This window comes from Arthrobacter sp. NPDC093128 (assembly GCF_040683875.1).
Classification (GTDB): domain Bacteria; phylum Actinomycetota; class Actinomycetes; order Actinomycetales; family Micrococcaceae; genus Arthrobacter.
In genome coordinates, this window is sequence record NZ_JBFBEY010000020.1 from 57,063 (window position 1) to 103,421 (window position 46,359).

General features: G+C 65.0%; 41 protein-coding genes. 33 read left to right on the top strand and 8 right to left on the bottom strand.

Annotated features, from left to right (window positions below; translation table 11 throughout):
• Positions 1–45: 45 nt before the first annotated feature.
• From dinB to dnaE, 23 genes are all read left to right on the top strand, one after another.
• Positions 46–1,272 (top strand): DNA polymerase IV, encoded by a 1,227-nt coding sequence (gene dinB / locus AB0N24_RS21070; protein WP_364128602.1) that lies wholly within the window; start codon positions 46–48, stop codon positions 1,270–1,272.
• A 314-nt stretch (positions 1,273–1,586) separates the two neighbouring features.
• Positions 1,587–1,958, top strand: a complete 372-nt coding sequence (locus tag AB0N24_RS21075) for a DUF3040 domain-containing protein (protein ID WP_364128605.1) — start codon at positions 1,587–1,589, stop codon at positions 1,956–1,958.
• Positions 1,959–2,332: 374 nt separating this feature from the next.
• Positions 2,333–2,761 carry a division/cell wall cluster transcriptional repressor MraZ gene (gene mraZ / locus AB0N24_RS21080; RefSeq protein WP_028271726.1) on the top strand — a complete coding sequence of 143 codons (429 nt, stop codon included), beginning with the start codon at positions 2,333–2,335 and terminating at the stop codon, positions 2,759–2,761.
• A 166-nt stretch (positions 2,762–2,927) separates the two neighbouring features.
• Entirely contained in the window at positions 2,928–3,926 is a 999-nt protein-coding gene (gene rsmH, locus AB0N24_RS21085; protein ID WP_364128608.1) for a 16S rRNA (cytosine(1402)-N(4))-methyltransferase RsmH, read from the top strand.
• Positions 3,923–4,591: a hypothetical protein gene (locus tag AB0N24_RS21090; RefSeq protein ID WP_364128611.1), complete on the top strand. Its 669-nt coding sequence runs from the start codon at positions 3,923–3,925 to the stop codon at positions 4,589–4,591. Before rsmH ends, AB0N24_RS21090 begins: the two co-directional genes overlap by 4 nt.
• A 43-nt stretch (positions 4,592–4,634) precedes the next feature.
• Positions 4,635–6,437 carry a penicillin-binding protein 2 gene (locus tag AB0N24_RS21095; protein WP_364128614.1) on the top strand — a complete coding sequence of 601 codons (1,803 nt, stop codon included), beginning with the start codon at positions 4,635–4,637 and terminating at the stop codon, positions 6,435–6,437.
• A gap of 77 nt (positions 6,438–6,514) precedes the next feature.
• Positions 6,515–8,167 (top strand): UDP-N-acetylmuramoyl-L-alanyl-D-glutamate--2,6-diaminopimelate ligase, encoded by a 1,653-nt coding sequence (locus AB0N24_RS21100; RefSeq protein ID WP_364128617.1) that lies wholly within the window; start codon positions 6,515–6,517, stop codon positions 8,165–8,167.
• 6 nt (positions 8,168–8,173) lie between these two features.
• Positions 8,174–9,649, top strand: coding sequence for a UDP-N-acetylmuramoyl-tripeptide--D-alanyl-D-alanine ligase (gene murF / locus AB0N24_RS21105; protein WP_364128618.1), 1,476 nt, complete (start codon positions 8,174–8,176; stop codon positions 9,647–9,649).
• The gene (gene mraY, locus AB0N24_RS21110) at positions 9,646–10,755 is read left to right on the top strand and encodes a phospho-N-acetylmuramoyl-pentapeptide-transferase (RefSeq protein ID WP_364128621.1); all 1,110 of its coding nucleotides are present in this window, start codon (positions 9,646–9,648) and stop codon (positions 10,753–10,755) included. The genes murF and mraY overlap by 4 nt, the downstream gene beginning before the upstream one ends.
• Positions 10,737–12,338: a UDP-N-acetylmuramoyl-L-alanine--D-glutamate ligase gene (gene murD, locus AB0N24_RS21115; protein ID WP_364128624.1), complete on the top strand. Its 1,602-nt coding sequence runs from the start codon at positions 10,737–10,739 to the stop codon at positions 12,336–12,338. Before mraY ends, murD begins: the two co-directional genes overlap by 19 nt.
• Positions 12,339–12,340: 2 nt before the next feature.
• Positions 12,341–13,714: a putative lipid II flippase FtsW gene (gene ftsW / locus AB0N24_RS21120; protein WP_364128626.1), complete on the top strand. Its 1,374-nt coding sequence runs from the start codon at positions 12,341–12,343 to the stop codon at positions 13,712–13,714.
• A 6-nt stretch (positions 13,715–13,720) separates the two neighbouring features.
• Positions 13,721–14,821, top strand: a complete 1,101-nt coding sequence (murG, locus tag AB0N24_RS21125) for an undecaprenyldiphospho-muramoylpentapeptide beta-N-acetylglucosaminyltransferase (RefSeq protein ID WP_364128629.1) — start codon at positions 13,721–13,723, stop codon at positions 14,819–14,821.
• On the top strand, positions 14,818–16,221 hold the full coding sequence (gene murC / locus AB0N24_RS21130) for a UDP-N-acetylmuramate--L-alanine ligase (RefSeq protein ID WP_364128632.1): 1,404 nt from the start codon (positions 14,818–14,820) through the stop codon (positions 16,219–16,221). The genes murG and murC overlap by 4 nt, the downstream gene beginning before the upstream one ends.
• On the top strand, positions 16,214–17,086 hold the full coding sequence (locus AB0N24_RS21135; protein ID WP_364128634.1) for an FtsQ-type POTRA domain-containing protein: 873 nt from the start codon (positions 16,214–16,216) through the stop codon (positions 17,084–17,086). The genes murC and AB0N24_RS21135 overlap by 8 nt, the downstream gene beginning before the upstream one ends.
• A gap of 274 nt (positions 17,087–17,360) precedes the next feature.
• A complete protein-coding gene (gene ftsZ, locus AB0N24_RS21140; protein ID WP_364128637.1) occupies positions 17,361–18,584 on the top strand; it encodes a cell division protein FtsZ in 1,224 nt (407 codons plus the stop codon).
• A gap of 54 nt (positions 18,585–18,638) precedes the next feature.
• The gene (locus AB0N24_RS21145; RefSeq protein WP_364128640.1) at positions 18,639–19,373 is read left to right on the top strand and encodes a polyphenol oxidase family protein; all 735 of its coding nucleotides are present in this window, start codon (positions 18,639–18,641) and stop codon (positions 19,371–19,373) included.
• Positions 19,370–20,116, top strand: a complete 747-nt coding sequence (locus AB0N24_RS21150) for a YggS family pyridoxal phosphate-dependent enzyme (protein ID WP_364128643.1) — start codon at positions 19,370–19,372, stop codon at positions 20,114–20,116. The genes AB0N24_RS21145 and AB0N24_RS21150 overlap by 4 nt, the downstream gene beginning before the upstream one ends.
• An 88-nt stretch (positions 20,117–20,204) precedes the next feature.
• A complete protein-coding gene (gene sepF, locus AB0N24_RS21155) occupies positions 20,205–20,741 on the top strand; it encodes a cell division protein SepF (RefSeq protein ID WP_214954845.1) in 537 nt (178 codons plus the stop codon).
• Between the two features lie 117 nt (positions 20,742–20,858).
• Positions 20,859–21,146 carry a YggT family protein gene (locus AB0N24_RS21160; protein ID WP_104175493.1) on the top strand — a complete coding sequence of 96 codons (288 nt, stop codon included), beginning with the start codon at positions 20,859–20,861 and terminating at the stop codon, positions 21,144–21,146.
• 174 nt (positions 21,147–21,320) lie between these two features.
• Positions 21,321–22,019 carry a DivIVA domain-containing protein gene (locus AB0N24_RS21165; protein ID WP_364128648.1) on the top strand — a complete coding sequence of 233 codons (699 nt, stop codon included), beginning with the start codon at positions 21,321–21,323 and terminating at the stop codon, positions 22,017–22,019.
• A 133-nt stretch (positions 22,020–22,152) separates the two neighbouring features.
• Positions 22,153–22,719: a signal peptidase II gene (gene lspA / locus AB0N24_RS21170; protein ID WP_364128651.1), complete on the top strand. Its 567-nt coding sequence runs from the start codon at positions 22,153–22,155 to the stop codon at positions 22,717–22,719.
• Positions 22,712–23,638, top strand: coding sequence for an RluA family pseudouridine synthase (locus AB0N24_RS21175; protein ID WP_364128653.1), 927 nt, complete (start codon positions 22,712–22,714; stop codon positions 23,636–23,638). Before lspA ends, AB0N24_RS21175 begins: the two co-directional genes overlap by 8 nt.
• A 36-nt stretch (positions 23,639–23,674) precedes the next feature.
• On the top strand, positions 23,675–27,232 hold the full coding sequence (gene dnaE, locus AB0N24_RS21180) for a DNA polymerase III subunit alpha (protein ID WP_364128655.1): 3,558 nt from the start codon (positions 23,675–23,677) through the stop codon (positions 27,230–27,232).
• Positions 27,233–27,263: 31 nt separating this feature from the next.
• Here dnaE and AB0N24_RS21185 read toward each other — a convergent pair whose 3' ends face one another.
• The gene (locus AB0N24_RS21185) at positions 27,264–27,764 is read right to left on the bottom strand and encodes a flavin reductase family protein (RefSeq protein ID WP_104175498.1); all 501 of its coding nucleotides are present in this window, start codon (positions 27,762–27,764) and stop codon (positions 27,264–27,266) included.
• A gap of 139 nt (positions 27,765–27,903) precedes the next feature.
• Between AB0N24_RS21185 and AB0N24_RS21190 the strand changes: the two genes are divergently transcribed.
• The 3 genes from AB0N24_RS21190 to nrdR all read left to right on the top strand — a co-directional run bounded on the left by AB0N24_RS21190 (position 27,904) and on the right by nrdR (position 30,635).
• Positions 27,904–28,560 carry a hypothetical protein gene (locus AB0N24_RS21190; RefSeq protein ID WP_364128658.1) on the top strand — a complete coding sequence of 219 codons (657 nt, stop codon included), beginning with the start codon at positions 27,904–27,906 and terminating at the stop codon, positions 28,558–28,560.
• Positions 28,561–28,654: 94 nt separating this feature from the next.
• Positions 28,655–30,031 carry a histidinol dehydrogenase gene (gene hisD / locus AB0N24_RS21195; protein ID WP_364128661.1) on the top strand — a complete coding sequence of 459 codons (1,377 nt, stop codon included), beginning with the start codon at positions 28,655–28,657 and terminating at the stop codon, positions 30,029–30,031.
• Between the two features lie 109 nt (positions 30,032–30,140).
• On the top strand, positions 30,141–30,635 hold the full coding sequence (nrdR, locus tag AB0N24_RS21200; protein WP_104175501.1) for a transcriptional regulator NrdR: 495 nt from the start codon (positions 30,141–30,143) through the stop codon (positions 30,633–30,635).
• Positions 30,636–30,698: 63 nt separating this feature from the next.
• On the opposite strand, the gene AB0N24_RS21205 is transcribed toward nrdR, so the two are convergent.
• From AB0N24_RS21205 to map, 3 genes are all read right to left on the bottom strand, one after another.
• Positions 30,699–31,457, bottom strand: a complete 759-nt coding sequence (locus AB0N24_RS21205; RefSeq protein WP_364128663.1) for an SDR family oxidoreductase — start codon at positions 31,455–31,457, stop codon at positions 30,699–30,701.
• Between the two features lie 16 nt (positions 31,458–31,473).
• Positions 31,474–32,277, bottom strand: a complete 804-nt coding sequence (ppgK, locus tag AB0N24_RS21210) for a polyphosphate--glucose phosphotransferase (RefSeq protein WP_104175503.1) — start codon at positions 32,275–32,277, stop codon at positions 31,474–31,476.
• A gap of 75 nt (positions 32,278–32,352) precedes the next feature.
• Complete coding sequence (map, locus tag AB0N24_RS21215) at positions 32,353–33,231, bottom strand: type I methionyl aminopeptidase (RefSeq protein ID WP_364128667.1); 879 nt, start codon at positions 33,229–33,231, stop codon at positions 32,353–32,355.
• 125 nt (positions 33,232–33,356) lie between these two features.
• On the opposite strand from map, the gene AB0N24_RS21220 reads away from it, so the two are divergent.
• The gene (locus AB0N24_RS21220) at positions 33,357–33,521 is read left to right on the top strand and encodes an SPOR domain-containing protein (RefSeq protein ID WP_146072382.1); all 165 of its coding nucleotides are present in this window, start codon (positions 33,357–33,359) and stop codon (positions 33,519–33,521) included.
• 64 nt (positions 33,522–33,585) lie between these two features.
• Here AB0N24_RS21220 and panB read toward each other — a convergent pair whose 3' ends face one another.
• On the bottom strand, positions 33,586–34,491 hold the full coding sequence (gene panB / locus AB0N24_RS21225; protein ID WP_364128670.1) for a 3-methyl-2-oxobutanoate hydroxymethyltransferase: 906 nt from the start codon (positions 34,489–34,491) through the stop codon (positions 33,586–33,588).
• Between the two features lie 289 nt (positions 34,492–34,780).
• Between panB and glnA (AB0N24_RS21230) the strand changes: the two genes are divergently transcribed.
• The 5 genes from glnA (AB0N24_RS21230) to AB0N24_RS21250 all read left to right on the top strand — a co-directional run bounded on the left by glnA (AB0N24_RS21230) (position 34,781) and on the right by AB0N24_RS21250 (position 42,535).
• Complete coding sequence (gene glnA, locus AB0N24_RS21230; protein ID WP_104175506.1) at positions 34,781–36,121, top strand: type I glutamate--ammonia ligase; 1,341 nt, start codon at positions 34,781–34,783, stop codon at positions 36,119–36,121.
• A 9-nt stretch (positions 36,122–36,130) separates the two neighbouring features.
• Complete coding sequence (locus tag AB0N24_RS21235; protein ID WP_364128673.1) at positions 36,131–39,142, top strand: bifunctional [glutamine synthetase] adenylyltransferase/[glutamine synthetase]-adenylyl-L-tyrosine phosphorylase; 3,012 nt, start codon at positions 36,131–36,133, stop codon at positions 39,140–39,142.
• A 73-nt stretch (positions 39,143–39,215) separates the two neighbouring features.
• Positions 39,216–39,635 (top strand): VOC family protein, encoded by a 420-nt coding sequence (locus AB0N24_RS21240; protein ID WP_364128676.1) that lies wholly within the window; start codon positions 39,216–39,218, stop codon positions 39,633–39,635.
• A 100-nt stretch (positions 39,636–39,735) separates the two neighbouring features.
• Positions 39,736–40,251, top strand: coding sequence for a GNAT family N-acetyltransferase (locus AB0N24_RS21245; protein WP_364128679.1), 516 nt, complete (start codon positions 39,736–39,738; stop codon positions 40,249–40,251).
• Between the two features lie 472 nt (positions 40,252–40,723).
• Positions 40,724–42,535 (top strand): S-layer homology domain-containing protein, encoded by a 1,812-nt coding sequence (locus tag AB0N24_RS21250; RefSeq protein WP_364128681.1) that lies wholly within the window; start codon positions 40,724–40,726, stop codon positions 42,533–42,535.
• Between the two features lie 185 nt (positions 42,536–42,720).
• On the opposite strand, the gene glnA (AB0N24_RS21255) is transcribed toward AB0N24_RS21250, so the two are convergent.
• The gene (gene glnA, locus AB0N24_RS21255; protein WP_104175526.1) at positions 42,721–44,145 is read right to left on the bottom strand and encodes a type I glutamate--ammonia ligase; all 1,425 of its coding nucleotides are present in this window, start codon (positions 44,143–44,145) and stop codon (positions 42,721–42,723) included.
• A 297-nt stretch (positions 44,146–44,442) separates the two neighbouring features.
• Between glnA (AB0N24_RS21255) and AB0N24_RS21260 the strand changes: the two genes are divergently transcribed.
• Positions 44,443–44,880, top strand: coding sequence for an RDD family protein (locus tag AB0N24_RS21260; RefSeq protein ID WP_364128685.1), 438 nt, complete (start codon positions 44,443–44,445; stop codon positions 44,878–44,880).
• A gap of 56 nt (positions 44,881–44,936) precedes the next feature.
• Here the strand turns inward: AB0N24_RS21260 and AB0N24_RS21265 are convergent, their stop codons facing one another.
• Both AB0N24_RS21265 and AB0N24_RS21270 read right to left on the bottom strand, forming a co-directional pair.
• Positions 44,937–45,293: a DUF3817 domain-containing protein gene (locus AB0N24_RS21265; RefSeq protein ID WP_364128700.1), complete on the bottom strand. Its 357-nt coding sequence runs from the start codon at positions 45,291–45,293 to the stop codon at positions 44,937–44,939.
• Positions 45,294–45,407: 114 nt separating this feature from the next.
• Entirely contained in the window at positions 45,408–46,172 is a 765-nt protein-coding gene (locus AB0N24_RS21270; RefSeq protein WP_364128687.1) for a DUF4191 domain-containing protein, read from the bottom strand.
• Positions 46,173–46,359: the final 187 nt, after the last annotated feature.

Below are 46,359 nucleotides of genomic sequence, written 5' to 3' on the forward strand. Positions count from 1 at the left end.
ATTCAGCCTCCAGTTTAGTCAGTCCCACGGCATAGGATTGTAGGCGTGGGGTCGGAACAGGATAAACAGAAGCTCGAAGCGACCCTCAGGGAGCTCCGTCGAAGCAGCATCCTGCATGTGGACATGGACGCTTTTTTCGTCTCGGTGGAACTCCGGAGCCGTCCGGGCCTGCGCGGAAAACCGGTGATCGTCGGTTACCCGGCGGAGCGGTCGGTTGTCCTGTCCGCCTCCTATGAAGCCCGGGCCTTCGGGGTGAAGTCCGCGATGCCCATGGCGGTAGCGGCGCGCATGTGCCCCTCGGCAATCATCATCGAACCCCGGCACAAGCTCTACTATGAGGTTTCCGCGCAGCTGATGGCGATCTTCGGGTCCATCACGGACCTCGTGGAGCCCCTCAGCGTCGACGAAGCCTTCCTCGACGTCGGCGGGGCCATCCGGCGGCTGGGAAGTCCGCGCGAGATCGGTGAGATTATCCGCCGGCGTGTGCTGGGCGAGCTCGGCATCACCGCATCCGTCGGCATAGCTGCCAGCAAATTTGTGGCCAAGATAGCCTCCACCCGCTGCAAGCCGGACGGACTCCTGCTCATCTCGCCCGATGAGACGGTTGCCTACCTGCACAGTCTTCCGGTCAACGCGCTCTGGGGTGTCGGAGCCAAGACCGTCGAGGTATTGGCGCGCATGGGAATCCGGACTGTGGCGGATGTGGCCGCGACGCCGCCGGCCTCGCTGAAGAAATCGCTGGGGGCCTCCGGCGAGCACGTCTACAGGCTTTCGTGGGGGATTGACCCCCGGCCGGTAACTCCGGTCCGCCTGGAGAAGAGCATCGGTGCCGAGGAAACGTTCGCCGTGGATACGGCCGATGACGTGCTCCTGCACCGGGAGCTGCTGCGTTTGTCGCACCGGACAGCCGAGCGGCTCCGAAGCACCGGAATGGTTGCCAGGACCATCTCCCTCAAACTCCGCTACGCCGATTTCTCCACCATCACACGCAGCAGGACCGTCCACTCCCCGGTTGACAGTGCTCAGCTGATCTTTGCCGTTACCGTTCAGCTCCTCGAATCTCTGGGCACACGGCCCATGACAGTCCGCCTTGTCGGAGTGAGGGCGGAGCAGCTCGAGGATGCCGCCCACGCCTCACTGCAGCTCAGCCTGGACCGCCGCGATGACAACTGGCGGGCGGCGGAACAGGCCCTGGACAGGGTGGCTGAGAAGTTCGGCTCGAAATCGGTGATTCCGGCGCGGCTGCTGGACCCGCTCAACACCGCCGACTGAGCGCGGTACCCGGCCTCGGAAGGCACTTCGGAAGGCATTCCTGGCTCCCCGGCTGACAATGCGCCTGTGCCTCCGCCCGGCCCGCCCGCGGCGTCTTTCAGAACAGGGCACAACAAACTATCCTTAGATATACGTAGATTTCGAACGTCTGGAATTACTGACCAGCCAGCTGCATCAGTCCTTCGTCCGAATGCGTGGAACCCGGGTCCTCCGGTATACGGTGGCCGGGAACCTCCTGCGCATGCCGGACGTTATCGGATTGAGAACCAGAGGCCACGGCACGTCCGGACGTTGGCCGACTTAAGGAGGTCGTGATGCCGCTCTCGGAGCACGAACAGAAGTTGCTCGAGCAGCTGGAGAAGCAGCTGCACGAGGACGATCCGAAGTTTGCCAACTCAATGGGATCGGATCCGGGCCGTAACTGGTCCACGCGCCATATTGTGATGGGCGTGCTGGCCACCCTGGCCGGTGTTCTCCTCCTGCTGGTGGGCGTATCACTTCAGAGCATTTTTGTTGGTGTACTCGGTTTCATTGTGATGGGAGCCGGAGTCTATTTCGCAACGATGCGTAGTTCCGCCGCCGGGAAAGCAAAATCGTCCGGCGCCAAGAAAACCGGTAAGGGGCGCAGTTCATTCATGAGCGGCCTTGAGGAACGCTGGGACGAACGCCGCCGCGGCGAACCGTGACAGCCGTTCGCTAACGCTCCACTTCGCACCACCCTGCCTCCGGCAGACCCGCACGAAGACCCGCCCCGGCGGGTCTTTTGCTTTTTAAACGCCGACAATCCGGGGCGGCGATCCCGGAGGCCCATCGCGGCGGGCGCGGCGTCCCGCCGTCGTCCTCCCAGGGGACGCCGGCGTGCGCCACTCAACGTCATAACCCCTCCACTTTCCACCACGCCCACGGAACCCTGTATTTCCGGGGGATTATTCGTCCAATCCCGGGATGAATCTTTCGTGTCGCGTTGACTGTGGAGCGATGTGGAGTAAAGTGGAGCGAGTAAGAGGGTAGTGGCAGCACAGGGGACGTGCAGCTCCTGACGACAGACAGGCGGGTGGCCATGTTTCTTGGCACTCACTCGCCGCGTTTGGACGAAAAGGGGCGGATCATCCTCCCAGCGAAGTTCCGTGAGGAACTTGCCAGCGGACTGGTACTCACAAGGGGCCAGGAACGTTGCATCTACGTCTTCAGTGAGCGGGAATTCGAACGGATTCACGAGCAAATGCGGGAGGCGCCCATCTCCTCCAAGCAGACTCGTGACTACATCCGGGTTTTCCTCTCTGGAGCCTCGGACGAGGTACCTGACAAGCAGGGGCGCGTGACTATTCCTCCCGCACTCCGGGCATATGCAGGTCTTGGCAGGGAGCTCGCCGTCATTGGCGCCGGCTCCCGGGCGGAGATCTGGGATGCCCAGGCTTGGAATGAGTACCTGGCGGAGAAGGAAACCTCCTTCTCCGAAACCGACGACGCCATCCCGGGAATCTTCTGAAGCCCGGAGGCGACGACGTAAGTGTTTCTTGAACGAGATCTCCAGCCGCCCATCCGAACGTTTTCCTGGCTCACTTCCCCGGAGCCAGGCGGACGCTGGGATAGGCGCGGATGGGGATCTGGCTTAAGAAACACCCCGAGGCACAACGGCAAGAAAGGACAACGGTATGAGCGATCCCAATCAGCCAAAACCCACGTCCGAACGCCATGTACCGGTCCTCAAGGACCGGTGCATCAATTTGTTGGCCCCGGGTATCGAGGCAGCCCGCCAACGCGGCGACAGCCCCGTGGTCATCGATGCAACCCTCGGGATGGGCGGCCACTCCGAAGCCCTGCTCCAGCGGTTCCCGGACCTCCACCTGATCGGAATCGACCGGGACGAGGAAGCGCTGGCCCTCGCCGGCGAGCGTTTGAAAGCCTTCACCGGCCGGACTGACCTGGTGCACGCTGTCTACGACGAAATCCCCGATGTTCTCCGGGAGCTTGGCGTCACCGAGGTCCACGGCGTGCTCATGGACCTGGGGGTTTCCTCCCTCCAGCTCGACGAGCGTGAGCGCGGGTTTGCCTACTCCTTTGATGCACCCCTGGACATGCGCATGGACACGAGCCGGGGACAGACGGCCGCGGACGTGGTGAACAACTACAGCGAAGAGGATCTGGTCCGCATCATCCGCAAATGGGGTGAAGAGAAGTTTGCCGGGAGAATCGCGAACCGCATAGTGGCGGCGCGCGAGGCGAAGCCTTTCGCCACCACGGGTGAACTCGTTGACACCATTCGCGCCGTTGTCCCGTCAGGGGCGGCAAAGACCGGCGGACACCCGGCCAAGCGGACCTTCCAGGCACTGCGGATCGAAGTCAACGAAGAACTCGATGTGCTGGAGCGCGCGGTGCCCGCTGCCGTGGACGCCCTGGCCATGGGAGGCCGCGTGGTGGTCATGTCGTACCACTCGCTGGAAGACAAGATCGTCAAGAAGGTCTTCCAGGCCGGCTCAAAGTCGTCGGCGCCGCTGGGGTTCCCGGTGGAGCTGGAGGAGCACAAGGCCGAACTCAAGACCCTGACCAAGGGCACCGAGGTGCCCACTGCCGACGAAATCGCCGAAAACCCACGCGCAGCGTCCGCCAGGTTGCGCGCCGTTGAACGAATCAGAGCCAGGAGGGCCGCATGAGCACCGCCGCTGCCAAGAACTTCCCAGCCGTGTCCGGCACGGCGGCCCGTGCCCTCACGGGGCTCAAGCCTGACGGAGGTTCCGAACGGAAGCTGCGGACGCCGCTGTCGGTAGTCCGCTCCACGCCGCGCAAACGCCGGGCCCCCTTCGTTGTGCTCTGCTTCGCCCTGCTGGCTGTTGCCCTGATGGCTGTCCTGGTCCTGAACATCTCCGTCTCCACTGCCCAGTACCAGTTGGTGCAGTTGCGGAGCGACCAGTCCACGCTGACGAAACAGAACCAGGACCTGACACAGCAGGTCCAGAACTTCGATGCCCCGCAGAACCTGGCTGCCAAGGCCGCAGAATTGGGCATGGTTGCCTCCACCGGCAAGGGCCAGATCGACCTGTCCACGTTGACTGTCAGCGGCACGCCCAAGCCGGCGGCCAAGGGTGACAAGCCGGGCGCCGTCATTGCAGCGCCCGCCGTTGCCGGACAGCTCACTGTCGTTCCGCCCGCCACCACCAAGGATCCGCTGGCCGCCCGCAAACCGGCGGAAGCCGAGGCCGCTAAGCAGCCCGCAGCTGCACCGGCGGCAGCAGCCCCGGCCGCGGCTGCGCCAAAGCCCGCGGCTGATCTCCACGGAGGCTCCGTTCCGGCGCCGAAGCAAAAGACCCCGGGACAGTAACTGACAGGACTGACCACCAGTACGCAACCAGCAAGGACTCATCGTGGCGCAGAGCACGGGCAAGAAGACAACCGCAAAAGTGCCCAACGCCACCAGGAGGCTCCGCCTCGGACTGGGCATGATGCTGGCACTGCTGCTTGTGGTTGGCGGCAAGCTGTTCATGGTCCAGGGGCTGGACATCGGCGGGATGGCTGAGGCCGCACTGAACAACCGCCTGACCCCGATCGAGCTCCCTGCCGAACGTGGCAGCATCCTGGACGCGAACGGGACGGTCCTGGCCGACAGCGTGATCCGTTACAACGTGGTGGTGGATCAGCGGGTCAACACCAAGACCGAGTCGTTCAGGCGACTGGACACCGTCGGTGAGAAGGAAGAGCTCGTTACGGTCTCCAGGGACAAGGGCATCGAGGAGTTGGCCGCTGTCCTGGGACAGAATCCCGAGGACATCAAGGACGCCCTGACGGGGGAGAAGCCCTACTACATCGTGGCGAAGGACCTCAAGCCCGACATGGAGGACCGGATCTCCAAGCTGCAGATCCCGGGAATAGTCACCGTCGGCACCAGCAAGCGCGTTTACCCGAACGGCTCCGTGGCCGGCGGGATCGTCGGATTCCTGCAGGACGGAGCCAGCGGCCAGGCGGGACTGGAACAGACCCAGGACGAAGTCCTCAAGGGAACTCCCGGCAAGCGGCTTTTTGAAATCGGCGCCGACGGCCTGCGCATCCCGGTGGGCGTGGACGAGCTGACTCCAGCCGTCAACGGCAAGGACATCCGGCTTACCCTCAATTCGGACCTCCAATACTTCGCGCAGCAGGCCATCCAGAGCCAGTCGGACAAGCTGAGCGCCGAATGGGGCGTCATCATCGTCCAGGACATCAAGACCGGCAACATCATCGCCATGGCGGACACCAACGCCCCGGACCCCAACGACCCCGGCAAGGTGGCTGCCAAGGACCGTGGCGTCCGGTCGGTGACTGCCGCGTACGAGCCCGGCTCGGTGGAGAAGATGATCACGGCGGCCGCCGTGATCCAAGAGGGCAAGTCCAGCCCGCTCGACCATTTCACTATCCCGTCATCCCTTGTAGTGGACGGCCAGGTCTTCACGGACTCCTTCGACCATGGCACCGAGGAACGTACGCTGGCCGGAATCCTTGGCTGGTCCATGAACACCGGAACTGTCATGGCGGGTTCGCGCCTCACCAAGGAACAGCGCCACGACTGGCTGCAGAAGTTCGGCATCGGTGAGGCACCCGACATCGGGCTGCCCGCCGAAGCCGGCGGCATCCTGACCCCGGCCGATCAGTGGGACGGCCGGCAGGAGTACACCGTCCTGTTCGGACAGGGTGTCTCGCAATCCACGCTGCAGACCGTCCGCGCCTACCAGTCCATTGCCAACGGCGGCACGATGCTCCAGCCGCGCCTGATTGACAGCTACATCAACCCCGATGGAACCGAGGAAAAGGTCCCGGCGAAGGAGAGCCGTCAGGTCGTGTCTCCGGAGACCGCGAAGCAGGTGCGGGACATCCTGGAGAGCGCCGTGACCGAAGGCCAGATCAAGGACGCGGCCATTGACGGGTACCGCGTCGGGGCCAAGACCGGAACGTCCGAATCACCGTGCGACGACGGCAAGTCCGGGTACTGCGGGTACACGGCGTCCATGGTGGGGATGGCGCCGATGGACGATCCTCGGTTTATTGTTGAAGTTGTCCTGCAGCGCCCCAAAGGCAGCATCTACGGAATCACCAACGGTCCGGTGTTCCGCTCGGTGATGAGCCAGGTTCTGCGGACATACAACGTTCCGCCATCAACGGGCGAGCCGGTCAGGCTGCCCCAGTACGTCAAGTAGCACGTCCACAACATCGTACGCATCAGGGGAACTTCCCCTACGCCCGGTGTGATCCACTAGCACCAACGGAGATCCACTTGTCAGAGCACCATGCCCCAGGCAGCACCGACGCGACGAACGGCACGGAAGCCGGTTCCGGCTTCCGGCCGACGGCCGTTGCCCCGGTGCCCCTGGGCACCATCGGCGAGTCTGTCGGCGTCGTAGTTCCCGGGGCCTCCCGCTCCATACCCGTCACCGGGATTTCGCTGAACTCGCGAACGGTGGAGCCGGGCGACCTGTACGTCGCGCTGCCCGGCGCAGCCCGGCACGGGGCGGACTTCGTATCCCAGGCGGTCACGGCGGGGGCCGTTGCGGTCGTGACGGACGACGACGGCGCGCGGCTCCTCGCGCTGTCTGCAGACACTCCCGTGCCGGTCCTGGTGGTTGACCGGCCCCGCAGCGCCGTCGGGGGCCTGGCGGCGCTGATCTACCAGAGCCGGCCGGAAACGGGCCCCGCTCCGTCACTGTTCGGCGTCACCGGCACCAACGGCAAGACCACCACCACCTACTTCATCAACGCGCTGCTTCAGGCACTGGGCCGCAAGACCGGACTGATCGGCACCATCGAGATCGTGGCCGGCGGCCAGCCGATTCCCAGCCTGCTCACAACGCCTGAATCCACGGACATCCACGCCCTGCTGGCGCTCATGCGCGAACGCGGCCTGGACGCTGCCTCCATGGAGGTTTCCTCGCACGCAGTGTCGTTCCACCGGGTGGACGGGGTGCAGTTCGACGTCGCCGGCTTCACCAACCTGACCCAGGACCACCTGGACCTCCACGGCACCATGGACGACTATTTCCACACCAAGGCGGAGCTGTTCACACCACTCCGGGCCAGGTCAGCGGTCATCACAATCGACGACGAATGGGGCAGGCGCCTCGCGGCCGGCGCAGCCATTCCGGTCACCACCCTGGCAACGGCCGAAGGCACCGACCCGTCAGCATCCGCCGCCGACTGGACCGTCACTGCCACCGCGCCGCGGGGGCTTGGCACTGAATTCCGGCTGAGCCACCGCGACGGCACGGAACTGCGTGTCCACACGGGCCTGCCGGGGGGCTTCAACGTCTCCAACGCGGCCCTCGCGACCCTTATGGTGCTGGCCAGCGGAGTCGACGCTGAAACGCTGCAGTCAGTGCTCGACTCGGCCGATCCGTTCACCGTAGCCGTCCCTGGACGCATGCAGCTCGTTTCCACGGCGCCGGCAGCCGTCGTCGACTTTGCCCACAACCCGGACGCCCTCCGGCGTGCGCTGGAAGCCGTGCGCTCAGCGGAACCGGGCTCGAGGGTGATCGTGGTCTTCGGGGCCACAGGGCAGCGGGACCAGGGCAAACGGCCGGCCATGGGGGCCATCGCCGCGCGCCTCGCTGACGTGGTCATCGTCAGCGACGACGACCCCCACGATGAGGACGCCGCTGCCATCCGTGCCGACGTCCTGGCGGGCGCCCGCCACGCCCAGGAAACCGAAGGCCTCGGATGCACAATCCTTGAGTCGTACCCCCGCGACGCAGCCATCCGGCAAGCCGTTGACATGGCCGATCACCGGGACACGATCCTCGTGGCCGGGCGCGGCCACGAGGTCTGGCAGGAAGTCAACGGCGTCAATCTGGCGCTCGACGACAGGGTGGAGCTCCGCGAGGCCTTGACAGCGCGCGGATTCACCGTTCTGAATGACGAGCGGATAGAGTCCTAGACCGAGATGATTGCATTTACTGCGGCGGAAATTGCCGAAATTACAGACGGCCGCCTTGCCGCCCCCCCGACCATCACGCCCGTCGCGGTGGTCACGGATTCCCGGGAGGCCACGGAGGGGTCCCTCTATGTGGCGAAGCCCGGCGAGACCGCTGACGGCCACGACTTCATCGGTGCGGCCTTTGAACGCGGCGCCGTCCTTGCCCTGGTGGAACGTGACGTTCACGACGATACCGGAAACCCGTATCCCGCCATCGTGGTGAAGGACGCTGTCCTCGCCATGGGCGCACTGGCCGCCGAATCCGTCCGCCGGATCCGGGCCCGCCGTGAGGCCGAGGGCTCCGGTTTCACCGTTATCGGCATCACCGGATCCGCCGGCAAGACCACCACCAAGGACCTGCTCGCCGGAATCCTCGCCGCGGAAGGCAACACCGTTTCGCCCCAGGGTTCCTACAACGGCGAGGTGGGTGTACCGCTGACCGTCTTCAAGGCCGGATTCGACACCCGCTACCTGGTGATCGAGATGGGTGCCACCGGGATCGGCCACATCCGCTATCTCGCGGACATGGTCCGGCCCCGGATCGGCGTGGTCCTGGGCATCGGAACCGCCCATGCCGGTGAATTCGGCGGAGTGGACAACATCGCCGTTGCCAAGGGGGAACTGATCGAGGCCCTCCCGGAAAGCGGAACCGCGGTCATCAACCTCGATGACGGCCGGGTTGCCGGAATGACGGGCAGGACCAGCGCCAACGTGCTGGGCTTCTCCGCGCAGGCCGCCGAAGACATCCCGGACGCCGGGCTTCGCGCCACGCACGTGGAAACGAACGCAACCGGAAACCCGGAGTTTGAACTCTTCTTCCCGGATGAGGCAGCGGGGTATCAGGTCCGCAGCCGCCTCATCGGCGCGCACCACGTGACCAACCTCCTGGCAGCGGCCGGAGCGGCCTATGCGGCGGGGGTCCCGGGGGAGCGGATCGCGGCTTCCCTCAGTGCCCAGTCGGCCGCCAGCCGCTGGCGGATGGAACGCACGGAGCGTGCGGACGGCGTCACCATCATCAATGACGCCTACAACGCCAACCCCGAATCAATGCGGGCCGCCCTGCGGACGCTGGCCGACCTCGGCCGCGGCCGCCGCACCTGGGCGGTGCTCGGGGCCATGCTGGAACTGGGCTCCGATTCCATCCGGGAGCACATGGCAGTCGGCACCCAGGTGGTCAGGCTCAACATCTCCCGCCTGGTCGTGGTCGGCCGCGAGGCGCGTTCGCTCTACGTCTCGGCCGTCAACGAAGGCTCCTGGGGAGACGAATGCGTCTTCACCGAGACTGCGGACGAGGCCTTTGACCTCCTCCAAAAAGAGCTTGAACCCGGCGACCTGGTCCTCTTCAAGTCCTCCAACAGTGTTGGGCTGAGGCATTTAGGGGATCGGATAGCATTACCTCCACAAACCCAAGCAACCGCCACTGAAGGGAGCGAGTCGCTGTGATTGCACTGCTCATCGGCGCTGGCCTGGCCCTGCTGTTTGCTTTGGTGGGAACCCCGCTGTTTATCCGTCTCCTCGTCCGCAAGAGCTACGGCCAGTTCATCCGCGACGACGGCCCCACGTCGCACCACACCAAGCGCGGCACGCCGACCATGGGCGGCACAGTCGTCGTGTTTGCGGTGCTGCTGAGCTACGCGCTGACGCACCTCATCATGTGGATGTTGAACCCGCGGTCGCCCGGGCCGTCCGCCTCCGCCCTGCTCCTCCTGTTCCTGATGGTGGGCATGGGGCTGGTGGGGTTCCTGGACGACTTCATCAAGATCTCCAAGCAGCGCAGCCTCGGCCTGGACGCCAAGGCCAAGCTGATACTCCAGGCAGCCGTCGGCATCATTTTCGCGGTGATGGCCCTGAACTTTCCGGATGAGAATGGCCTGACGCCGGCATCCACGCAGATCTCCCTCGTACGGGACATCCCGTGGCTGAACCTCGCCTTCGGCGGGACCGTCCTCGGTGCCATCCTGTTCGTCCTGTGGTCCAACCTGATCGTCACGGCGGCCACCAACGGCGTGAACCTGACCGACGGCCTGGACGGGCTCGCGGCCGGAGCTTCGGTCATGGTGTTCGGCGCGTACACGCTGATGGGAATCTGGCAGAGCAACCAGGCCTGCGGCTCTCCGCGGCAGGCCGGCGGTGGCTGCTACACCGTCCGAGACCCGCTGGACCTCGCACTCCTTGCAGCCATCCTCAGCGCAGCGCTGGTGGGCTTCCTGTGGTGGAACACCTCGCCGGCCAAGATCTTCATGGGCGACACCGGTTCGCTGGCCATCGGCGGCGCGGTCGCCGGTTTCGCGATCCTGTCCCGGACCGAACTGCTGCTCGCCTTCATCGGCGGCCTCTTCGTCCTCATCACGCTGTCGGTGATCATCCAGGTGGGCTACTTCAAGCTCACCAAGGGCAAGCGTTTCTTCAAAATGGCTCCGCTTCAGCACCACTTTGAACTCAAGGGCTGGGCGGAAGTCACCGTTGTGGTCCGGTTCTGGATCCTCGGCGGCCTCTTCGTCGCCGCGGGCCTCGGTATCTTCTACGCAGAATGGGTGGTCCTGCTGTGAGCAGTCCTATACCTTCGCCGCTGGCAACGTCGCCCCGGCTCGATAACCTGGTGAGCTGGGACTCGGACTGGGCCGGACTCCGGGTCGTCGTGACGGGTATAGGCGTCTCCGGCTTCGCCGCCGCAGACACCCTGATCGAACTCGGCGCCCGGGTTGTGGTGGTTGACGCCGCCACCAGTCCGATCGCCAAGGCCCAGGCGGACACCCTGAAAATCGTCGGTGCCGTGGATGTCCTGCTCGGCGAGGACGCGGTGCACTCCATGCCGAAGATCGACGGCCAGAAACCGGAACTCATTGTGACCTCCCCGGGTTGGCGCCCGGACCAGGCCCTGCTCGCGCTGGCTGCACGGACCCATATCCCCGTCTGGGGCGACGTGGAACTCGCCTGGCGGGTGCGTGAGCGGGAGGGCCGCAAGACCGCGGACTGGCTGACCATCACCGGAACGAACGGGAAGACCACAACCGTTGGCCTGACCGAATCCATGCTGCAGGCCGCCGGACTCAAAGCCATCGCCGTCGGCAACGTGGGAACGCCCATCCTGGACGCCCTGCGTGACCCGGTGGAGTACGACGTCCTCGCCGTGGAGCTTTCGAGCTTCCAGCTGCACTGGAGCCACTCCGTCTCACCGGTCGCCAGCGTCTGCCTCAACGTCGCTGAAGACCACGTGGACTGGCACGGCTCCTACACTTCGTACCTCGCCGACAAAGCGAAGGTCTACGAACGGACCCAAAGGGCCTGCATCTACAACGCCGAGCAGATCGAAACCGAACGCATGGTGGAGAACGCGGATGTCGTGGAAGGCTGCCGGGCCGTGGGCTTCACCACCGTCACGCCCGCCATCAGCATGCTCGGGGTGGTTGAAGGCCTCCTGGTGGACCGTGCCTTCATCCCCGGACGCAAGGACAGCGCTGCCGAACTTGCCGCCATGGCGGACCTCGGCCCGGTGGCACCGCGCCACATGGTGGCCAACGCCCTGGCCGCGGCGGCCCTGGTCCGGGCCTACGACGTGGAGCCGCAGGCCGTCCGGCAGGGCCTGAAGAACTACATCCCGGGAGCCCATCGCATCCAGCTCGTCGCCCGCCACAACGATGTGCTGTGGATCAATGACTCCAAAGCCACGAATCCGCACGCCGCGGCGGCGTCGCTGTCCGCTTTCAGCAACGTCATCTGGATCGCCGGCGGGCTCTCCAAGGGTGTGAGCTATGACGAACTAGTCAAGGACCAGGCCCCGCGGCTCAAGGCCGTAGTCCTGATCGGAGCGGACACGGCTGCGCTCACGGAGGCCCTCAAACGACACGCACCGGATGTCCCGGTTATCGGACGCGCCAAGGGCGACACTGAAAATGTGCAGTCTGCCGACGCGGCCGGTGCCGGCGCAGTGCCCTCGCCGATCTACGGGGAAACTGTGATGGCCCAGGCCGTTGCCGCAGCGGCACAGCTGGCCTCTCCGGGGGACACTGTGCTCATGGCCCCGGCGGCTGCTTCCATGGATCAGTTCTCTTCCTACGCTCACCGTGGGGACGCCTTCATTGAAGCTGTCCGCGGGCTCGTGGAAGGGCAGGCTCAGACCGGCGAGGAGTAACAATGGTCAGCACGCCCACCCGTGCCCCGGCTGCCAAACAGCGGGGCGCAACGCGGCCTCCGGCGTCGTCGCGGACAGCCAAGGCGGCCGGGTCTAAGCCGAAGGTTCAGGCGTCCGGGAGGGCCGGGAAGGGTCATGTGCCCCCGCTGGCGAAACTCCGCAGCGGGTACCGGAGCTTCTGGGCAAAGCTGGAGGGAACCGGTAAATCACGCAACGGTTCCACTTACTACCTCATCCTTGGCTCCACCCTCGCGCTCACAGCCATCGGCATCATGATGGTGCTTTCAGCGTCCAGCGTTGAAGCCATTGCCGCCGGCGAGTCACCGTACACGGCCGCGCTCAAGCAGGGCATGTTCGCCGCCATCGGGGTTTTCCTGATGTTCGTGCTTTCGCGCGTCAATGTTGTCTGGCTCAAACGGCTCGCCTGGCCGGGGATCGCCGGGGCTTATGTCCTCCTGGTCCTCGTGCTCCTGATCGGTACAAGCACCAACGGCAACCAGAACTGGATTGAGTTCGGCGGCATCACCTTCCAGCCCTCAGAAGCGGCCAAACTGGCGCTGGCGCTCTGGATGGCCACGGTCCTTGCAGTGAAGGCCAAGCTGCTCCACCGCTGGCAGCACGTGGTGGTCCCGGTCCTTCCCATCGCCGCCGGCATCATCGGGCTGGTCCTGGCAGGAAACGACCTCGGCACAGGCATGATCATCATGATGATCATGGCCGCTGCACTGTTCTTTGCCGGGGTTCCGCTGTACATGTTCGGCATTGCGGCTTTGGTTGCCGTGGCCGGGGCCGGGTTCATGGCCGTCACCAGTTCAAACCGGATGTGCCGCATCACTTCCTGGTGGACCGGAAACTCCTGCGGCGAAGGCATCGATGCCAACTACCAGTCAACCAACGGGCTGTACGGCCTCGCCTCCGGCGGCTGGCTGGGCGTGGGCCTTGGCCAGAGCCGGCAGAAATACAGCTGGATCCCCGAAGCCCACAACGACTTCATCTTCGCGATCATCGGGGAGGAACTCGGCCTCGTGGGCACCGTCGTCGTCCTCATCCTCTTCGCCATCCTGGGTGCTGCGATCTACCGGGTGGTGGTGGCGCAGGAGGATCTGTTCCACCGCGTCCTTGCCGGGACCATCATGGTGTGGCTCCTGGGCCAGGCCACCGTCAACATGTCCGTGGTCACGGGCCTCGTGCCCGTCATCGGCGTGCCGCTTCCATTCATTTCCTACGGCGGATCGGCCCTGCTGATGTCGCTGTGTGCCGTCGGCGTAGTGTTGTCGTTGGCACGGGCACAGATGGCGCCAAGCGTCCAGCCCAAACGGATGCTCAAGTTCCGCACCAAGGGCGGACGCCCACACTCCACACGAAAGCGTAAATAGCACTTAATGAATGCCGAGTCTTTGTCAGTAGTCCTCGCCGGCGGCGGAACGGCGGGGCACATCAGTCCCCTCCTGGCCATAGCGGCCGCGTTGCGGGAAGTGCGCCCGGAGGTGCGCCTCCTGGCCGTGGGAACGCCCAGCGGGATGGAGACCAGGCTGGTTCCTGCGGCCGGCCTGGAACTGGCCACCATCAGCCGCGTGCCGTTTCCGCGCAAGCCATCCCTTGATCTGCTGCGGCTCCCGGGACGGCTGGCCGGTGCGGTCAGGCAGGCCGGAAAAATCCTTGACGACGCTGAAGCCGACGTCCTGGTGGGCGTCGGCGGCTACGTGTGCACACCGCTCTACCTCGCCGCCTGGCGGCGCAACATCCCCATCGTTATCCATGAGGCCAACACCCGGGCCGGCCTGGCCAACAAGGTAGGCGCCCGCTTCAGCCGCCACGTTGCCGTTGCCTTCGCCGGCACGAAACTCCGCGGGGCCAGGCACGTCGGCATGCCGATGCGCAGGGAAATCGCCGCGCTGGACCGCGCCGCCGCACGGCAGCCGGCACGTGAGCTGCTGGGGCTGGAGCAGGACCGGCCCACGCTCATTGTTACCGGCGGCTCGTCCGGTGCGCAGAGCATCAACCGGACGATCGCGGCGTCCGTGGAAGCCCTGGCCGCGGCGGGCGTCCAGACCCTCCACATCACCGGCAAAGGCAAGACAGTCCCCGACGCCGATGGCAAGCCCCTCGCCGCGGACGGCTACCGACAAGTGGAGTACGTCGACGGCATGGAGAACATCTACGCGGCTGCCGACCTCCTGCTGGGCCGTGCGGGCGCAGCCACGGTCTGCGAGACCGCTGCCGTGGGGGTTCCGGCGGTCTTCGTTCCGCTCCCGATCGGCAACGGCGAGCAGGCCCTGAACGCCGCCGGCCCCGTAGCGGCGGGCGGGGCGCTGGTGGTGGACGACGCAGCGTTCACACCCGAATGGGTCAGCAAAGTGGTCGTCCCCCTGCTGTCCGATCCGGCCCGACTGGCCACGATGGCGTCGAAGTCCGAAGCCCTGGGTATCCGAAATGCCGATCGCCAAATGGCTGATCTTGTCCTGGAAGCAGTAAGCAAATGACCACATCCGCGTCCGGCCCCGGTACGAGGAGCCAGGAATCCCTGGGCCGCGTGCACTTCATCGGCATTGGCGGCGTGGGCATGTCCGCCGTGGCCCGGATCATGGTGGCCCGCGGTATCCCGGTCACCGGATCCGATGCCAAGGACCTGCCCGTTATGGCCGACCTGGCTGCCGCCGGTGCCGGCATCTTCGTGGGCTATGAGGCCGGAAACCTGGGCACCGCCCAGACGGTAGTGGCCGGCTCTGCCATCCGCGCCGACAATCCTGAGCTCCAGGCCGCGCATGCCGCCGGGCTGCCGGTGCTCCACCGCTCGGAGGCCCTCGCGGCGACCATGGCGGACGACCGCGTGGTCACGGTGGCCGGAACACACGGCAAATCGACCACGACGTCGATGATCACGGTCCTGCTGCAGGGTGCCGGCCATGATCCCAGTTTTGCCATCGGCGCCAACGTTCCGGCGCTGGGCGTCAATGCCGCCAGCGGCACGTCGGACATCTTTGTTGCCGAGGCTGACGAATCGGACGGATCGTTCCTCAACTACCGTCCGAGGATCGCCGTGGTCACCAATGTGGAACCCGACCACCTTGACTACTACGGCACCGCCGAAGCCGTGTATGCCTCGTTTGACCGCTTTACCGAACTCCTGCCGGCCGACGGCGTCCTGGTGGCCTGCGCCGATGATTCCGGCGCCCGTGCCCTCGCTGAGCGAACCATTGCCCGGGGCAATACCAGGGTGGTGCTCTACGGCACCGCCGAGGATTCGCAGCTGCGTCTGCACGACGGCGGACCCGGTGATGTTTGGGTGTCCACTCCTGCAGGGAAGTTTGCGTTGGAGCTCCAGGTCCCCGGCCGGCACAATGCGCTCAACGCCGCAGCAGCATTCGCCGTGGCGCTGGAGCTCGGCGTCGCTCCTGAAGCGGCATCGGCTGCACTGGCGGGGTTCTCCGGTGCGTCACGCCGTTTTGAGTTCAAGGGTGAGGGGCGGGGCGTGCGGGTCTATGACGATTACGCGCACCACCCCACGGAGGTCCGGGCGGCGCTGGCCGGGGCACGGTCCGTGGCAGGGAACCACAAGGTGCACGTGCTGTTCCAGCCGCACCTTTTTTCCCGCACCCGCGAGTTTGCGGCCGAATTTGCCGAAGCGCTCAACACCGCAGACACCGCCCTGGTCCTGGACATCTATCCGGCCCGGGAAGACCCGATTCCGGGCATCAGCAGCCAACTGATCGGGGACCGGCTGTCCGGCGGCGGGCGGCTCGTTTCCGCCGAGGACGCCGTCCGTGCCATCGTGGCGGACGCGGCTCCCGGCGACATTGTGCTCACGGCCGGCGCCGGCGACGTCACGGCCTACGGCCCGCTGATTGTGGAGGCCCTGCAGGTAGAGGCGCCCGGTGGCTAGCACCCGCCGGCCAAACTACAAGACCGGCGGCCCGGCGTCGAAAGGCAAAGCCGATCCGGGCAGCGGACGCGCGGACGTGATCTCCGCGTCCAAGGCCCCGCCCGCCGCCGAAGGCAGCGTCACCAGTGCTCCTCCGGCGCCGGATAACGTGCTGTCCTTTCCGGAGCCCAAAGGCAAACGGATCCGCCGCAACATCATCCTTGCTGCGTGCATCGCAGCGGCGCTGGTCGCGGGCCTGCTCGCAGCAGCCGTCTACTCGCCCGTGTTCGCCGTGCAGACCGTCTCGGTGGACGGTACCAAAATGCTGACGCCCGAGCAGGTGCAGGGGGCGCTGGAACCGCTGCACGGCAAGCCGCTGCCCCAGGTGCACGACGACGAAGTCAGGCAGCTGCTGGAGCCCTTTGTCCAGGTCAAGGAAGTGACCACGGAGGCGCGTCCGCCGTCGGTGCTGGTGGTCCACATCCGCGAACGCACGCCGGTGGCCCTGGTGAAGCAAGGGGAAGTCTTCCAGCTGGTCGACGTCGACGGCGTGCAGCTTGGCACCACCGGGGATCCCGCCAGCATCCAGCTGCCGGTGATCGACGGCGGGGCAGGAGCGATAGGCAAGGATCTCTTCAAGGCCATCACGGGAGTGCTGGCCGCACTGCCTGCCGATGTGCTCGCGAAGCTGTCCGATGCCTCCGCGAAGTCCGTTGACGCCGTCGAACTCAAACTGGTGGACGGACAGACAATTGTCTGGGGCAACGCGGGGGAGAAGGAGCTCAAGGCGAAGGTGCTCGAAGCCCTGCTCAAGGCGCCCGCGGACCCGAAAAACCCCGTGCAGGTCTACGATGTCAGCGTGCCGCGGCATCCCGTGACACGATAGTGGACGAAATCCCGGGATTAGCACCGGGACGAGCATTCAGGCGCGCTGTGCAACCAGCCGGCCGGCAGCAGTGGTCCAGGGCGATTTCCGCTCTATTTAGCGGGTATTCCCACGACACGCGGTGCCGGTCATTGAATGTCTCAGGCATAGGAAATAGCGTCACAGCATGAGTTACTTGACATAACTATAACCCTCAAGTCGAAGGTTAAGGTTAGGACTTTCAAGCAAGACTCCATCAGTTTTCGCAATAGGACACGAACAAGGGACACGTAACGTGGCAGCTCCGCAGAATTACTTGGCCGTCATCAAGGTCGTCGGCATCGGCGGCGGTGGCGTGAACGCAGTCAACCGCATGATCGAGGTCGGTCTTCGCGGTGTCGAATTCATCGCAATCAACACCGATGCCCAGGCCCTTCTGATGAGTGACGCAGACGTCAAACTTGACGTCGGACGCGAGCTGACCCGGGGTCTTGGCGCAGGTGCGAACCCCGAAGTGGGCAAGCAGGCGGCAGAAGACCACGCTGACGAGATCGAAGAGGTCATCCGCGGCGCGGACATGGTCTTCGTGACGGCCGGCGAGGGCGGCGGCACCGGCACGGGTGGCGCCCCTGTGGTTGCCCGCATTGCACGCTCCCTCGGCGCCCTCACCATCGGTGTTGTCACCCGCCCGTTCACCTTCGAGGGCCGCCGTCGTGCCGGTTCCGCCGAGGCGGGCATCGACGCCCTCCGCGACGAAGTCGACACCCTGATCGTGATCCCCAACGACCGCCTGCTGTCCATCAGCGACCGCAACGTCTCTGTCCTGGATGCATTCCGCTCCGCTGACCAGGTCCTGCTGTCCGGTGTCCAGGGCATCACCGACCTGATCACAACCCCGGGCCTGATCAACCTCGACTTCGCGGACGTCAAGTCCGTGATGCAGGGTGCTGGCTCCGCGCTGATGGGCATCGGCTCGGCGCGGGGAGAGGACCGGGCAGTCAAAGCCGCGGAACTCGCCATCGCGTCACCGCTCCTTGAAGCATCGATCGACGGCGCCCACGGCGTCCTCCTGTCCATCCAGGGCGGCTCTGACCTCGGCCTCTTCGAGATCAACGAGGCGGCCCGCCTGGTGCAGGAAGTTGCCCACCCGGAGGCCAACATCATCTTCGGCGCCGTCATCGACGACGCCCTCGGCGACGAGGCCCGCGTGACCGTGATCGCAGCGGGCTTCGACGACGTCAAGGCGACGTCGCCCTCCATGGACCAGTCACTGCCGCAGGCCGCCCCCCAGCGTCCCGCCGCGCCCACCTCCGCTCCTGCCCCCGCGCAGGCGCCGGCACAGCATGTCCAGCCCGTGCACGCCGGCATCGGGGCGCCGGGCCTGAGCAACTGGGGCCAGCAGCGCCCCTCCGCCGTCCCCGCCGACTCGGGATTCGACGTCGACCTTCCGTCCGTCGTGGAGCCGGACCTTTCGGGCAGCCGCTCGGATGACCTGGACGTCCCCGACTTCCTGAAGTAAAAATCGGCTGGACGCTTTGTCAGCTAGTCAGCTAGTCAGTTAGCGGTGTTTTGATTGTTTTGGTGGCGAACCGAGGTCCGGCCTGGCGTGTGGGTGGCATTCACCGACGCCAAGGCCGGAAACCTCGCCCTGCATGTGGGCGACGATCCGGCTGAAGTGCGTCGCCGGCGCGAACTCCTGGAAGCGGAGGTTGGCCTGGCGGCAGGCAGCTTCCAGTACATGAACCAGGTGCACGGCAATGCCGTGGCCTATATTGGCGACGCGGCAGCCAGCACAGCGGCAGGCAGCACTGCAGCAGGCAGCTCAACGGCAGGCGGCCCCACTGCGGACGCGATGGTGTCCGGCGGCCGTCCGCTTGCCGTGATGGTGGCGGACTGCGTACCCGTGGTCCTTGCCGGGCAGACCTCCGGGGGAAGTCCGGTCCTGGGCGTGGCCCACGCGGGCCGGCCGGGTGTTGCCGGCGGCGTGATCCCCGCAACCTTGGCGCGCATGCGTGCCGAGGGGGCTGAAGGCATTCTGGCCTGGATCGGTCCGTCGATCTGCGGGTCCTGCTACGAGGTGCCGGAAGGCATGCGTGCGGACGTGGCGGCGGCCGTACCGGCAACCTGGGCCACAACATCATGGGGCACTCCCGGCCTTGATCTTCCGGCGGGGGCACGGAGCCAGCTGGAAGCCGACGGCGTCACCGTGGAGTACTCCGGACCGTGCACCCTCGAAAACGAGGAGCTGTTCTCCTATCGCGGCAACCCGGACACCGGACGGTTCGCCGGGCTGGTCTGGACCACATGAGCGAGCACCGCGACGTGACGGCGGCAGACGACCCGCGCCTGCTCGAACTCCAGGGGCGCCTGGCCGCGGTCCGGCACCGAATTTCCGCGGCCACGGAAGCCGCCGGCCGGCACGGCAACCCGCCGGAACTGATCGTAGTGACCAAATTCCACCCCGCCGATGACGTGCGGCGGCTGGCAGCCCTGGGTGTCACTGATATGGGGGAGAACAGGGACCAGGAAGCGTCAGACAAGGCAGCCCGGCTCAGCAACCTTGGGCTCCGGTGGCATTTTGTCGGCCAGCTGCAGAGCAACAAGGCCAAGTCCGTGGTGCGGTATGCCCACGCCATCCATTCCGTGGACCGGCCGCAGCTGGCAGCAGCTCTCGCCCGCTCCATCGCCACGGAGCAGGACCGCACCGGCCGGGGCCCGCTCGAATGCTTCATCCAGGTGAGCCTGGATGACGACGCCGGCAGTCACCGCGGCGGCGCGAGCCGCCTGGACGTGCCGGCACTGGCGGACCAGCTGGCCGGATCGCCGGGGCTTGTGCTTGCCGGCCTGATGGCAGTGGCTCCGCTCGGTTCCGATCCGGATGCTGCCTTCGGGAGGCTGGCCGAAATTTCGGCGCAGCTGCTGAAGGACCACCCCTCTGCTTCCGGCATTTCCGCGGGCATGAGCCAGGACCTCGAATCCGCCGTCAGGGCCGGTGCGACACACCTGAGAATTGGCTCGGATATATTGGGTTCGCGTCCTGCGTTGCGGTAGCGTCAAAGCATTGGAAGAGAATGGCGGGGATTCCAATACTGTCAAGTCAACTCAGCGGCCCGCTTACGGACACGATTAGGAGTCGACCATGGCTGGCGCTCTGCGCAAGACAATGATCTATCTTGGGCTCGCCGATGGCGATGAACACTACGAGTCCGAGCACCACACACCGCATAGGGACGAGGACGATTCAATGGAGCATGACCGCGAGGAACGCCGGGCACCGGCGCCCGTCCGCGAGGTCGCCCGGGAAACTCCGACTCCACATGCCGCCGAAGAGGAATATCGCGCACCTGTGACACCTATCAAGCGCGCGGCCTCGAGCCGCGAAGAGACCACCGGACTCCGCCAGATCACCACGATCCACCCGCGGTCCTACAATGATGCCAAGCTGATCGGCGAAAGCTTCCGTGACGGCATCCCCGTCATCATGAACGTCACGGACATGGGCGAGGCCGACGCCAAGCGTTTGGTCGATTTCTCGGCCGGGCTCGTGTTTGGCCTCCGCGGCAGCATCGAGCGGGTCACCAACAAGGTCTTCCTGCTGTCGCCGTCGTACGTAGAGGTCATCGGCGACGACAAGAAGGTCAGCGAGACCCAGGCCAGTTTCTTCAACCAGAGCTAGCACCGGACTTACGCGGATGCCAGGCAGGACACCTGTCTGGCATCTGTGCTGAAATAGATAAGAACGTCAACAGGGCACTTCGGTATCCGGAATGAACATGGAGATATGAGTTAAGTCATGGGAATTGTTTTCGGACTTGTCTATCTCGCTTTGTTATTCGTATTTGTGGCATTGATCATCCGTTTGGTCTTCGACTGGGTGCAGATGTTTGCACGTGAGTGGAGGCCGCGCGGCGCCGCCTTGGTGGCTGCCCACACTGTCTACTCCGTCACAGATCCGCCCCTGAAGGTGCTGAGGCGCCTTATTCCGCCCTTGCGGCTGGGCGGCATTTCGCTGGATCTCGGGTTTTTGCTGTTGTTCATCGCTATCAGCGTGGCTATGGCAATCGTGAGGTCTTTCGCGTAATTTTCATAACAGCTTGCGGCGCAGTAACAGGGCGGGAAACCGTCACCCACAGCATCGCGCAGAAACTCCGGTTTGACACCTCAGTGTTGAATTAGAGGAACCAGACCATATTTAGGTACCGTAGTTTTGACGGCCGGAAGGCCTACTGACTAACTAGACCAACGAGGTGACCAGATGGCTTTGACGCCAGAAGACGTTGTCAACAAGCGCTTTCAGCCGACCAAGTTCCGCGAAGGCTACGACCAGGATGAAGTTGACGACTTCCTGGACGAAATCGTCGTCGAACTGCGCCGCCTGAACCAGGAGAACGACGAGCTTCGCAAGAAGCTTGCCGAGGGTGGCTCCGGCACGCCTGCCAGCTCCGCAGTAGCGGCGCCGGTAGTGGAAAAGGTCCCTGCACCGGTCAAGGCCGAAAAGGACGAGACCCGGGCAAAGGCAGAAGCCGATGCCAAGGCCGCTGAAGCCAAGAAGAAGGCTCCCGAGCCGGCAACCGCTCTTGCAGCAGTTCCCGCCGCGGCATCCCCTGCTGTGGCTAACCCGACGGCCGAGTCGGCTGCCGGTCTCCTCGCCATGGCACAGCAGATGCACGACAAGCACGTCGCCGACGGCCAGCAGCAGAAGGACAAGATCATCGCCGAGGCGCAGATCGAAGCCAGCAGCCTGGTCAACGACGCGCAGGAGAAGTCCCGCAAGATCCTCGGCGCCCTGGAACAGCAGCGGTCCGTCCTGGAGCGCAAGGTGGAGCAGCTGCGCGGCTTCGAGCGCGACTACCGTTCACGCCTGAAGGCCTACATCGAAGGCCAGCTCCGCGACCTGGACGCCCGCGGCTCCGTAGCGGCCCCTGAGGTCGGCGACGGCAGCCCCGCCGTTTAGCAAGTATTCTGAAAGCCGGTGGCTGAGGACTCCTCGGCCACCGGCTTTTGCCATTAACCGCCACCGGTGCGACCAACGGCCGGCATGAGCACCTTCCTTCCAGTCCCGGGACTGGCTCCTGAATGAAAGCTTTATGACAGACGAAACAGCATCTGCCGCAGCGCAGCCAACACCGACGCAAGCCCGGCCGCGAAAGGCGGCCCTGCTCACGCTCTTCGCCGGCTTCGCTGTTTTCGCCTACGTTTTCGATCAGCTCACCAAACTCTGGGTCACCAGCACCATGGTGGAGGGGGAGCGGATACCGGTGCTGCCCCCGCTGCTGCACTGGTACTACATCCGGAACTCGGGTGCTGCGTTTTCCATCGGTGAGAATGTCACCTGGGTGTTCACCATCATCATGGCCGGCGTTTCGATCGCCATTCTCTTCCAGCTGTGCAAGCTCGGATCCGCCTGGTGGGCCCTGGCCCTCGGCCTGCTCCTTGGCGGCGCGCTGGGAAACCTCACGGACCGGCTGTTCCGCGAACCGTCGTTCGCCATGGGCCATGTGGTGGACTTCATCCAGCTGCCCAATTTCGCGATCTTCAATATTGCCGATTCGGCCGTTGTCTCCGCCGTCGTGATCATCTGCCTGCTGACGCTCCGGGGAATTTCCCTTGACGGTTCACGACTCCAGAAACCGGCGGAGGACCCCAATGCCTGAGAAACTCACTGTTCCTGAAGAGCTGGCCGGCACGCGCGTGGATGCCGGGCTCGCCCGGCTGATGGGCATCTCCCGTTCGCAGGCGGCAACGCTGATCGCCGAAGGAAACGTCAGCTCCGGCGGGAAAGCCGTGGGCAAGTCCCTGAAGCTCGCCTCCGGCACCGTGCTGGATATTGTTGTTCCCGAACGGCGGGACCCCCTGGAAGTCGTGGAGGAAGTTGTGGAAGGCCTTAAGGTACTGCTGGACGACGAGGACTTCGTGGTCATCGACAAGCCGGTGGGTGTGGCCGCGCATCCGTCCCCGGGCTGGGTGGGACCCACGGTTGTGGGCGGCCTCGCCGGGCTGGGGTACCGCATCTCGACGTCGGGCGCACCGGAACGTGCGGGCATTGTGCACCGCCTCGACGTCGGCACGTCCGGGGTCATGGTGGTGGCCAAGTCGGAACGGGCCTACACGGCGCTCAAGCGCGCATTCAAGGACCGCACGGTGGACAAGGTGTACCACGCAGTGGTCCAGGGACTCCCGGATCCCCTCGCGGGCACCATCGATGCACCCATCGGCCGTCATCCCGGCCATGACTGGCGCTTCGCCGTCCTCGAAGACGGCCGCGATTCCGTGACCCACTACGAAGTCATGGAGGCCTTCGGCAAGGCATCGCTCGTGGAAGTCCACCTGGAAACCGGCCGGACCCACCAGATCCGCGTGCACTTTTCCGCCCTGCGGCACCCGTGTGCGGGAGACCTGACGTACGGGGCGGACCCGCGCCTGGCCGCCACGCTGGGACTGACCCGGCAATGGCTGCACGCCAGGCAGCTCGGCTTCGACAGTCCCCGGACCGGGGAACGGGTGACAGTGACCAGCGAATACCCCCAGGACCTGGCCTACGCACTGGAGATTCTTGCCTCCGGGCAGGCCTGAGCCGGAACTGTCGCCGCGCGGCACTAGAATGGTCCGGTGACTTCCAGCAACGACTCGTTTGTCCATCTCCACAACCACACCGAGTACTCGATGCTGGACGGCGCCGCCCGGCTCGGAGAGCTCTTCGATGAAACTGAGCGGCTGGGCATGCCCGCCCTGGCCACCACGGACCATGGCTATCTCTTCGGCGCCTTCGATTTCTGGAAGAGGGCCACGGACAAGGGCATCCGGCCGATCATCGGCGTCGAAGCCTATGTGACCCCCGGAACCGCCCGCGGTGACAAGAGCCGGGTCCGCTGGGGCGAGGAAAACCAGCGCAAGGACGACGTCTCCGGCGGTGGTTCCTACACCCACATGACCCTGCTGAGCTACAACAACGTGGGCATGCGGAACCTGTTCCGCGCCTCGTCGATCGCGTCATTGGATTCGGTCTTCGGCAAATGGCCCCGGCTGGACCGCGAGCTGCTGAACACATACTCGGAGGGGCTCATCGCCACCACCGGCTGCCCGTCCGGTGAAGTCCAGACCCGGCTGCGGCTTGGCCAGTACCGCGAAGCGCTTGAGGCTGCATCGGAATTCCGCGACATCTTTGGCGCGGAGAACTACTTCTGCGAGCTGATGGACCACGGCCTGGATATCGAGCGGCGTGTCACCGGCGACCTGCTGCGCCTGGCCAAGGACCTGAACCTGCCGCTGGTGGCCACCAACGACCTGCACTACACGCACGAGCACGATGCGAAGGCGCACGAGGCCCTGCTGGCCATTCAGTCGGGTTCCACCCTCCTGGAGCCGACCTACGACAACGGCGGTTCACGCTTTGCCTTCTCAGGCAGCGGCTACTACCTGAAGTCACCGCAGGAAATGCGCGAACTCTTCCGCGACCACCCGGAGGCGTGCGACAACACGCTCCTGATCGCCGAGCGCTGCGAAGTATCGTTCAACACCGGTGCCAACTACATGCCCCGGTTCCCCTGCCCGGAAGGGGAGGACGAAACGTCCTGGCTGGTCAAGGAAGTAGACAAGGGACTCCAGTACCGCTACCCCCAGGGCATCCCGGACAAGGTCCGCAAGCAGGCCGACTATGAGCTGGAAGTCATCACCTCCATGGGCTTCCCGGGCTACTTCCTCGTGGTTGCCGACTTCATCAACTGGGCCAAGAACAACGGCATCCGGGTAGGTCCCGGACGTGGCTCCGGTGCAGGCTCCATGGTGGCGTACGCCATGCGCATCACCGACCTTGATCCGCTGCACCACGGCCTGATCTTCGAGCGGTTCCTCAACCCGGACCGCGTCTCCATGCCTGACTTCGACGTCGACTTCGATGACCGGCGCCGCTCCGAAGTGATCGACTACGTCACGCGCAAATACGGCGACGAACGCGTAGCGATGATCGTCACCTACGGCACCATCAAGACCAAGCAGGCACTCAAGGACTCATCGCGTGTGCTGGGCTACCCCTTCAGCATGGGCGAGACGCTGACCAAGGCGCTGCCGCCGGCCGTAATGGCCAAGGACATCCCGCTGGCCGACATCCAGAACAAGGAAGCCAAGCGTTACAGCGAAGCCGGTGACTTCCGCCAGCTCATCAGCACTGACCCCGAGGCTGCCAAGGTATTCGAGACCGCACTGGGCATTGAGGGCCTGAAGCGGCAATGGGGCGTCCACGCCGCCGGTGTCATCATGTCTTCGGACCCCATCATCGACGTGATTCCGATCATGCGCCGCTTCCAGGACGGCCAGGTCATCACGCAGTTCGACTATCCGACGTCCGAAGGCCTCGGCCTGATCAAGATGGACTTCCTCGGCCTGCGGAACCTGACGATCATTTCGGATGCCCTGGAAAACATCAAGATGAACCGCGGTATCGACCTGGACCTCGAAACCCTGGAACTTGACGACACCGCGTCCTACGAGCTCCTTGCCCGCGGTGACACCCTGGGCGTGTTCCAGCTCGACGGCGGCCCCATGCGTTCGCTGCTCAAGCTCATGAAGCCTGACAACTTCGAAGACATCTCCGCGGTGCTGGCCCTCTACCGGCCGGGTCCCATGGGCGCCAACGCGCACACCGACTACGCGCTGCGCAAGAACAAAATCCAGGAGGTCATCCCGATCCACCCGGAACTCGAGGAACCGCTCTCCGAAATCCTCGGTGGCACCTACGGCCTGATCGTGTACCAGGAGCAGGTCATGGCCGTGGCGCAGAAACTCGCCGGCTATACGCTCGGCCAGGCCGACATCCTGCGCCGCGCCATGGGCAAGAAGAAGAAATCCGAACTGGACAAGCAGTTCGCCGGCTTCTCACAGGGCATGCAGGACAACGGCTACTCCATGGCCGCCGTCAAGACTCTCTGGGACATCCTGCTCCCGTTCTCCGACTACGCCTTCAACAAGGCGCACTCGGCCGCCTACGGCGTGATCTCCTACTGGACCGCGTATCTGAAAGCCCACTATGCGCCGGAGTACATGGCGGCCCTGCTGACCTCGGTGGGCGACGACAAGGACAAGTCGGCGATCTACCTCAACGAATGCCGGCGGATGGGCATCACGGTGCTGCCGCCCGACGTCAATGAGTCAGCCCTCAACTTCACCCCTGTGGGCAACGACATCCGCTTCGGGATGGGCGCCATCCGCAACGTCGGCGTGAACGCCGTCGAAGCCATGGTGGTGGCGCGCGAAAAAGAAGGCGCCTACACGTCCTTCAAGGACTACCTCATGAAGGTCCCCGCTGTGGTCTGCAACAAGCGCACGATTGAATCACTGATCAAGGCCGGTGCCTTCGACTCCCTGAACCACCACAGGCGTGCGCTGGCCATGATCCATGAAGAAGCGATCGACTCCGTCATCACCCTCAAGCGCAACGAGGCGATCGGGCAATTCGACCTCTTTGCCGGTTTTGACGAAGCCGAATCCGAGGCGTCCCTGAGTATCGAGATCCCCGACCTCCCCGAGTGGGAGAAGAAGGACAAGCTCTCGTTCGAACGCGACATGCTCGGGCTCTATGTCTCGGACCACCCGCTGCAGGGGCTTGAAGGGCTCCTGAGCCAGCACGCGGACCAGTCCATCACCTCGGTCATCGCGGAGGACGGCCCGCACGACGGCGCCATCATCACCATTGCGGGCATGATCACCTCGCTGAGCCGACGGATCGCAAAGGCCAGCGGCAACGCCTATGCCCGGGCGGAGATCGAAGACCTGGGTGGCTCAATTGAGGTTATGTTCTTCGGTCAGGTGTACGGTCCCATCGCGTCCGTGCTGGCCGAAGACCTCGTCGTCGTGGTCAAGGGCCGCCTGCAGCGCCGCGACGACGGCGCCGTCGCGCTGAACTGCATGGAACTGTCTGTGCCGGACCTCAGCGAGGGCCTGAACGGCCCCGTGGTCATCACCATGCAGACGCACAAGGCCACAGAGGCCGTGGTGACGGAACTCGGTGACGTGCTCCGGACCCACCGCGGCAATTCGGAGGTCAGGCTGCACCTGCAGGGCGACACCCGCGTGGAAGTCATGGCCCTGCCGGTGCACCTGAGGGTCAACCCCAGTCCGTCACTTTTCGGCGACCTGAAGGTGCTCCTCGGCCCGACCTGCCTGGACAACTAAGGCGCGGGCAGGGCCTTGCCCTGGTAGGGACCTAGATTTCGTAGTCGAGGGGGACGGGCTGGCTGTAGGAGCCTGAGTGGTAGAGCAGCGGCGAGCCGTCCTCGCCCACCTGGCCCTCGACGACCTCCACTACCACAACGGCGTTGTTCTCAAAGGAGAGGCGCATCTGGATCTTGCCGATCAGCCAGCCGGCTACGTCCTTAAGGATGGGCACTTCGTGCGGTCCGAGCTCCCAGTGGTCACCCTCGAACCGGTTCTTGGTGCGGGCGAAGCGGTCGGCGAGTTCCTGGTTCTCCAGCCCGAGCATGTGGACGCCGATGTGGGTGGTGTTGGCCACCGCGGGCCATGAACTGGAGCTGCGGGCCATGTTGAATGTGAAGCGCGGCGGCTGCGCGGACAGCGATGCCACGGAGGTGGCCGTGAAGCCGTACGGGACGCCGTTGTAGTTCACCGTGATAATTGCCACGCCGGCCGCGTGCCGGCGGAACATCTCCTTGAACGTGCCTTCGAAGGCTGCGTTGTCTGAGGTCACTGTGATCTAACTCCCTGCTAAAACTGTTGTTTGTTGCGTCCTGCATGCCAGCGTATGGGCGCGCCCTGAACTGGCCGTCACTTATTTACCTGCCGCGTCATTTGTTTAACCACGGTGAACGTTTGTTAATGTTTGTTTCATGACACAGCCACCAGGCAACGGCCCGGTTCCACAGAATCCGAAGCATTCCCAGGATGCCGGCAGCCCACCCGCCTATGGTGAACTTTACCGCGCTGACGGCGATTCGGATTTCGGCGGGCGCGGCCGGACGGCCCGGTCCGGCGAGGACTCCGGCTCCGGCTCCGGCTCCGGAAACGCGGAACCGGCGGCGTGGCGTCGGCCCGCAATCATTGCCGCTGCCGGCCTTCCGGCCGGACTTCTGTGGTGGCTGCTGGCGCCGGGCGGCCTGAATCTCTTGACTCGCGACCCCGCCCTGGCCACCGGCACGAATGCCGAAGGATGGCTGCCGCGGGACCTGGTGCTGGCCGGCCTGTTCCTGCTGGCCGGCTGCCTGACGGGTTTCCTCCTCAACGGCAAACGAACCGGCGCTCCGGCGCCCGGAACCGTGGTTCTCGCCGTGATCGGCGGGGCGCTTGGGGCCGTCATCGCCTGGCAGGCCGGAGTGCTGGCGGGGCAATGGTGGGGCCCGGCCGAGGATACTGCCCCGAACGCCAGCATCGCCTTCTCCCTCCGTTCTTACGCCGTCCTGGCAGTATGGCCCGCAACCGTGGCGATCTCAGTGTTTGTGGTGAACCTGCTCAGCCTCCTCGGCAAACCGCCGGTACAGGACAACTAGCTCGCCCGTGGGCGGGGGAGGCCGCCCGTAGGAGCCTGACCCACGTGGACTTAACACTGAACAAAGCTCTCGCCGCGGCACGTAAAATGGGCTGGTGACCACTTCCCCGGACAGCCCCGCACAGACCACCACGACGGCCATCAGCTACCGCACCATTGATTTGCGCGGCCAGCGGCTCTCCCTGGCCGGGCTCCGCGCTGCTGTTCCCCGCGCGCGGCAGCAGACCATGGCGGACGCCGAGCAGAAGGTTACGGACATCATCACTTCGGTCCGCACCCGGGGCTTCGCTGCGCTGAGCGAGCTCGCGAAGGCGTTCGACGGCGTCGAGCAGGAACACCCCAGGGTGCCCGCCGCCGCGCTGCATGCGGCACTGGAGAACCTCGACCCCGCAGTCCGGGCCGCCCTGGAAGAATCCATCCACCGCGCACGCAGGTTCGCCGACAGCCAGCGGCCGGCAAACATCGACGTCGAACTGGGCGAAGGTGCCGTCGTCAGCCAGAACTGGGTGCCGGTGGGCCGCGTGGGACTTTACGTCCCCGGCGGCCTGGCGGTCTACCCGTCGTCGGTCATTATGAACGTAGTCCCCGCGCTGGCGGCCGGCGTTGCCTCCATTGCCTTGGCGTCGCCGCCCCAGAAGAACTTCGGCGGACTCCCGCACCCCACCATCCTGGCCGCTGCTGCGCTGCTTGGCATTGAGGAGGTGTACGCCATCGGAGGCGCCCAGGCCATCGCGGCGTTCGCCTACGGTGTTCCCGCGGAGGACCCGGAGGCAGCCTTGGATCCGGTGGATGTGGTGACCGGGCCGGGCAACATTTTCGTGGCCACGGCCAAGCGGCTCGTCAAGGGTGTGGTCGGCATCGATTCCGAGGCAGGCACCACGGAAATCGCCATCCTGGCGGACAGCGGGGCCCGTCCGTCGCTGGTCGCGGCCGACCTGATCAGCCAGGCTGAACACGACCCGAAGGCGGCGTCGGTCCTCATCACCGATTCCGAAGCCCTCGCGGAGGCCGTCCGCGCGGAACTCGAGGTGCAGGCGGGACTCACCAAGCACTCCGACCGGGTGCGGGAGGCCTTGTCGGGCCCGCAGTCGGGCGTGGTGCTGGTGGACGACCTGGAACAGGGAATCGCTGCCTGTGATGCCTACGCCGCGGAGCACCTCGAGATTATGACGGCGGATGCGCCGGCCGTTGCGGCACGCATCCGCAACGCGGGAGCGATCTTCGTGGGGGACTACAGCCCCGTGAGCCTGGGGGATTACTGCGCCGGCTCCAACCACGTGCTGCCCACCAGCGGGACGGCTGCTTTCTCCTCCGGCCTGAACGTCACCACGTTCCTTCGCGCCATCCAGGTGGTCAACTACAGCAAGTCGGCCCTCGAAAAGGTCAGCGGGCACATCGTTAGCCTCTCCGGGGCAGAGGACCTTCCGGCCCACGGCGAGGCCGTGACGGCACGGTTCGCCGGCGACGCCTAACCACTACATGTAGTAATTACAGGCTTGTTATTCAGCTACATCTAGTCGTAAACTGAGGTTGGAAGAATGTATTCCGGCCAATCGAAGTTCGGCAGGGGAAGGAAACAACGTGTATTGTCCGTTTTGCCGCAACCCTGATTCCCGCGTCGTGGACAGCCGGATGGCCGACGACGGTTCCGCCATCCGCCGCCGCCGGCAGTGCCCGGAATGCGGCCGCCGGTTCACTACGGTGGAAACCACCAGCCTCACCGTCATCAAGCGCTCCGGCGTTGGCGAACCATTTAGCCGGAGCAAGGTGATCAACGGGGTCCGGAAAGCGTGCCAGGGCCGGCCCGTGACCGAAGACGACCTCGCCATGCTGGCGCAGGAGGTTGAGGAAACCATCCGGGCCTCCGGTGCCGCGGAAATCGACGCCCACGAGGTGGGCCTGGCCATCCTCAGCCCGCTCCAGAAACTGGACGAAGTCGCGTACCTCCGCTTTGCGAGTGTGTACCAGGCATTCGAGTCCCTGGAGGACTTTGAGACGGCCATCTCCATCCTTCGCCATGAAGCAGAAGTTGAAGCGAAGGCCAAGGGCCAGAACTCCGAGAAGAGCCCACTCTAGACTCCGGTGGTGGCAGCGGAGGGGAAGCCGACGCCACCACCGGCACCACCCCCAGAGGGACGGTCAGCGGCCGCCGGCAACAGGCAGTACGGCTCCCGTCACGTAGCCGGCTTCGCCTGACAACAGCCACATCACCGCAGCCGCCACCTCATCGGGCTCAGCGGCACGGCCCATGGGGATCGTCGGATTCAGGCGTTCCACCCGGTCAGGCATTCCCGCCGCCGCGTGCAGCCCGGTGTTCGTGCTTCCGGGCGCGACGCTGTTGACGCGGATTCCCTGCGCGGCGACCTCCGAGGCCAGACCGACGGTCAGCACATCCACGGCTCCCTTGGACGCGGCGTAGTGCGCCCAGGTGCCCGGGGACCCGGCTTTTGTGGCAGTGGATGAAATGTTCACGATGGACCCGCCGGCCCCGCCCGTGCCGGTGCTAAGTCTTCGCACGGCTTCCTGGCAGACGTAGATGAGGCCGGAGACGTTGACGTCCATGACGCGGCGAACCGTGGCCGCCGGCACGTCCGCGAGGTTACCGATCAGGTTGCCCGTGATACCGGCATTATTAATGACGGCGGTAACGGGGCCCAGGCCCGCGGCCCGGTCAAACATCGATCCAACGGCAGCCGGATCGCTCACATCTGCCTGGTGGGCCAGCGCATTCCCGCCGCACCCACGGATTTCCCGCACCACGGACGCGGCACCGGCGGCGTCGGCGGAGTAGTTGACCAGCACGGCGTATCCGGCGTCCGCCGCGCGGAGGGCGATCGCGGCGCCGATTCCCCGACTTGCCCCGGTGACGATGGCAACACCCCTGCCTGCGGCAGCCACGGAATCGGCGCCCGGCCTATTTGGCCAGTTTGTGCGTCAGTGCGACCTCGATCGCGGCGCCGACAATCCCGGCGTCGTTCTTGAGTTCGGCCGGCACAATCGGCGTACGCAGTTTCATGTGCGGTAGGTACTCGTCGGCGCGCTTGGAAATGCCGCCGCCGACGATGAACAGTTCAGGGGAGAAGAGGAACTCGACGTGGGAGAAGTAGCGCTGCAGGAGCACGCTGTATTCGGTCCAGCTCAGGCCGTCCCGCTCACGGGCCACGGCGGACGCCTTGCTCTCCGCGTCAAAACCGTCAATTTCGAGGTGTCCGAGTTCGGCGTTCGGGACCAGCTTGCCGTTGAAGATGAAGGCCGAGCCGATGCCTGTTCCGAGCGTAATCACGAGGACCGTGCCCGAGACGCCCTCTCCGGCGCCGTAACGGGCTTCGGCGAGGCCGGCGGCGTCGGCGTCGTTGATGACCTCGACCGGGCGGCCCAGGCGCTTCGTCAGCAGGGCGTCAATGTCCGTGTTGAGCCAGGACTTGTCCACGTTGGCGGCAGAGTGAACCACACCGTGCTGGATGATGCCCGGGAAGGTCACGCCGATCGGGGAATCCAGGGCAGGAGCGTCCGGCCGTGCGTTGAGCTCCTCGACGACCGTGGCCACCGTTTCGGCAACGGACTCCGGCGTGGCCGGCTGGGGCGTAGGAACGCGGAAGCGGTCTCCTACGAGCTTGCCCTTCTTGAGGTCGACAATGCCGCCCTTGATTCCGGTGCCGCCGATGTCAATGCCGATCAGCGGGGCGTTCTTGGTTGACTTGTCGTCCTTCTTGGCCAATGTGATTCCGTTCGTGGCTGGTGTCGGGCAATGGGCGTAGCGGGCAAAGGTGCCGGTGTGGGGCCGGCCGGGAAATCAGGGCAGAGTGAGGATTTCAGCGCCCGACTCGGTGACGAGCAGGGTGTGCTCGAACTGGGCCGTCCGCTTGCGGTCCCGGGTCACCACGGTCCAGTCGTCAGCCCACATGTCCCACTCGACTGTTCCCAGCGTCAGCATCGGTTCAATGGTGAACACCATGCCCGCTTCCATGACCGTGTTGTACGCGGGAGCAGCGTCGTAATGCGGAATGATCAGGCCGGTATGAAACGCCTCGCCAACACCGTGGCCGGTGAAATCCCGGACAACACCGTAGCCGAAACGTTTGGCGTAGGACTGGATGGCGCGGCCGATGACGTTAATTTCGCGCCCTGGAGCAACAGCTTTGATGGCGCGGTTGAGCGATTCCTGGGTGCGCTCCACGAGGAGCCGCGATTCTTCGTCGACGTCGCCTACCAGGAAGGTGAAGTTAGTATCGCCATGGACGCCGCCGATGAAGGCGGTGATGTCGATGTTCAGGATGTCGCCGTCCTGGACCACCGTGCTGTCGGGTATGCCGTGGCAGATCACTTCGTTCAGTGACGAGCACAGCGATTTGGGGAAGCCCCGGTAGCCCAGGGTTGAGGGGTACGCGTGGTGGTCAAGCAGGAACTCGTGGCCGATCCTGTCCAGCTGGTCCGTCGTGACGCCGGGCCGGATGTGTTTGCCAACCTCCATGATGGCCTGGGCCGCGATCCGGCTGGCGATCCTGATCTTCCCGATGGTCTCGGCGGATTTTACTTCCGAGCCGGTGAACTTCTCCGGACCAGGCTTGCCCACGTACTCGGGGCGGGGAATTGATGCCGGGACGGGCAGCTGCGGGCTGACGGTTCCGGGGACCAGCGTGCCGGTGGGTGCAGTCGAGGCAAGAGAAGGCATAGATTGATCATATAAGGCGGCATGGAAGCCCATGTAACGGAAAGTCCCATCGGAACCCGATGGAGCTTTACGTTACGTGGATCACTCTCGGCAGGCAGGGAGCCTGCAGAATGCGAGGAGCAGCGATGACCGAGTACTGGTACAACGTCAAAACCCACGAGGTGGAAGAAGACGCCATGTCCGACTGGACCCAGCTGATCGGACCGTACAAGACGCGCGCGGAAGCCGAGCATGCCCTGGAGAAAGTCAAGGCACGCAATGAAGCCTGGGAAAAGGGCGACGAGGATTAGGCTGCGCTAGCAGCCCGCACCCCGAAACGCCGGCCCCCATACGGGTGGAGGGGCCGGAGACTGGCTAGAACGAGTGCTCGGGGCCGGGGAACTGGCCCGTCCGGACGTCGTCGCCATAAGCCTTCGCCGCGTTGCTCAGCGACGTGCGCAGGTCGGCATACTGCTTGACGAACTTGGCCATCTTGCCGCCGCGAAGCCCGGCCATGTCCTGCCAGACCAACACCTGGCCCGTGGTGGTGTTGCCGGCACCAATGCCGACGGTCGGAACGGAAATTGCAGCGTCGACGGCGGCGGCGGTGGCGGCCGGAACCATCTCCATCAGCACGCTGAAGGCGCCGGCGTCAGAGAGGGCCACGGCGTCGTCGATAAGCCGCTGTGCATCGTCGCCGCGGCCCTGGACCCGGTAACCGCCCAGGGAATGCTCGCTCTGCGGCGTGAAACCGATGTGCGCCATGACCGGAATGCCGGCCTGGACCATGGCCCGGACGGTGTCCGCATAAAACTTGCCGCCTTCAATCTTCACGGCATGCGCGAGGCCTTCCTTCAGGAAGCGGACGCCGGTGGCGACTGCCTGCCCGGCTGACACCTCGTAGCTTCCAAAGGGAAGGTCCGCGACCACCAGGGCCCGCTTGGCCGACCGTGCGACGGCCCGGCATAGCGGCAGCAGCTCGTCCACGGTGACCGGGAGGCTGGTTTCGTTGCCGAAGACGTTGTTGGAGGCGGAGTCGCCGACCAGGAGCACCTCGATGCCCGCTTCGTCGAAGATCTCGGCCGTGTACTGCTCGTAGGCGGTGAGCATCGCAAAGTGCTCACCGTTTTCCTTGGCCTGCTGCAGGTGGTGGGTCCGGATTCGGGCCGCCGGCTTCCTGCCGGTGGCCGGCGTCGTTGCGGCCGGCTGGGCGGGGCCGTTGCCGTACGGAGCAGGTACTTCAGCGGACATGCTGGAATCGGAACTGTTGCTTGTGGCCATGGCTAGAGCGTAATGCGGTACTGTGCGTCCTAGCTACCAGGCGGCCTGCCGTTGCCGGTGAATCGCGTCACAAAATGGTGTCCTGACGGCTCCTTGGCGCCGTCCTGAGCGGCCGCCGCGGGGCAATTGCCCGGTGCTACGGGGCCCTGTGCGTGTTAACGCTGTGTTACGCGGACCCCCGGCTCCAACATTCAGCGGGAATGCTTAGTAAAGTGAATCGTGAGCTGCCGCCGGCTCTATGGAATACGGACCCGGGGCTTCAAAAAGTTGATCCGGAGAAGAGGCCATAATGGACCGCCAGCAAGAGTTTGTCCTGCGGACGATCGAAGAGCGCGACGTGCGGTTCGTGCGTCTGTGGTTCACGGATGTCGTGGGTTCACTCAAGTCTGTTGCGCTTGCCCCTGCCGAAGTCGAGGGTGCCTTCGAAGAGGGCCTGGGCTTTGACGGCTCCGCGATTGAGGGCCTGGCCCGCGTGTTCGAATCGGACATGCTGGCGCAGCCGGATCCCTCGACGTTCCAGATCCTGCCGTGGCGCGGGGAAACGGAACAGACCTCGCGTATGTACTGCGACATTCTGACGCCCGACGGCGAGCCCTCGGCCGCCGACCCCCGCAACGTGCTCAAGCGCACCCTGGCAAAAGCCGCGGACATGGGCTTTACCTGCTACACGCATCCAGAGATCGAGTTCTACCTGCTGAAGTCGCAGGAGCCCGGTCCGGACGGTTCGCCCATCCCCGTGGACGAAGGCGGCTACTTCGACCACGTCCCGGGCGGCGTCGCGCAGGATTTCCGGCGCACCGCAGTCACCATGCTGGAGTCCGTGGGCATCTCCGTGGAGTTCAGCCACCATGAAGCCGGTCCCGGCCAGAACGAGATCGACCTCCGTTACGCCGACGCCCTGCAGACCGCGGACAACATCATGACGTTCCGCACCGTCATCAAGGAAGTGGCCCTCCAGCAGGGCACGTACGCCACCTTCATGCCCAAGCCGTTCACGGCCCACCCCGGCTCCGGCATGCACACGCACTTCTCGCTCTTCGAAGGCGACACCAACGCCTTCTACGAAGCCGGTGCAGAGTTCCAGCTGTCCAAGACGGCCAAGCAGTTCATCGCAGGCATCCTCAAGCACGCCCCCGAATTCACGGCCGTGACCAACCAGTTCGTGAACTCCTACAAGCGGCTCTGGGGCGGCGGCGAAGCCCCGAGTTACCTGAGCTGGGGCCACAACAACCGCTCCGCACTGGTGCGCGTCCCGCTGTACAAGCCGGGCAAGGGCCAGTCCGCCCGCATCGAGTACCGCGGCATCGACTCCGCAGCCAACCCCTACCTGGCCTACGCCGTGCTGCTTGGTGCCGGACTCAAGGGCATCGAAGAAGGCTACGAGATCCCCGCCGCAGCCGAAGACGACATCTGGTCGCTGAGCTCGGCCGAGCGCCGCGCCATGGGCCACGATCCGCTGCCCGCAAGCCTGCACGACGCCATCCGGGCCATGGAGGATTCCGAGCTCATGCCGCAGATCCTCGGTGAGCAGGTCTTTGAGTACTTCCTGCGCAACAAGCGCGCCGAATGGCAGGACTACCGTCTCCAGGTCACGCCCTACGAGCTGCAGCGTAATCTCGGCATCCTCTAGGCGGCTGCGGTGAGCCTTGCCCGTCGCCTCATCTCCGCCGGTTTCAGTGACCTGGAAAAGGGGGAGCGGTTCCTCGCTGCCCGCGAACTGGAAGGAATCGACCAGGAGGCACTGTTCGCGGGCTTCCACCTTGCCGCCAGCCCGGACACTGCGCTGCAGTCGCTGGTGCGTCTGATCGAAAAGCATCCCGACCTTCGGAAGCTCGCGGCGGCGGACATCGATACGAGCGAGCCGCTGTACCGGGTGCTGGGGGCCTCTGAGGCCCTGGGTGAATTCCTGATCCGCCATCCGGAACACCTGGACGCCTTCGAGGTAGTGGCAAGCCCGGAGCCCGTCCCTGCCGACGCCCGGGAACTCCGCGCGCGCCTCCTGAGGTCTGTGCAGGCAGACCCGAAGGCGCGCAGGCCGGTGGCCGGGTTGTCCGGTCCGGACGCCTACGCGGCGCTGCGGACTGCATACCGGCGCGGGGTGGTGGACCTGGCCGTCAAGGACCTGTGTGCCGCTGATCCGCTGGATTTCATGCCCGCGGCGGGTGCCGAACTGGCGGACCTCGCCGGAGCGGCGATTGAGGCGGCGCTGGCCGTCTCCCGGGCCGAAGCGGGGGAGCAGTTCTCGGCGGCGGAGGTCGCCGACGTCGGCCTGGCCGTCATCGGCATGGGCAAGTGCGGTGCCCGCGAACTTAACTACATTTCCGACGTCGACGTCATCTACGTGATCGAAGCGGACGAGCTGGATGATGCCCGCGCCAACACCATCGGCACAGCCCTCGCCACCGGTATCTCCAGGGCCATCATGTCGATCGGCCGGGAACCCGGCCTGTGGGAAGTGGATGCGAACCTGCGGCCCGAAGGCAAGTCCGGACCGCTGGTGCGGACCCTGGCGTCCCATCAGAGCTACTACGCACGGTGGGCTGAAAGCTGGGAGTTCCAGGCACTCCTGAAGGCCCGGACCATCGCCGGTGACGCAGAACTGGGCGCCCGGTACGAGGCCGCCGTCCTGCCCCTGATCTGGGGTTCGGCAAACCGGGAAGGCTTCGTGGAGTCGGTGCAGGCCATGCGCCGCCGGGTCACGGACAACATTCCCGCGGACGAGGAACAGCGGCAGATCAAGTTGGGCCGCGGCGGCCTGCGGGACGTCGAATTCACCGTGCAGCTGTTGCAGCTGGTGCACGGAAAGGCCGACGAATCCCTGCGCCACCGCGACACCACCTCGGCGATTGCCGCACTCTCAGCCGGCGGTTACATCGGACGTACGGACGCCGCGGAATTCGACCATGCCTACCGGTACCTGCGGCTCCTTGAGCACAGGATCCAGCTCTTCCAGCTGCGGCGCACGCACCTTATGCCGGTCAGGGACGACGCCCTGCGTGCCCTCGCGAAGGCCGTGCTGGGCCCGTTCGCACGTGAACGGCCGCACCCCGATGCGCTGCTGGCAGCCTGGCAGAAGACAAAGCGGTCCGTCCGGGAACTGCACGAGCGCATTTTTTACCGGCCGCTGCTGAACACCGCCGCAAAGCTAAGTAGCGAAGATGCACGCCTGACACCGGAGGCCGCCCAGGGCCGCTTGGCCGCCCTGGGCTACCTGGATCCGCAGGGTGCCATGCGGCACATCGAGGCGCTCACCGCCGGAGTGAGCCGGCGGGCGGCGCTGCAGCGCCAGCTCCTTCCCATCCTGCTGGGGTGGCTCGCCGACGGGGTTGACCCTGACGCCGGCCTCCTGGGTTTCCGCCGCGTCAGCGAGGCGCTCGGAACAACACATTGGTATCTGGGAATGCTGCGGGACTCGACGGCAGCCGCCGAGCGGCTTTGCCATGTGCTCTCCAACTCCCGGCTGATCGCCGACCTCTTGGAGGTCTCCCCGGAATCCGTGGCCTGGCTGGGGACGGACAAGGAACTGGCCCCGCTGGAATTCGCGGCCCAGTGGCTGGAAATCACCTCGAAAATGTCGCGGCACGAGAACCCGGAAAACGCCATGCGCCTCATCCGGCTGATCCGGCGGCGGGAAATCCTCAGGGTCGCCATTGCGGACAGTGCCGGCCTGCTGGACCAGGACCAGGTAGGGGCGGCCCTCGCAGACACGGACCGCGCCGCCGTCCTGGGCGCCCTGCGCGTGGCCGAAGGAATCGTGGCCGCATCGGGCCCGCTGAAGACAAGCGTCCTCGTGGTTGCCATGGGCCGGCAGGGCGGCCGCGAGATCGGCTACGGCTCGGATGCGGACGTGATGTACGTGTACCGCGGCCTGCCCGGCGTTCCCGACGAAGAGGCGCAGAACCAGGCCGCCCAGATGGTGGGCCACATTTCGAACCTGCTGACCCAGCCGCTGAAGCCGGCCATCCTCGCCGAGCGTGTGCTGATGGTGGACGCCGATCTGCGCCCCGAAGGCAAGAGCGGCGCCATGGTGCGTTCCCTGAATTCGTACGCGGAGTACTACCGCAGATGGTCGCTCGTCTGGGAAGCGCAGGCACTGCTGCGTGCTCTGCCCATTGCAGGGGACGACGAGCTGGCTGACGACTTCGTGGAGCTGATCGATCCGATCCGGTATCCGGCGGAACTGTCGGAGAAGGACGTCCGGGAGATACGGCGCGTCAAGGCCAGGGTCGAATCAGAGCGGCTGCCGCGGGGAGCGGATTCCGCACGGCACCTCAAGCTGGGCCGCGGCGGCCTGAGCGACGTCGAGTGGCTCGTTCAGCTTTTGCAGCTGCAGCATGCGGGAAAGCACCCGGAACTGCGGACAACATCCACCGTGCCGGCTCTGGAGGCAGCAGCGTCACTGGGCTTCCTGGAGCCGGACGAGGCTGCGCTGCTGCTGCAGGCCTGGCGGCTGGCGAGCCGCATCAGGTCGGCCAATGTGATCTGGACGGGCCGCGCCTCGGACGTCCTGCCGTCTTCCCGCCGGGACCTGGAAGCCGTGGCCCGCTGGTGCGGCTACCAGCCGGGCAACGCGGCAGCACTCGAAGAGGACTACCTGCGGCTCAGCAGGCGGACCCGCGCGGTTTTCGAACGGGTTTTTTACGGCCAGTAGCCGGCTTGGAGGCGCGTTGCGCCGGGGGTGCCGGGGGCTGACAGGTGACGGGCGCCGATGTTAGTTTGAGCGCATGGCCACGCAACTCTTTCTGAATCTTCCCGTCAAAGACCTGAACCGGTCGGTCGAGTTCTTCACGGCGCTCGGCTTTTCCTTCAACCCCGATTTCACCGACGAAAACGCCACCTGCATGATCGTTAATGATGGCGCCTACGTCATGCTGCTGGTGGAAGGCTATTTCAAGACGTTCATTTCCAAGGGCATAGCGGACACCGGCGGCACCGCCGAAGCAATCGTGGCATTCTCCGTTGACAGCCGCGAAGCCGTTGACGACACGATCCGGAAGGCCCTGACCTCTGGAGGCACCCCTGCGCAGGAAGCCCAGGACTACGGGTTTATGTACAACCACAGCTTCCAGGACCCGGACGGCCATCTCTGGGAGGTCTTTTGGATGGACCCTGCCGGGCCGCCTGCCGACGCCCAGGCGCCGTAACCCCTGCACGCCAACCACCGACTACTGGCCCAAAGCGCGACGCCGGCTGTCACCTTCCCAGGTGACAGCCGGCGTCGTGGTTTCTGGGTAGGCTCAATCCATGCCTGATTCCGTGTGGCTCATCGCCCTGAAGAGCCTCGACGACGACGCCAAAGCAGTCAAACTGGGCGAAGTCGCCGAACTGGGACTCGCGGAAGGCCAGCAGGACTTCGCGGGGGATCCGCTGCGCATGATGCTCATAGCGCTGGAAGAGGACTCACGGTTTCCCTATGTGGTGGACTCCCGCGGAGAAGCCGTCGGTGTGTTCACGCTTCAACGCGGTGCGGCGTCCCTGGCGGGGTGGGACGACGACGACTCCGTCTGGCTGCTGCGGGGCTTCCTCATCGACCGCACCCGCCAGGGCCGGGGGCTTGGCACCCAGGCGGCTGCGGCTGCGGTCCGTGAAGCGGCCAGACTCACCGGCCGGCTGGGCGGGGGAGAGACCGGCGTCGTGCTGTCCGTGAATGAACGCAACCCGGCCGGGCAGGCCGCGTACCGGAAGGCCGGTTTCGAGGACCGCGGTCAGTACCTCGGCGGCGACGCCGGACCGCAGCGGACCATGTACCGGGCGTTCTGAGCGCGCAATTCGGTTCCGCCGGCCGGGACGCTAATTTCTTTCCCGCTCGCTTACAGGTGTGCTCCATGGGGCTTATGTGACTGAAGGGGCACATGCTATCTTTAGTGCATCCTGAATGCATCTGTGATATGGGGAGCAGTGAATGTCACGCGCACAAAATAGCGGAGCGGGCCCATCAGCTGACTCCTCCACGCGCGTTTCACCCCGTCGGTTCGCAAACGCCTTCGTGATATTCGGCACAGTCGGCACGATCAGCGCCCGGAGCGCCAGATTCCCTTCCGGCCTCCGGTTCGCCACCATGCGGGGCGCCGGCACCTAGCCTCCACGGGTCCGTGAATCCAGCTGCTTCGCGCGCTGGCAATGCCGAAACGATTCCGGGATTTCGGCAGGTGCACGGACGGCACCGGAAATGGGAGACCCCCTGCAGGGCGGTCCTCCCAGGTTGCCTAAGCCCTTCATCACGAAAGTCACCATGCCTCTCTTTCAGCGATCCGCGGCCCTCGTTGCTGCCTTGCTTCTTTCGACGGCCGTGCTGGCATACCTGCCGGCTTCACCAACCATGGCCGCCACTGCTCCTTCACCCGGGAACATCACTGTCGAGGAGGTCGAAGGCACTCCGCACGCCGCCCACGCTTCGGAAACGGCCGTTGCCCCACTGCCGAAGGGCCAGGAACTCGGCACTGAGGCCCTCGAACTCCAAGGCGCCGCCGGCCTCACCAGGACCGGGGACATCAAGGTGGCCCTGGTTACGGTTCAGTTGGCGGACAAGAGCGCCGCGGACACCAGCGGGATTTCCCTGGATGCGGCCAAGAACGGAATCACGGCTTCGAGCAACTATTGGAAGGCCATGTCCAACAACAGGCTTTCCATGTCGGTGGCCTCCGTTCGGACGGGCTTCAAGTCCTCGGCGACCTCCGGCCAGGACTACTACACCATCACCAACACGGTGACCCGCGAACTGGGCTGGGTCAGCAGTCCCTACACCGCTTTGGTGATCTACGTCCCGGTGCCCACCCTTTCGTGGGGCGCCCTGGGCTTCGGAGCCAGCAGTGACGGCACGAGCGGGCGTATTCTGATGCCCCTGCCCAGCAAGTTCACCAACAACGTGGTGGCCCACGAATTCGGACACGTTCTCGGCCTTATGCACGCCGACAGCCTGCAATGCGGCAGCGGCATCGCCGACGTCGGCCCCAGTCTCACAGGGGGATTTGCCGACACGTCCTGCAGTATCCGCGAGTATGGCGATACGACCGATCTGATGGGCGCGGCGCAGTACAGCATCCCGGCCATCAGCTCCAGCTTCTGGGACCGCGGGGGATTCGGCAGGGGTGATGAGATCCTCAACGCCGGCCTGGTTTCGGGAATCACGAAATACACGCTGAAGGCCTGGGCCGGAAGCGACGCCAACCGCGCAGTGAAGTTCACCGATCCGAAGAGTAAGGAGGTCTACTACCTGGAACTGCGCTTGCCTGTCGGCTACGACACATCGACGGCCGTCAGCGGCAACCGGGGCGTCAAAATTGTCCAGTCAGGAGGAGCCACCGCCGCCAGTTCACTGATTCTCATGCCATCCACCCTCCCTTTCTCGGGCTACTACGCGACCAACCAGACCTGGCAGGCGGGCCAGACCTTCACTACCTATACAGGCACGAGGGTGACGGTCGACTACGTGACGAGCACGTCCGCGGGCGTCACCATCAACGCCTCGCCGTTCGTTGACGCGTATCAGTCCGCATTCCAGACCCAGATCGACTGGATGTACGACCAAAAGTTGTCCACCGGCTGGGCCGACGGTACCTTCAGGCCGTTCACCACGATGTCCCGGGAGGCAATGGCTGCGTTTATGTACCGGCTTGCGGGTAGCCCGGACTTCACGCCGCCGGCCGTGTCACCGTTTGATGACGTTCCGACCTCCCACGACTTCTACAGTCAGATTGCCTGGATGAAGTTCACCGAACTCTCCACGGGCTGGGCGGACAGGACCTACCGGCCATATGAATCGATCACCCGCGAGGCGATGTCAGCCTTCATCAACCGCTACGCGGGGAAGCTGTGCCGTATTTCAGACGCGGACGTCGCTGCGCCAGCCGTTTCCCCCTTCGTTGACATGACGCCGGGGAGCGGCTTCTACCGGGAGATTTCCTGGATGAAGTCCGCCAGAATATCAACCGGCTATGCCGACGGCACCTACCGGCCGGCCGACGCCGTCACCCGTGAGCAGATGGCCGCTTTCATCTTCCGTCTCGACAGTTACGTGGCAGGCAATGGCGGCTGCGTGGCCTGACCCCGCCCGCCATGGCCGGAAGGGGACTGGCGAAGGGCGGTCGCAGGTGCACGCCTGTGACCGCCTCCGGCACTGCCAGGACCGGTGCGGCCTGTACCGTGTGACACAAAAAAGCCCGCATCTGCTGCTGAGGCAGCAGATGCGGACTTTCTGCGGACTAAACGCGGTTTAGGCCGGCAGTCTGACTAGACGCCGTAGTAGAGCTCGAACTCGTAGGGGTTCGGGCGCAGCGAGAGCGGCTTGATCTCGTTCTCGTACTTGTACTCGATCCAGGTGTCGATCAGGTCCTGGGTGAACACGCCGCCGGCCTGCAGGAACTCGTTGTCCTCGGCCAGTGCGTCCAGGGCCTCTTCGAGGGTGCCCGGAGCCTTGGGGATGTCCTTGGCTTCCTCGGCGGGGAGCTCGTAGAGGTCCTTGTCGATGGGAGCCGGCGGTTCGATGCGGTTGCGGATGCCGTCAATGCCGGCCATCAGCTGGGCAGCGAATGCCAGGTACGGGTTCGAGGAGGGGTCCGGAGCGCGGAACTCGATGCGCTTGGCCTTCGGGTTGGAACCCGTGATGGGGATCCGGATACCGGCGGAGCGGTTGCCCTGCGAGTAAACCATGTTGACCGGAGCTTCGAAGCCCTTGACCAGGCGGCGGTAGGAGTTAACCGTCGGGTTGGTGAACGCGAGCACGGCGGAGGAGTGCTTCAGCAGTCCGCCGATGTACCAGCGGGCCATGTCGGACAGGCCGGCGTAACCCTTCTCGTCGTAGAACAGCGGCTCGCCGCCGTTCCACAGCGACTGGTGGCAGTGCATGCCCGAGCCGTTGTCGCCGAAGACGGGCTTCGGCATGAAGGTGACCGACTTGCCCCAGGCGTCAGCGGTGTTCTTGATGACGTACTTGAACTTCTGCAGGTCATCAGCAGCGTGGGTCAGCGTGGTGAACTTGTAGTTGATTTCAGCCTGGCCGGCGGAACCAACCTCGTGGTGGCTGCGCTCAACCTCAAGGCCGGCCTCGTCCAGGGCAACACACATGGCGTCGCGCAGGTCGGCCTGCTTGTCCGTGGGGGAAACCGGGAAGTAGCCGCCCTTGACGGGGGTCTTGTAGCCGAGGTTTCCGCCTTCTTCTTCGCGGCCGGTGTTCCAGTGCGCTTCTTCCGAGTCGATCTTGTAGAAGCTGCCCTGCGGGGAGGACTGGTACTGGACGTTGTCGAACACGAAGAACTCGGCCTCGGGTGCGAAGAATGCGGTGTCCGCAATGCCGGTGGACGCGAGGTAGGCTTCAGCCTTCTCGGCCACGCCGCGAGGGTCGCGGTGGTACGGGTCGCCCGTGCGGGGGTTCACGATGGAGAAGTTCAGCGCGAGGGTCTTCTCCATGCGGAACGTGTCCAGGAACGCCGTGGTGACATCCGGGATGAGCTGCATGTCGGACTCAGCGATGCCTTGGAAACCGCGGATGGAGGAACCGTCGAAGAGCTGGCCATTGATGAAGAAGTCTGCATCAACGCTCTTTGCCGGCACATTGAAGTGCTGCTGCACGCCAGGGAGATCGGTGAAGCGGATATCGACGAATTTAATATCTTCGTCCTTGATGAACTTGAGGACTTCGTCCGCAGTCTTGAACATCTATGCTCCTTACGCATATGTAATAACTGGCTTGAAAGCCATATGGTCCAGCGCAATCCGACGGCGCGAAAACACAAAAATGTCCCCGCTCCCAGCTCGCTAGCAACTGTTACCACCCTAGGGACACGGGGTTTCCCGTCCGTGTCCGCTTTGTTTCCGGCAGGTTACATAACCGCCTGATATCTAAACGCTATACGGTGTCCACACTGTGGTCTATCCGCATCCATACTGTGAACTTCACCCGGAATTTCACAGCGGCCTTACCGGTGGTCTTCCTGCAGAAGATAGTCTTGATACGTGGTTGATCGCAAAGACATAGGCTCGTGGCTCAGTGGGCCGGACACGTCCGGCATTTCCAAATATCCCGGGGAGCGACTCGGCCTGCCCGAGGCGGGACCGGGCTCCATGGCCCGGGCGGGGCGCCGGATCCTTGCCATCTGCATCGACTGGGGCCTGGCGCTCCTGATCAGCAATTTCGCCTTCGGCGGCGACCCGTGGGCAACGCTGGCCGTGTTTGCGGCCGAACAGATCCTGCTCATCGGAACCCTGGGCTACAGCATCGGCCACCGCCTCGCTGGAATCCATGTTGTCCGCCTGGGCGGCGCTCCGGCAGGACCGCTGGCCGCGCTCGTCCGCACCGTCCTCCTGTGCCTGGTCATCCCGGCGGCCGTCTTTGACCCGGATCACCGGGGCCTGCACGACAAGGCGATGAACACCATCCTCATCCGGCTGTAGTCACGGCCGGATCCAGCCCCGACCGGCTGTAGCCGGGCCGCGTAGACCGCAGCGGGTCAGACGTTGGCGGTCTCGCGCTCTTGGGCTGCGGATCGTCCGATGCCGGCCGGGGTCAGGTACCCGCGCTTGCCCGCCCAGCGTTCGAACAGGACGGTGGCGAACGGGAACACTGCGGAGAGCCCGGCGAAGAATGCCACCAGGAACGGCCACCGCTGCAGCCGCCAAAGAGCCAATGCCGCCACTCCGTAGGCGATGAACAGGGCCCCGTGAACCGGTCCGGCAATCTCCACGCCCAGTTCCGAGGTCCGGGCTACCCACTTGAAGTACATTCCGGTCAGGAGGGCTGCCCAGCTGAAGGCTTCGGCTATGGCGAGTATCCGAAAGAGGCGGATGACGGCTGGTTTCGAGGGCAGTTTCACGGGTTCTCCGTTTTCGCTCGTGACAGTGGTCGGCTGGTGGTGGTTGTCCCAAAGCAAACGCCCCGGTTGCCGGCGGGAAGGCCGGACGCCGGGGCGTTGACGGTGCTGTTAGCGGCCGCGGGCTGCTTTGCGGTCCGGCCGGGCTTTGTAGGGGTCGATTCCCTTGGGGATGGGGAGGCGGTTTCCCAGCGAGGAGATGCGCTTGGACACTGCGCTCACTTCGAGCTTGGTGAGTTCCTTGTCCAGCTTGTTCATCTTCTTGGCGACCTGGCTGAGGGGAACCTGGCCTTCGCCGCGGCCAGTCTCGATGACGTGCACGGTGACGTTCGGCAGGATGCGCGCCAGGCGCTTGCGTTCCGCATCGACCAGCGGCCTGACACGGTGCGTGGGGCCTTCGCTGACCAGGACGACGCCGGGTCGGCCGATGGCGCGGAAGACGGCGTCCTGGGTGCGGGGATTGACGGCGACGGGCTGGTCTTCGGTGATCCAGCCGCGCTTCAGCGTGCCGAGGGCTGCGCCGGATGCACCGGGCTGGTTCTCGATCTGGGCAAAGGCGGCCCGCTCAGCCCGCCGGGAGAGGATCAGGGTGGCGGCAAGAAGACCAAGCGGGATGCCGATGATCAGGCCCGTGATCCAGTTTTCGAGCAGGTAGCCCACCAGGAAGCTGACAGCCACGACGCCCAGGAAGGACAGCAGCATGAGCCAGACCACCATGGGATCATGGCGGCGGGTCATCTGGAAGACTTCGATGATCTGCTTCAGCCTGCTGGGCTTTTTGACCTTGGCTTCCTTCGGCTTGCGAGAGAAGAGGCCACGCTTCGGAGCGTCGGAGGCTGCCGGAGTCGGATTGCTGGAATCAGGGGAATTCGCCATAGTGCCTTAATTCTACGTGATTTATGCCTGAGGGCCGGACGCCGGAGTGCTCCGGTTCCGGCCCTCGGGCACGTTTGTGACGAAAGGTCCTAGGAGTGCGCTGCGATCAGGGAGCTGGCTTCCTGGCGGGTGGTGCCTGAGCTTTCGATGTGTGCGAGTTCTGCGGGGATTTCCCAGCCCTTTTTGC

Coding starts and splice junctions, on each gene's coding strand:
- AB0N24_RS21075 (WP_364128605.1), top strand. CDS start 1,587: ATGCCGCTCTCGGAGCACGAACAGAAGTTGCTCGAGCAGCTGGAGAAG.
- mraZ (WP_028271726.1), top strand. CDS start 2,333: ATGTTTCTTGGCACTCACTCGCCGCGTTTGGACGAAAAGGGGCGGATC.
- rsmH (WP_364128608.1), top strand. CDS start 2,928: ATGAGCGATCCCAATCAGCCAAAACCCACGTCCGAACGCCATGTACCG.
- AB0N24_RS21090 (WP_364128611.1), top strand. CDS start 3,923: ATGAGCACCGCCGCTGCCAAGAACTTCCCAGCCGTGTCCGGCACGGCG.
- murF (WP_364128618.1), top strand. CDS start 8,174: ATGATTGCATTTACTGCGGCGGAAATTGCCGAAATTACAGACGGCCGC.
- murD (WP_364128624.1), top strand. CDS start 10,737: ATGGGTGGTCCTGCTGTGAGCAGTCCTATACCTTCGCCGCTGGCAACG.
- ftsW (WP_364128626.1), top strand. CDS start 12,341: ATGGTCAGCACGCCCACCCGTGCCCCGGCTGCCAAACAGCGGGGCGCA.
- murG (WP_364128629.1), top strand. CDS start 13,721: ATGAATGCCGAGTCTTTGTCAGTAGTCCTCGCCGGCGGCGGAACGGCG.
- murC (WP_364128632.1), top strand. CDS start 14,818: ATGACCACATCCGCGTCCGGCCCCGGTACGAGGAGCCAGGAATCCCTG.
- AB0N24_RS21150 (WP_364128643.1), top strand. CDS start 19,370: ATGAGCGAGCACCGCGACGTGACGGCGGCAGACGACCCGCGCCTGCTC.
- sepF (WP_214954845.1), top strand. CDS start 20,205: ATGGCTGGCGCTCTGCGCAAGACAATGATCTATCTTGGGCTCGCCGAT.
- AB0N24_RS21160 (WP_104175493.1), top strand. CDS start 20,859: ATGGGAATTGTTTTCGGACTTGTCTATCTCGCTTTGTTATTCGTATTT.
- AB0N24_RS21165 (WP_364128648.1), top strand. CDS start 21,321: ATGGCTTTGACGCCAGAAGACGTTGTCAACAAGCGCTTTCAGCCGACC.
- lspA (WP_364128651.1), top strand. CDS start 22,153: ATGACAGACGAAACAGCATCTGCCGCAGCGCAGCCAACACCGACGCAA.
- AB0N24_RS21175 (WP_364128653.1), top strand. CDS start 22,712: ATGCCTGAGAAACTCACTGTTCCTGAAGAGCTGGCCGGCACGCGCGTG.
- AB0N24_RS21190 (WP_364128658.1), top strand. CDS start 27,904: ATGACACAGCCACCAGGCAACGGCCCGGTTCCACAGAATCCGAAGCAT.
- map (WP_364128667.1), bottom strand. CDS start 33,231: ATGCCTTCTCTTGCCTCGACTGCACCCACCGGCACGCTGGTCCCCGGA.
- AB0N24_RS21220 (WP_146072382.1), top strand. CDS start 33,357: ATGACCGAGTACTGGTACAACGTCAAAACCCACGAGGTGGAAGAAGAC.
- panB (WP_364128670.1), bottom strand. CDS start 34,491: ATGGCCACAAGCAACAGTTCCGATTCCAGCATGTCCGCTGAAGTACCT.
- glnA (WP_104175506.1), top strand. CDS start 34,781: ATGGACCGCCAGCAAGAGTTTGTCCTGCGGACGATCGAAGAGCGCGAC.
- AB0N24_RS21240 (WP_364128676.1), top strand. CDS start 39,216: ATGGCCACGCAACTCTTTCTGAATCTTCCCGTCAAAGACCTGAACCGG.
- AB0N24_RS21245 (WP_364128679.1), top strand. CDS start 39,736: ATGCCTGATTCCGTGTGGCTCATCGCCCTGAAGAGCCTCGACGACGAC.
- AB0N24_RS21250 (WP_364128681.1), top strand. CDS start 40,724: ATGCCTCTCTTTCAGCGATCCGCGGCCCTCGTTGCTGCCTTGCTTCTT.
- glnA (WP_104175526.1), bottom strand. CDS start 44,145: ATGTTCAAGACTGCGGACGAAGTCCTCAAGTTCATCAAGGACGAAGAT.
- AB0N24_RS21270 (WP_364128687.1), bottom strand. CDS start 46,172: ATGGCGAATTCCCCTGATTCCAGCAATCCGACTCCGGCAGCCTCCGAC.